The 55634-nt window shown below is 67.9% G+C and carries 55 protein-coding genes (2 of these 55 cut by a window edge); 27 read left to right on the top strand and 28 right to left on the bottom strand.

Going from position 1 to position 55634, the window contains the following annotated elements; genetic code table 11:
• Window positions 1-216, top strand: the end of a protein-coding gene (locus DIZ26_RS29410; RefSeq protein ID WP_112247417.1) for a DUF4185 domain-containing protein. Its footprint begins 867 nt before the window's first position; only the last 216 of its 1083 coding nucleotides appear in the window; its start codon lies off the left edge, out of view; its stop codon occupies window positions 214-216.
• Window positions 217-268: 52 nt separating this feature from the next.
• Here the strand turns inward: DIZ26_RS29410 and DIZ26_RS29405 are convergent, their stop codons facing one another.
• From DIZ26_RS29405 to DIZ26_RS29395, 3 genes are all read right to left on the bottom strand, one after another.
• Complete coding sequence (locus tag DIZ26_RS29405) at window positions 269-652, bottom strand: VOC family protein (protein WP_112247415.1); 384 nt, start codon at window positions 650-652, stop codon at window positions 269-271.
• Window positions 653-717: 65 nt separating this feature from the next.
• On the bottom strand, window positions 718-1548 hold the full coding sequence (locus DIZ26_RS29400; protein ID WP_112247413.1) for a phytanoyl-CoA dioxygenase family protein: 831 nt from the start codon (window positions 1546-1548) through the stop codon (window positions 718-720).
• Between the two features lie 36 nt (window positions 1549-1584).
• The gene (locus DIZ26_RS29395) at window positions 1585-2508 is read right to left on the bottom strand and encodes a LysR family transcriptional regulator (protein WP_112247411.1); all 924 of its coding nucleotides are present in this window, start codon (window positions 2506-2508) and stop codon (window positions 1585-1587) included.
• A gap of 72 nt (window positions 2509-2580) precedes the next feature.
• Here DIZ26_RS29395 and DIZ26_RS29390 point away from each other — a divergent pair, with 72 nt between their 5' ends.
• The 8 genes from DIZ26_RS29390 (at window position 2581) to DIZ26_RS29355 (ending at window position 10884) form a co-directional block, all read left to right on the top strand.
• Window positions 2581-3441 carry a dihydrodipicolinate synthase family protein gene (locus DIZ26_RS29390; RefSeq protein ID WP_112247409.1) on the top strand — a complete coding sequence of 287 codons (861 nt, stop codon included), beginning with the start codon at window positions 2581-2583 and terminating at the stop codon, window positions 3439-3441.
• 131 nt (window positions 3442-3572) lie between these two features.
• The gene (locus tag DIZ26_RS29385; protein WP_112247407.1) at window positions 3573-4952 is read left to right on the top strand and encodes an ABC transporter substrate-binding protein; all 1380 of its coding nucleotides are present in this window, start codon (window positions 3573-3575) and stop codon (window positions 4950-4952) included.
• Window positions 4953-4957: 5 nt separating this feature from the next.
• Window positions 4958-5896 carry a carbohydrate ABC transporter permease gene (locus tag DIZ26_RS29380; RefSeq protein WP_112247405.1) on the top strand — a complete coding sequence of 313 codons (939 nt, stop codon included), beginning with the start codon at window positions 4958-4960 and terminating at the stop codon, window positions 5894-5896.
• A complete protein-coding gene (locus DIZ26_RS29375) occupies window positions 5893-6783 on the top strand; it encodes a carbohydrate ABC transporter permease (RefSeq protein WP_112247403.1) in 891 nt (296 codons plus the stop codon). Before DIZ26_RS29380 ends, DIZ26_RS29375 begins: the two co-directional genes overlap by 4 nt.
• Window positions 6780-7658, top strand: a complete 879-nt coding sequence (locus DIZ26_RS29370) for an NAD-dependent epimerase/dehydratase family protein (protein WP_112247401.1) — start codon at window positions 6780-6782, stop codon at window positions 7656-7658. The genes DIZ26_RS29375 and DIZ26_RS29370 overlap by 4 nt, the downstream gene beginning before the upstream one ends.
• Window positions 7658-8923: an enolase C-terminal domain-like protein gene (locus DIZ26_RS29365; protein ID WP_112247399.1), complete on the top strand. Its 1266-nt coding sequence runs from the start codon at window positions 7658-7660 to the stop codon at window positions 8921-8923. Before DIZ26_RS29370 ends, DIZ26_RS29365 begins: the two co-directional genes overlap by 1 nt.
• A 126-nt stretch (window positions 8924-9049) precedes the next feature.
• The gene (locus DIZ26_RS29360) at window positions 9050-10324 is read left to right on the top strand and encodes an ROK family transcriptional regulator (protein WP_112247397.1); all 1275 of its coding nucleotides are present in this window, start codon (window positions 9050-9052) and stop codon (window positions 10322-10324) included.
• Window positions 10321-10884, top strand: a complete 564-nt coding sequence (locus DIZ26_RS29355) for a GNAT family N-acetyltransferase (protein ID WP_112247395.1) — start codon at window positions 10321-10323, stop codon at window positions 10882-10884. The genes DIZ26_RS29360 and DIZ26_RS29355 overlap by 4 nt, the downstream gene beginning before the upstream one ends.
• Here the strand turns inward: DIZ26_RS29355 and DIZ26_RS29350 are convergent.
• Window positions 10870-11964, bottom strand: coding sequence for a Gfo/Idh/MocA family protein (locus DIZ26_RS29350; RefSeq protein WP_112247393.1), 1095 nt, complete (start codon window positions 11962-11964; stop codon window positions 10870-10872). The two genes, DIZ26_RS29355 and DIZ26_RS29350, sit on opposite strands and share 15 nt — an antisense overlap.
• A gap of 22 nt (window positions 11965-11986) precedes the next feature.
• A complete protein-coding gene (locus DIZ26_RS29345; RefSeq protein ID WP_232828677.1) occupies window positions 11987-15430 on the bottom strand; it encodes a discoidin domain-containing protein in 3444 nt (1147 codons plus the stop codon).
• 21 nt (window positions 15431-15451) lie between these two features.
• Between DIZ26_RS29345 and DIZ26_RS38430 the strand changes: the two genes are divergently transcribed.
• Entirely contained in the window at window positions 15452-15904 is a 453-nt protein-coding gene (locus DIZ26_RS38430; RefSeq protein WP_232828676.1) for a hypothetical protein, read from the top strand.
• A gap of 23 nt (window positions 15905-15927) precedes the next feature.
• Here DIZ26_RS38430 and DIZ26_RS29340 read toward each other — a convergent pair whose 3' ends face one another.
• Complete coding sequence (locus tag DIZ26_RS29340; RefSeq protein ID WP_112247391.1) at window positions 15928-16200, bottom strand: hypothetical protein; 273 nt, start codon at window positions 16198-16200, stop codon at window positions 15928-15930.
• Between the two features lie 47 nt (window positions 16201-16247).
• Between DIZ26_RS29340 and DIZ26_RS29335 the strand changes: the two genes are divergently transcribed.
• Window positions 16248-16448: a TetR-like C-terminal domain-containing protein gene (locus DIZ26_RS29335; protein ID WP_112247389.1), complete on the top strand. Its 201-nt coding sequence runs from the start codon at window positions 16248-16250 to the stop codon at window positions 16446-16448.
• Window positions 16449-16511: 63 nt separating this feature from the next.
• Here the strand turns inward: DIZ26_RS29335 and DIZ26_RS29330 are convergent, their stop codons facing one another.
• The 3 genes from DIZ26_RS29330 to pepN form a co-directional block, all read right to left on the bottom strand.
• Window positions 16512-16928, bottom strand: a complete 417-nt coding sequence (locus DIZ26_RS29330; protein ID WP_112247387.1) for a hypothetical protein — start codon at window positions 16926-16928, stop codon at window positions 16512-16514.
• 265 nt (window positions 16929-17193) lie between these two features.
• Window positions 17194-18867: a septation protein SepH gene (gene sepH / locus DIZ26_RS29325; RefSeq protein WP_112247385.1), complete on the bottom strand. Its 1674-nt coding sequence runs from the start codon at window positions 18865-18867 to the stop codon at window positions 17194-17196.
• 267 nt (window positions 18868-19134) lie between these two features.
• Window positions 19135-21594, bottom strand: a complete 2460-nt coding sequence (gene pepN, locus DIZ26_RS29320; protein ID WP_112247383.1) for an aminopeptidase N — start codon at window positions 21592-21594, stop codon at window positions 19135-19137.
• Window positions 21595-21651: 57 nt separating this feature from the next.
• Between pepN and DIZ26_RS29315 the strand changes: the two genes are divergently transcribed.
• Together DIZ26_RS29315 and DIZ26_RS29310 are read left to right on the top strand one after the other, a co-directional pair.
• Window positions 21652-22596, top strand: coding sequence for an aldo/keto reductase (locus DIZ26_RS29315; RefSeq protein WP_198676343.1), 945 nt, complete (start codon window positions 21652-21654; stop codon window positions 22594-22596).
• The gene (locus tag DIZ26_RS29310; protein ID WP_112247381.1) at window positions 22593-23360 is read left to right on the top strand and encodes a YaaA family protein; all 768 of its coding nucleotides are present in this window, start codon (window positions 22593-22595) and stop codon (window positions 23358-23360) included. Before DIZ26_RS29315 ends, DIZ26_RS29310 begins: the two co-directional genes overlap by 4 nt.
• A gap of 16 nt (window positions 23361-23376) precedes the next feature.
• On the opposite strand, the gene DIZ26_RS29305 is transcribed toward DIZ26_RS29310, so the two are convergent.
• Window positions 23377-24324: a helix-turn-helix domain-containing protein gene (locus tag DIZ26_RS29305; RefSeq protein WP_112247379.1), complete on the bottom strand. Its 948-nt coding sequence runs from the start codon at window positions 24322-24324 to the stop codon at window positions 23377-23379.
• Between the two features lie 104 nt (window positions 24325-24428).
• Between DIZ26_RS29305 and DIZ26_RS29300 the strand changes: the two genes are divergently transcribed.
• Window positions 24429-25841, top strand: coding sequence for an APC family permease (locus tag DIZ26_RS29300; protein WP_112247377.1), 1413 nt, complete (start codon window positions 24429-24431; stop codon window positions 25839-25841).
• A gap of 36 nt (window positions 25842-25877) precedes the next feature.
• On the opposite strand, the gene DIZ26_RS29295 is transcribed toward DIZ26_RS29300, so the two are convergent.
• On the bottom strand, window positions 25878-27095 hold the full coding sequence (locus tag DIZ26_RS29295) for a Cmx/CmrA family chloramphenicol efflux MFS transporter (RefSeq protein ID WP_112247375.1): 1218 nt from the start codon (window positions 27093-27095) through the stop codon (window positions 25878-25880).
• A gap of 281 nt (window positions 27096-27376) precedes the next feature.
• Between DIZ26_RS29295 and DIZ26_RS29290 the strand changes: the two genes are divergently transcribed.
• Window positions 27377-27994, top strand: a complete 618-nt coding sequence (locus DIZ26_RS29290) for a rhomboid family intramembrane serine protease (RefSeq protein WP_112247373.1) — start codon at window positions 27377-27379, stop codon at window positions 27992-27994.
• 58 nt (window positions 27995-28052) lie between these two features.
• On the opposite strand, the gene DIZ26_RS29285 is transcribed toward DIZ26_RS29290, so the two are convergent.
• Complete coding sequence (locus DIZ26_RS29285; RefSeq protein ID WP_112247371.1) at window positions 28053-28973, bottom strand: threonine/serine dehydratase; 921 nt, start codon at window positions 28971-28973, stop codon at window positions 28053-28055.
• 116 nt (window positions 28974-29089) lie between these two features.
• On the opposite strand from DIZ26_RS29285, the gene DIZ26_RS29280 reads away from it, so the two are divergent.
• From DIZ26_RS29280 to DIZ26_RS29270, 3 genes are all read left to right on the top strand, one after another.
• Complete coding sequence (locus DIZ26_RS29280) at window positions 29090-30970, top strand: propionyl-CoA synthetase (RefSeq protein WP_112247369.1); 1881 nt, start codon at window positions 29090-29092, stop codon at window positions 30968-30970.
• Window positions 30971-31031: 61 nt separating this feature from the next.
• A complete protein-coding gene (locus tag DIZ26_RS29275) occupies window positions 31032-31682 on the top strand; it encodes an SDR family oxidoreductase (protein ID WP_112247367.1) in 651 nt (216 codons plus the stop codon).
• A gap of 31 nt (window positions 31683-31713) precedes the next feature.
• The gene (locus tag DIZ26_RS29270) at window positions 31714-32160 is read left to right on the top strand and encodes an OsmC family protein (protein WP_112247365.1); all 447 of its coding nucleotides are present in this window, start codon (window positions 31714-31716) and stop codon (window positions 32158-32160) included.
• Window positions 32161-32199: 39 nt separating this feature from the next.
• On the opposite strand, the gene DIZ26_RS29265 is transcribed toward DIZ26_RS29270, so the two are convergent.
• The gene (locus DIZ26_RS29265; RefSeq protein WP_112247363.1) at window positions 32200-33051 is read right to left on the bottom strand and encodes a hypothetical protein; all 852 of its coding nucleotides are present in this window, start codon (window positions 33049-33051) and stop codon (window positions 32200-32202) included.
• Entirely contained in the window at window positions 33051-33509 is a 459-nt protein-coding gene (locus DIZ26_RS29260; protein ID WP_112247361.1) for an Lrp/AsnC family transcriptional regulator, read from the bottom strand. The genes DIZ26_RS29265 and DIZ26_RS29260 overlap by 1 nt, the downstream gene beginning before the upstream one ends.
• Window positions 33510-33602: 93 nt before the next feature.
• On the opposite strand from DIZ26_RS29260, the gene DIZ26_RS29255 reads away from it, so the two are divergent.
• The 3 genes from DIZ26_RS29255 (at window position 33603) to DIZ26_RS38025 (ending at window position 36365) form a co-directional block, all read left to right on the top strand.
• Window positions 33603-34439 (top strand): LLM class flavin-dependent oxidoreductase, encoded by an 837-nt coding sequence (locus tag DIZ26_RS29255; RefSeq protein ID WP_112247359.1) that lies wholly within the window; start codon window positions 33603-33605, stop codon window positions 34437-34439.
• Entirely contained in the window at window positions 34439-34882 is a 444-nt protein-coding gene (locus DIZ26_RS29250) for a nucleoside deaminase (RefSeq protein ID WP_232828675.1), read from the top strand. The genes DIZ26_RS29255 and DIZ26_RS29250 overlap by 1 nt, the downstream gene beginning before the upstream one ends.
• A 79-nt stretch (window positions 34883-34961) precedes the next feature.
• On the top strand, window positions 34962-36365 hold the full coding sequence (locus DIZ26_RS38025) for a serine/threonine-protein kinase (RefSeq protein ID WP_112247357.1): 1404 nt from the start codon (window positions 34962-34964) through the stop codon (window positions 36363-36365).
• On the opposite strand, the gene DIZ26_RS29240 is transcribed toward DIZ26_RS38025, so the two are convergent.
• Window positions 36352-38184, bottom strand: a complete 1833-nt coding sequence (locus DIZ26_RS29240; protein ID WP_232828684.1) for a vWA domain-containing protein — start codon at window positions 38182-38184, stop codon at window positions 36352-36354. The genes DIZ26_RS38025 and DIZ26_RS29240 overlap by 14 nt on opposite strands.
• Window positions 38185-38374: 190 nt before the next feature.
• Between DIZ26_RS29240 and DIZ26_RS29235 the strand changes: the two genes are divergently transcribed.
• Window positions 38375-38902: a helix-turn-helix domain-containing protein gene (locus tag DIZ26_RS29235; protein ID WP_112247353.1), complete on the top strand. Its 528-nt coding sequence runs from the start codon at window positions 38375-38377 to the stop codon at window positions 38900-38902.
• 42 nt (window positions 38903-38944) lie between these two features.
• On the opposite strand, the gene DIZ26_RS29230 is transcribed toward DIZ26_RS29235, so the two are convergent.
• Window positions 38945-39937, bottom strand: a complete 993-nt coding sequence (locus tag DIZ26_RS29230; protein WP_112247351.1) for an LppU/SCO3897 family protein — start codon at window positions 39935-39937, stop codon at window positions 38945-38947.
• A gap of 165 nt (window positions 39938-40102) precedes the next feature.
• Window positions 40103-41047 carry a helix-turn-helix transcriptional regulator gene (locus DIZ26_RS29225; protein ID WP_112247350.1) on the bottom strand — a complete coding sequence of 315 codons (945 nt, stop codon included), beginning with the start codon at window positions 41045-41047 and terminating at the stop codon, window positions 40103-40105.
• Between the two features lie 130 nt (window positions 41048-41177).
• Between DIZ26_RS29225 and DIZ26_RS29220 the strand changes: the two genes are divergently transcribed.
• Window positions 41178-42233 (top strand): aldo/keto reductase, encoded by a 1056-nt coding sequence (locus tag DIZ26_RS29220; protein WP_112247348.1) that lies wholly within the window; start codon window positions 41178-41180, stop codon window positions 42231-42233.
• Window positions 42234-42335: 102 nt separating this feature from the next.
• On the opposite strand, the gene DIZ26_RS29215 is transcribed toward DIZ26_RS29220, so the two are convergent.
• The 8 genes from DIZ26_RS29215 to DIZ26_RS29180 all read right to left on the bottom strand — a co-directional run bounded on the left by DIZ26_RS29215 (window position 42336) and on the right by DIZ26_RS29180 (window position 50215).
• Complete coding sequence (locus DIZ26_RS29215; protein WP_232828674.1) at window positions 42336-43571, bottom strand: FAD-dependent monooxygenase; 1236 nt, start codon at window positions 43569-43571, stop codon at window positions 42336-42338.
• Window positions 43572-43578: 7 nt separating this feature from the next.
• A complete protein-coding gene (locus DIZ26_RS29210) occupies window positions 43579-44286 on the bottom strand; it encodes a VOC family protein (RefSeq protein ID WP_112247346.1) in 708 nt (235 codons plus the stop codon).
• 40 nt (window positions 44287-44326) lie between these two features.
• The gene (locus DIZ26_RS29205) at window positions 44327-45550 is read right to left on the bottom strand and encodes an RNA polymerase sigma factor (RefSeq protein WP_332872749.1); all 1224 of its coding nucleotides are present in this window, start codon (window positions 45548-45550) and stop codon (window positions 44327-44329) included.
• 6 nt (window positions 45551-45556) lie between these two features.
• The gene (locus DIZ26_RS29200) at window positions 45557-45967 is read right to left on the bottom strand and encodes a YciI family protein (protein WP_112247512.1); all 411 of its coding nucleotides are present in this window, start codon (window positions 45965-45967) and stop codon (window positions 45557-45559) included.
• Between the two features lie 103 nt (window positions 45968-46070).
• A complete protein-coding gene (locus DIZ26_RS29195) occupies window positions 46071-47303 on the bottom strand; it encodes an RNA polymerase sigma factor (protein ID WP_112247344.1) in 1233 nt (410 codons plus the stop codon).
• The gene (locus tag DIZ26_RS29190; RefSeq protein WP_112247342.1) at window positions 47300-47623 is read right to left on the bottom strand and encodes a YciI family protein; all 324 of its coding nucleotides are present in this window, start codon (window positions 47621-47623) and stop codon (window positions 47300-47302) included. Before DIZ26_RS29190 ends, DIZ26_RS29195 begins: the two co-directional genes overlap by 4 nt.
• A 157-nt stretch (window positions 47624-47780) precedes the next feature.
• Complete coding sequence (locus DIZ26_RS29185) at window positions 47781-49214, bottom strand: serine hydrolase domain-containing protein (RefSeq protein ID WP_198676342.1); 1434 nt, start codon at window positions 49212-49214, stop codon at window positions 47781-47783.
• Window positions 49215-49297: 83 nt separating this feature from the next.
• Window positions 49298-50215: an AraC family transcriptional regulator gene (locus tag DIZ26_RS29180; protein WP_112247340.1), complete on the bottom strand. Its 918-nt coding sequence runs from the start codon at window positions 50213-50215 to the stop codon at window positions 49298-49300.
• 81 nt (window positions 50216-50296) lie between these two features.
• Here DIZ26_RS29180 and DIZ26_RS29175 point away from each other — a divergent pair, with 81 nt between their 5' ends.
• Window positions 50297-51118: an NmrA family NAD(P)-binding protein gene (locus tag DIZ26_RS29175; protein ID WP_112247338.1), complete on the top strand. Its 822-nt coding sequence runs from the start codon at window positions 50297-50299 to the stop codon at window positions 51116-51118.
• A 50-nt stretch (window positions 51119-51168) separates the two neighbouring features.
• On the opposite strand, the gene DIZ26_RS29170 is transcribed toward DIZ26_RS29175, so the two are convergent.
• On the bottom strand, window positions 51169-51771 hold the full coding sequence (locus DIZ26_RS29170; protein ID WP_112247336.1) for a dihydrofolate reductase family protein: 603 nt from the start codon (window positions 51769-51771) through the stop codon (window positions 51169-51171).
• Between the two features lie 137 nt (window positions 51772-51908).
• Window positions 51909-52424 (bottom strand): putative immunity protein, encoded by a 516-nt coding sequence (locus tag DIZ26_RS29165; RefSeq protein WP_112247334.1) that lies wholly within the window; start codon window positions 52422-52424, stop codon window positions 51909-51911.
• Between the two features lie 93 nt (window positions 52425-52517).
• Between DIZ26_RS29165 and DIZ26_RS29160 the strand changes: the two genes are divergently transcribed.
• Both DIZ26_RS29160 and DIZ26_RS29155 read left to right on the top strand, forming a co-directional pair.
• A complete protein-coding gene (locus DIZ26_RS29160) occupies window positions 52518-53030 on the top strand; it encodes a putative immunity protein (protein WP_232828673.1) in 513 nt (170 codons plus the stop codon).
• A gap of 127 nt (window positions 53031-53157) precedes the next feature.
• The gene (locus DIZ26_RS29155; protein ID WP_112247330.1) at window positions 53158-54114 is read left to right on the top strand and encodes a tyrosine-type recombinase/integrase; all 957 of its coding nucleotides are present in this window, start codon (window positions 53158-53160) and stop codon (window positions 54112-54114) included.
• A gap of 35 nt (window positions 54115-54149) precedes the next feature.
• Here DIZ26_RS29155 and DIZ26_RS29150 read toward each other — a convergent pair whose 3' ends face one another.
• Window positions 54150-55103 (bottom strand): cyclase family protein, encoded by a 954-nt coding sequence (locus tag DIZ26_RS29150; protein ID WP_198676341.1) that lies wholly within the window; start codon window positions 55101-55103, stop codon window positions 54150-54152.
• An 80-nt stretch (window positions 55104-55183) separates the two neighbouring features.
• On the opposite strand from DIZ26_RS29150, the gene DIZ26_RS29145 reads away from it, so the two are divergent.
• Window positions 55184-55634 carry the 5' portion of a maleylpyruvate isomerase N-terminal domain-containing protein gene (locus tag DIZ26_RS29145; protein ID WP_112247326.1) on the top strand. 188 nt of this gene lie beyond the right edge of the window, so 451 of the gene's 639 nt are visible here — the first part of the coding sequence; its start codon is at window positions 55184-55186; the stop codon falls past the right edge of the window.

The following is a 55634-nucleotide window of genomic DNA, read 5'->3' as shown; positions in this document are numbered from 1 at the left end:
ACGCCGACGTCGAACCTCTACACGGCGTACCGGCAGACACTGATCTACGGCGGCGCCTGGGGACAGGAGAACGGCAATCACGTGGCCCAGCTGTACGGCGGTTACGTCATCCCCGGCTCGACGCTCAGCGACCTGCATCTGTCCGTCAGCCAGTGGAACACCGACGCAGGCTGGCCGTACCGCGTGATGCAGTTCCGCGTTCGCGGCTTCGGATAGCCGGCGGATGGAGAGGCATCCCTCCTGCCTCTCCACCCCCGCAGCCATCCACTCAAGCCGGACCGGCGACGCCGATCAGGTTGCCTTCGGGGTCGGTGAACTGGCCGACGACGAGGAAGCCAGGCTTGCCTTCGGGGCCGAAGACGCGGGTCCCGCCAAGTTCCTCGGCCTGGCGCAGCGCGGCTTCCACCTCGTCGACACCGACGTAGAAGAGCGCTTTCGGCGCGAACCCGGCACCGCCGCCGACTCCGCCGTTGAGCCCGGCGCCGTCGCCCGTCGTACTGCCGTCGACGAAACCGTAGTTGCCGGGCTCGGAGACCGATCCGGAGACGGTGTCGCCGACCGCGAACTGCCAGCCGAACAGCGACCCGTAGTACTCCCGCAGCCGGTTCGGGTCCGCGCCGACGATCTCGAAGTGCACTATCGCGTTCGCCATGGTTCCTCCTGTACTCGATGACACTGTCACCTCGTAGGTCGTGCCTGCACGGCGAACCTCGACAATCAGTAAGGCAACGCCACGTAGTCGACGTGCTGGCCGACGTTCGGGTCGTCGGCGATCTCGGCCGGGACGTTGCGGACGATCAGGCCGGCCTGTTCTGCCGCGGACAGGGCAGCCTGGTCGTAGTGGGTCTTGCTCCAGATGTCGCACATGTACTTGCGGGTCTTGAGGTAGTCGACGTACCGGCTCATGTGGGCGTCGTCCAGGCCGAGCGCCGCGAAGAGCGCGATCCGGTCGCCGTCCTTGCTCGCGATCCGCCACTTCGGGTACTTGCTGTGCTCGTGCGGCAGCGGCGCCTTGGACTTCGGGAACCTGAGCAAGGTGCCGTTCCCGCTGTGCGTCGTCCGCAGACTCCACACGGCGACGTCGCCGACACGAGTGCGGACGTACTTGTTCTCGCCCACGTTCAGATCCGGCGTGTTGTGCGACTGATGCCGCAGGTTGAGTCCACCGGTGTGCCGGTAGTGATCCTGCAGATAGACCCCGAACCGCAGGATCGTGTAGCGGCCGTTCCAGTCGGGCGCGTTCGGGTCGACCCGGTCGGCGTTGTCCTTGTGGAACCCGCGCTGGACGCCGTTCACCGTGAAGGCGCTGTCGCCGGAGTACACGATCTTGTCCTCCCCGAGGAGCTGCTGCGCGATCCGGACGAAGTTCCCGTCGGTCAGCACCTCGCGCAATCGCGGATTCGCCAGCAGGTCGCCGCCGAAGTGCTTGCGCGACCAGTGCGCCGCCTCCCGCAGCCTGTTCACATCGTCTTTCGAGTACACCCCACGGACGATCGTCCACCCGTTCTCCCAGAACCCGGCGACATCGACGCCATCCACCGCAGCCATTCGCTTTACCTCCACTCAGCCGGGCCGGCGACCCGGTCATACCCCCTCGATGCAGCGGTGTGCCGATTTGTTGCGAACCTCAGCGAGGTAGCAGGCGGTGGAGTCCTGGACGGCTGCGGTGAAGGCGGCGATCGCGGGGTGGACCGCGCCGCCGGATCGACAGGTGACACGCGTCCGGCGATGGGCAGGCAAGGGCAGGAGCTGTACGCCGGCAGGCGGGTCGGCGGCCGCCAACTCAGGCACCAGCGAAACGCCAAGTCCCGCAGCAACCAGAGCCAGTACTGCGGCGAAGTCGTCCGCGTGATGCCGGATCTGCGGCGTGAAGCCGGCCGAGCGGCACAACTGCAACGCGACCGAGTGGCACACGGTCCCGGGACTCCCCGCGATCCACGCGGCGTCCTTCGTACTGCGTAAGTCCGCGGCCGTCCCCGCCGGTACTGCGAGGAACACCGTCTCTTCCAGCAACGGACAGTCGTCGAACCCAGCATCGGGGGAGTCCGGCAGCACGTCGTAGTCGTGCACCAAGGCGACGTCCAACCGCCTTTCCCGCAAGGCGTCCGGCGCATCGACCGGATCGAGCTCGGTCACCAGCAGCTCGAGGCCGGGATGCTCCCGCCCGAGCGTCACCAGGGCGCCCGGCAACAACGTCCGTACTGCGGTGGGAAATGCGCCGATCCGCAACGGCCCGGACAACTCGTCTCGCGCCGCCGCCACCGCCGCACCAGCTTCCTCGAGCGCGGCCAGTACTGCGTCGGCATGTTTCACCAGCACAGCGCCCGCCGGAGTCAGCACCACTCGCCGCCCGGACCGTTCGAGCAGCGGTACGCCGGCCTCACGCTCCAGCGCGGCGAGTTGTTGGGAAACGGCCGACGGTGTGAAGGTGCGCGCCTTCGCCACGGCGGCGATCGTGCCGAGGTGGGCCAGATCGCTGAGCAAACGGAGACGCCGGACGTCGAGCATAAGGTCAGCTTACGGTTCTGATCAGAAAGCGGAACTGGACCTTGTCAGTGCCTGCGGCCGAGGGTTGACCACATGACACTGACCGGCTTGTTCGTCCCGCTCATCACTCCGTTCGATGCGGATGGAGCCGTCGCACTCGACTCGCTGGAAGCCCTCGCCAGGCGAATGCTCGAATCCGGCGCCGCCGGGTTGGTGGCTCTCGGCACGACCGGCGAGCCCAGTTCGCTCACAGAAGCCGAACGCCAAGCAGTCATCGACATCGCGATCCGCGTCTGCCCGGAGTACGACGCGAAGCTCCTCGTCGGCGCGGGCACTCCACAAGCACTGGAAGGCCTGCGAGGCAGGGGAGAGGTGGACGCGGCACTAACGGTCGTACCGCCATTCGTTCGCCCAGGTGAAGACGGAGCGGTCGCCTACCTGACACAACTCGCGGCCGAGAGTCCTGTGCCACTGGTGATCTACCACGTTCCCTACCGCACCGGACAGACCTTGTCGGCTTCCGCGCTGGCACAGCTCGGTTCACTGCCGGGCGTGATCGGCGTGAAGTACGCAGCCGGCCTGACCGAGGACGCCATCGAGTTGATGGCCGACCTACCGACGCACTTCGCAGTACTGGGTGGTGACGACCTCTTCATCTCTCCGCTGCTCGCACTGGGCGCGCACGGCGGAATCCTCGCCTCAGCTCACCTCGCCACCGCCCAGTTCGCCACCCTCATCGACGCCTGGCGTACCGGCGACATCGCGACAGCGCGCCCTCTGGGTCACCGCCTAGCCGCGCTGTCCAAAGCCCTCTTCGCCGAGCCCAACCCCACAGTCATCAAGGCAGCCCTCCACACCCAAGGCCTGATCCCAACCCCAGCCGTCCGCTTACCCCTCCTTCCAGCCGGCGATCGCAGCCTGACCACCGCCGTCGCCCGAGCTGAAGCGCTTTGAAACGAGCGCTGGCCCGGCATTGATAAAGTAACACGCTTGGTTTAACTTACTCGGAATTGAGCTGATGTGGCCCGGACCACACCCCGAACCACCCGGTGGCGGGGTGATCGGCGGAGATTCGAGGAGTTCCGATGAAGAGAACGGCTAGGTGTGCCGTAGCCCTGACGTCGGTGGCGCTGCTGCTGACGGTGGCGGCCTGTGCGGACGGCAGTACTCCGGCGGCGAACAGTGCTGGAGAGATCGACGAGAACGCGCCGGTGACGATCACGGTCGGGAACCGGCCGAAGCCGGACAAGCCGGCTGATGTGGCCGCGTTCGACCGGAACGTGCAGAAGTTCATGGCCGAGCACCCGAACATCACGGTGAAGTCGACCGAGACGTCGTGGGACGCGCAGACCTTCCAGGCTCAGGTGGCAGGTGGCTCGCTCCCGACGGTGATGAGCATCAGCTTCACCGAGCCGCTGAACATGATCCCGAACAAGCAGCTCCCCGACATCACCGACGAGCTGAAGCTGGTCGACCTGACCAAGGACCTGAACCCGGAGACGCTGAAGCTGGTCCAGGACGACAAGGGCCGGATCTACGGCGTACCGTTCGAGGCCTTCTCGGTCGGGCTCGCGTACAACCGGGCGCTGTTCAAGCAGGCCGGGCTCGACCCGGACAAGCCGCCGACGAGCTGGGACGAGGTCCGGCAGTACGCCAAGCAGATCACCGAGAAGACCGGTAAGGCCGGCTACGCGCAGCTGACCAAGGACAACACCGGCGGCTGGATGCTCACCACCATGACGTACAGCATGGGCGGCACGGTCCAGAGCGACGACGGGAAGAAGAGCACCTTCAACGACGCGCCGGCCAAGAAGGCGCTGCAGTTGCTGAAGGACATGCGCTGGACCGACAACACGATGGGCACCAACTTCCTCTACAACCAGGAGGAGGCCCGGCAGGACTTCGCCGCCGGCAAGATCGGCATGATCATGCAGGCGCCCGATGCCTACGACATGTGCGTGAAGAACTTCGGGATGAAGCCGGCCGACTTCGGTGAGGGCGCGCTGCCGCAGGACGGTGGCCCGTACGGCACGCTGACCGGCGGCTCGATCAAGATGATCAACCCGAAGTCGAGCAAGAACGAGATCGTCGCCGCGCTGAAGTGGATCAAGTCGCAGGAGTTCGACAAGTACACCAGCCAGGCGCTCGCCGTACAGGATGCCAAGAACGCGATCGCCGACAAGGGGTTCGTCGGCCGGCCTGGGGTCACCCCGCTGAGCCAGGAGACCTACGACCAGTACAACAAGTGGCGTGAGCCTTACAACAACGTGCCGGTGGAGCAGTTCAAGGGCTACATCGGGTCGACCAAGACGCTCAAGCTGCTGCCGGAGCCGTCGAACAAGGGGCAGGAGGTCTACGCCCTGCTCGACCCGGTGGTGCAGCAGGTGCTGACGAAGAAGGACGCGGACATCGACAAGTTACTCACCGACGCCGCTGCGAAGATCGACGCCCGCCTGGGCCGGTAGCCGTCATGGCTCTGCTGACAAGATCCGCCACCATCACCACCGGCGAGACCGAGAAGTCCCGCCGGAGCCCGGCCAACTGGCTGCGCTCCGGCGGTCTCAGCGCGATCGTCTTCGCGCTGCCGCTGGTGCTGACCTTCCTGTACTTCTCCTGGGGCCCGATCGTGCGCGGCCTGGTGCTCTCGTTCCAGAAGAACAACCTGGTCACCACGCCGGAGTGGGTCGGGATGGCCAACTTCAGCTACGTGCTGACCGACCCACAGTTGCCGCAAGCAACGATCAACACCCTGTACTTCGCGTTGCTCGCGCTCGTGTTCGGTTTCCCGGTGCCGCTGTTCCTGGCGGTGTTCATCAGCGAGTTGCGCAAGACCGGCTGGCTCTACAACGTGATCTCCTACCTACCGGCCGTCGTACCGCCGGTGGTCGCGATCTTGTTGTGGAAGTACTTCTACGATCCCGGTTCCGGGGTCTTCAACGCGATCCTCGGCTGGTTCGGACTCGGACCGTACGCGTGGCTGAACTCGCCGCACCTGGCGATGCCGGCGATCGTGCTGGAGGCAACCTGGGCCGGCGCGGGCGCCACCTCGATCATCTACCTGGCCGCGCTCACCGGCGTACGGAACGAGTTGTACGAGGCGGCCGAGCTGGACGGGGCCGGGATCTGGCGGCGGGTCTGGCACGTCACGATCCCGCAGATCCGCGGAATCATCCTGATCATGATGCTGCTGCAGCTGATCGGCACGTTCCAGGTGTTCACCGAGCCGTTCCTGTTCACCGGTGGCGGCCCGGACAACGCGACCACGACGATCCTGCTGCTGATCTACCGGTACGCCTTCATCAACGGCGACTTCGGTGCGGCCACCGCTCTCAGCGTGCTGCTGGCGCTGGTGCTGTGCCTGCTGTCGGTCGTCTATCACTTCCTGACCAGACGTTGGAGTACGACATGACCGCGGAAGCGCAGGAGCGCGGCATCATCTCGGCCATGGACCGGCGCCGGCCGCTGGTCCAGTACGGGCTGCCCGTCATCCAGGTGTTGCTGTTCATCGGAGTCGTGATCGCGGGGGTCGGGCCGCTGCTCTGGCTGGTGAAGTCGGGGTTGTCGACCAGTCAGGACATCATCCGTGGTCCGATGGAGCTGTGGCCGAGCGGCATCCAGTGGCACAACGTGCCGGACGCGTGGACCCAGGTGCAGATCGGCTCGTACCTCGGCAACACCGCGATCATCGCGATCGGCTCGCTCCTGTCGACACTGTTCGTCTGTACGACGGGCGCCTTCGTGCTCAGCGTGCTGCGACCGAGGTGGGGCCCGTTGATCACCGGCGCCGTGCTGGCCACGCTGTTCCTGCCCGGCGTGATCTCACTGGTGCCGCTCTACCTGACCATCCTCAAGATGCCCGTGTTCGGCTGGAACCTGCAGAACACCTTCTGGGCGGTCTGGCTCCCACAGGCGGCCGGGGCGTTCAACATCCTGGTGATGAAACGGTACTTCGACGCGATCCCGCGCGAGCTGATCGAGGCGGCGCGCATCGACGGCGCGAGCAACCTCCGCCTCTTCACCGCCCTGATCGTGCCGATGTCCAAGCCGATCATCGGCGTCGTCGCCCTGCTCACGGTCATCGGCTCCTGGAAGGACTACCTCTGGCCGCTGCTGGTCCTGCCCGACCCGAAGCTCCAGCCGATCTCGGTCGCCCTCCCCAGAGTGGCCAAAACCACCGACCTCTCCCTGCAGATGAGCGCATTATTCCTGGCGGTCCTGATCCCGGTGGTGCTCTTCTTGATATTCCAGAAGCAGTTCCTGCGCGGGGTAGGAATGTCAGGAGGGATCAAAGAGTGAGTTCATCTCTAGCGGGGCGGCGGGTGCTGGTCACCGGAGCGGCGGGGCGGATCGGTTCGGTGACCACCGGCCACCTGGCCGATCTCGGTGCGCTGGTGACCGCGTTGACGATTGTCGAGGACTCGTCGTTGAAGGCTGATCGGGTGGTCATCGGTGACACCCGGTCGGAGGACGACGTGGCGGAGGCGCTGGCGGACGTGGAGTTCGTGGTGCACCTGGCCGCGTTGGCGCACCGCGACGCCGGTACGCCGTACGACGTGTACACCGGCAACGTGATCTCCACCTTCAACGTCCTCGCGCAGGCCGGCGCGCTCGGGATCAAGCGGGCGGTGATCGCCAGCAGCATCAACGCGTACGGCGTACCGATGAACCCGCACGGGCCGCTGCCGGCGTACTACCCGCTGGACGAGAACATCCCGATGGACGTCGGTGACTGGTACTCGCTGTCCAAGCAGAACGACGAGAACACCGCCCGGATGGCCTGGCGGCACTGGGGGATCGACGTGGTGGCGTTCCGCTTCCCGCACGTGAACTCGGCCGACGTGCTCACGCAGCAGGCTGAGCACGTCCGGGAGGACCCGGCGTTCGCCGTACGGGAGGGCTGGTCGTATCTGGACACCCGCGACGCGGCGTACGCGATCGAACTCGGGCTGACGGCGCCGTTGTCCGGGGCGCACAAGTTCTTCGTGGCCGCACCGACCACCAACGCGCCGTACGAGACCGAGGCGTTGCTGGACGCCTTCGCGCCGGATGTACCGCGGCTGCGGCGGTTCATCGGGCGTGAGGTGCCGATCGACCTGACCGCCGTGCGGACCGTGCTCGGGTTCCAGGCGCGGTACGAGCTCGACCTTCCCACCGATCGACTGGAGATCTGATGCTGCAGGAGACGCCCGCAACCTTCGCCCAGCCCTGGCCGGTCCGCGACGAGATCCGAATCCGCTCCGTGCGGGCGATCGTGACCGCACCGCAGGGGATTCCGCTGGTGGTGGTGAAGATCGACACCACCGAGCCAGGGCTCTACGGTCTGGGCTGCGCGACGTTCACCCAACGCTGGAAGGCGGTGCAGGCGTTCGTCGACGAGCACCTGGCCCGCTTGCTGATCGGCCGGTACCCGGGCGACATCGGTGATCTGATCCGGCTGGCCGGCTTCTCCGGCTACTGGCGTGGTGGCCCGGTGACGAACAACGCGATCTCCGGGATCGACCAGGCGCTGTGGGACATCGCCGGTAAGCGCGCCGGGATGCCGGTGTACGAACTGCTCGGCGGCAAGGTCCGGGCTGCTGCCGACACCTACATCCACGCCGGTGGGATCACCATCGAGGAGACGCTCGAGCAGGCGAAGGAGTTCGTCGCACAGGGCTGGCGCCACATCCGCCTGCAGGTGTCGACGCCGGGCGGCGGCGGGTACGGCGCGCCTCAGCTCGCCACGCTGTACCCGGGAGCGCCGTACCGCAACGGCTGGTCGGCACGCGACTACCTCCGTACGACGCCCGACCTGTTCGCCGCGGCTCGTGAGTCGCTCCCGGACAACATCGAGTTGCTGCACGACGTGCACTCGCGGCTGACACCGAAGGAGGCCGTGCTGCTGGCCCGGTCGCTCGAGCCGTACCGGCTGTTCTTCCTCGAGGACGTGCTGCCGCCCGAACACTGGGACCGGCTGCCCGAAGTCCGCGCCGCTTCCCCGGTGCCATTGGCCGTCGGCGAGCTGACCACCTCGATGGGTGACGCCGTGCGGCTGGTCCGCGACGGCGGCGTCGACTTCATCCGCTCACACGTCTCCGACCTCGGCGGACTCACTCCGGCTCGCAAGATCGCCGACCTCGCCGAACTGTGCGGAGTCCGTACGGCGTGGCACGGGCCGGGGGACACCTCGCCGATCGGTGCCGCCGCCAACGTTGCCCTCGACGTCAGTTCCGTTGCCTTCGGCATCCAAGAGGGCCACCTCTACAACGAGGCGACGCACGAGGTCTTCCCCGGCACGCTCCGGATCGTCGATGGCTGGTTGACGCCGAACGACGTGCCGGGCTGGGGGATCGACATCGATCTGGAGGCGGCGGCCCGTTATCCCGCGCAACTGTCCGGCCACGACGAGTGGGCGGCTGGAGTCCGGCGCATCGACGGAGCGCTGGAAGCGCCGTGAAGTAGCTGGAAAGAGCGGCCGCGAACGTCGTAGACCTCGGGACCGGCCAACGCTGCGGGGTACGATCGCGGCTAGCTCGGACCGGGGTGAAATATGAGCGGGCAAGGCAAGGACAGGAGGTAGGCGATGGTCACGTCCGACAGTGACGCGGTGGCGCTCGAAGAGCAGACCCGATCCGGCGCGAACCAGTACGACCTGGGCTCCTTCAACGAGGCTGTGATCATCGAGACGATCCGGCTGGCCGGCATCATCAGCCGTACCGAGATCTCCCGCCGGACCGGCCTGACCCAGCAGTCGGTGTCGCGGATCCTGCGCATCCTCCTGCAGCAGGGCCTGCTGGTCGAAGAGGCCCAGGAACGCGCCGAGCGACTCGGCAAACCCCGTACTCCGGTGCGGTTGCGCTCGAACGCGGCCCATGCGGTCGGCATCCACATCGACCCGGAGTTGCTGACGGTCGCCGTCGTCGACCTCGACGGCACGATCGTCCGGCGCGAGACCGTCGATCTGGCCGCCGACCTGGACGCGGGCAGGCTGGTCGATCTGGCCGCGGCCACGGTCACCGCCGCGCTGAGCATCAGCCAGGTCGACCCCGCTTCGATGCTCGGCGTCGGGGTCGCGGTGCCCGGCCCGATCAATGCCGACGGCACCTTGCTGGACCTGCCGCTGCAGCCGGCCTGGCGCGGCCTGAAGATCCGTCAGCTGCTCCAGCAGAAGCTGAACCACCCGGTCCTGGTGGAGAAGGACGGTACGGCGGCGGCGATCGGCGAACGCTGGATCGGCCGGTCGGCCCGGGCGCGCGACTTCGCCTACCTCTATCTCGGCACCGGGGTCGGCAGTGGGCTGATCCTGAACGGCTCGATCTACCGCGGCCTGACCGCGAACGCCGGTGAGTTCGGTCAGTTGTGCGCGCTGAAAATGGGCGAATGGGATCCGCTGGACGGCCCGCGGATGCTGGCCGAATGCAACCCGACCGCCTCGTTGCCGGTGATCGCGCAGGGATTCGGCTACGTCGAAACGGATCCGCACGCCACCGACGAGGCGAAACGGTACAAGGCGGTTTGCAAAGCGGCCGCGGCCGGCGACGAGGCGGCCGAAAAGGCGGTCACCCGGGTCGCCTCCGTGATTGCGCAGGGTGCGGTCGGCCTGGTCGATCTGCTCGATATCGATCTGATCGTTCTGGGCGGGCCGGCGTTCGAGAAGGACATCGCGGGCGTCTTCGTTTCCGAGATCGACCGGGCGGTGAATTCGCACCCGATCGCGAAAGGCACCCGGACGGTCGCGGTGGAGGAGTCGATGCTGCAGGCCGACGCGGCCGCGGTGGGGGCCGCCTCGACCATCTTCCACGACGCGTTCACACCCCGCGTCGGCGGTTCGAGCCAGGCTCGTAGGCTGCCCAAATGAACCTGACCCGCCAACTCACCGCCGACGTCGAACTCCGGCTGGTGCGACCGTCCGATGCCGAGTCCTTCTGCGCCGCGCAGTACAGGTGCCGTGAGCAACTACGCCCGTGGGAGCCGGCCCGGAAGCCGGAGTGGTACGAGCCGGCCTTCCAGGCCGCCCGGATTCAGGAGTTGCTCGACAACGATCTGGTGGTGCCGTGGGTGCTGGCCACCGAGGACCGGGTGATCGGCACGATGACGCTGTCGAACATCGTGCGTGGTGCGTGGCGCAATGCCGATCTCGGCTACTGGGTGGACGCCGCGGAGGTCGGTCGTGGTCTGGCGTCAGCCGGGGTCGCTGCCGTCTGCGAGCTCGCCGACACCGAGTTGCTGCTGCACCGGATCGCGGCCAGCACGCTCGTCGACAACGAGGCCTCGCAGCGCGTCCTGCAGAAGAACGGGTTCACGCAGTTCGGGCTCGCCCCGGAGTACCTGCACATCAACGGCGCCTGGCGCGACCACAACCTCTACCAGCGCATTCTCAACAAGCGCGAGCCCGGCGAGGCGTCACCGGGGCGGTAGGCCGATGCCTCGGCTGACCTCCACATCGTCGTAGCGGCCTTCGAGGACGTCCGCGAACTTGACCGGCCGCTGCAGCGTGGAGGCGACGTAGACCGCGCGTACCGCGGCCAGTGCGTCGATGGCGTCGTGAACTGTGATGCCCGGCTGCTTACCGTTGCCGATGGCATCGAAAATGTCCTCGTACTGCGCGACGTGGCCACCCGGCGGTTCCGCGTCGACCGCCACGTCGTCGGGCCTGCCGTCGACGTTGAAGCGACGCAGTACGTCGTCCTCGATCTCGGCGCCGCCCTCGGTTCCGTGCACCGAGACGCGAGTCCGGCCGCCGGGGAACGCGGCCGTGGTCGCGTGCAGGGTGGCGACGGCCCCGGACTCGAAGGTGAGCGTGGCGACCACGGTGTCCTCGACTTCGATCGCGTGATGGGCCGCGCGAATCGCCTGAGCCTGGATGTTCACCGGCCGGCCCATGAACCACAGCAGCAGGTCGACGGTGTGGACACCTTGGTTCATCAGCGCGCCACCGCCGTCCTGCGCCCAGGTGCCACGCCAGCCGGCGGACGCGTAGTACTCGTCGCTTCGCCACCAGGCGACGGAGGCGACCGCGGACGTCATCGTCCCGAACCGGCCGGCCCGGATGGCCTCGGCGACGAGAGCGCTCCCTGGGTCGAAGCGGTGCTGGCTGATGACCGAGGAGATGACGCCGTGGTTCGCTGCGCGGGTGGCCGCCGCGCCGAGGCGGCGGGCCCGGATCAGGTCGACGTCGAGCGGCTTCTCGATCACGACGTGCAGTTTCGCGTTGAGCGCCTGCTCCGCGATCGCGGCGTGGGTGCCGCTCGGCGTACAGATTGCGACGAGCGAGATGTCCGATCCGGCCAGCGCCGCCGCGAGGTCGTCGTACACCTTCGGCTCCGGCTGGCCGGCCTCTTTGAGCCGGGTGGCCAGTGCCTGCCGGGCGGCCGGGTCGCCGTCGATCAGCGCGGTCACTTCGGCGTCCGGCCGGGCGGCGACGGTGTCGGCGTGGGTGCGGCCGATGATGCCGCAGCCCACGATCGCGACCTGGTGGGTGTTCGTCGAGTCAGACATCTCGCCCTTTCGTCCCGGGCTCTCAGCCCGGGCTGAAGTTCGCGGTCAGAGTCTGGTCCGTGCCGACGGTGAACGTGTACTGCGCGGTGGTGGCCACGATCTCGCCGCTCACGGTCCAGTTCTGGAAAACGCTATCCGATGTTGGCGTCGCCGTCACGGTCACCTGCGCGCCGACCTCGTACCTGCCCGGCTCGGACTCGTTGCCCGCGATGGTGACCGTGCCCGCGGTGGTGGGGGAGGCGGCCACCGAGATGGCCTTCTGGACCACGTTGATCACCATGACGTTGTGCAGGATGACCGGGCCGGTGCTGGTGGCGCCGTTGTAGCGGGCGAGGTTGGTCACCTCGACGTCGCCCTTGGTCACCTTGACGGTGTAACCGCCGTCGCCGAGGTTGTCGGTACCGAGGTTGAACGCGTCCACCTGGCCGTCGTTCACGACCAGGCCGTCGTGGAAGCCGTAGGCGAACACGTTGAACACGGTCAGTCCGGTGGCGCCGTCGACGGTGACGATCTTGGCGGTCTTGCGCATGTACTTGTCGATGACGAGATCGAAGATGTTGCCCTCGTTCATCCAGTACGGCTGCTGGTAGCCCACTCGCGTGACTGCGTTCCCGTTGGACAGCACGCCCTCGATCCGTCCGCCGGTACTGCGGCCGACCGCGATCGCGTGATCGAAGAAGGCGCCGGCGAGCTTGCGGACCACGAAGCCGTCGTTGCGATAGGTGGTGAAGTCGACGCCGTTCCACGCGTTCGGGAAGCCCGCGTTGATGACGTAGGTCTGGGCGCCCTTACCGCGGACTGCGTACGGGTAGGGCACCACGCCGTCGGCAGAACCGGGGTTGTTCTCCGGGTAGAACACCCGCAGCCCGCGGAGGCCGGCCTTGTCGCCGTTGAGGGTCACCAAAGCTGTCGCCGTATCCGGTGCGGCGGTGCCGCGTCCTTCGAAGGCTTGCAGGACGGTACCGGCGCTGGCGCCACCCTGGTCGCGGTTCGGTACTGCGGAGGAGCCGCGCAACTCGACCTTCGCAGGAACAATGAGGTGCGTGCGAATCCGGTACCAGCCGGCGGGCAAGTAGACGATGCCACCGCCATCCCGACCGGCCTTGTCGAGCGTCTTCTGTACGGCGCTGGTCGCGTCGGCTGCGGGAAGGTAGCCGACCCCGTGCGGCGCGACCACGACGTACAGGCTTCTGCGTGCGGGACCGGGTAGTGGCTTCTGGTGGTAGACGGGGGCGGCGCCGGACATCTGGTGAACGATGCCGGAGAGCGCTCCCTGCAACGCTGTGCCGGTGAGCTTGACGTAGCCGAGGGAGTTGTTCTGGATCGCCTGGATGCTGCCCTCGATCCGGCCGCCCGCGAGCGTGAGTCCCCACCGCTCGTCCATGACGTCGACCTTGAGCCCGATGTCGGTACGGCGGATGTCGGGCTGCAGGAAGCTCCCGGTGAACTGTGCTCGCTGGCCCGCGATCACGTGGATACCGATCCGGAAATCAGAGAGCGCGATCTTGAAGAACTGGTCCCACTCGAGATCGCCCAGCGCCAGGCCGGTGGCGTTCGCCCTCGTCCAGGCGTCGAGCGTCGCCCGAGCCGGCGGTTTGTAGGCGGCTGGAGCCGACGCCCAGTACGAGTTGCTGAGGGTGAGGTTCTCCCAGGTGCCGACGTCGGAGCCGTTGTAGGCGCGGGCGCCTTCGAAGAGAACGGTTCCGCGGACGTTCCGGACGGTCGCCGACTCGTGCACGGTGGCAGAGGTGTTGCCGTGGTCGTTCGGGAACGTGCTGATGCCGATGCCGCGGTAGGAGTTCAGCATCGTGACATCGGAGATGGTCGACATCATGTAGTTCTCGTTGCCGATCCAGGCGTGCCCGGGAATCTCGAACGTGGAGTTGTAGGGAATCGGCTGTATCGCGTTCTGGTGCGGGTAGTAGGTGGTGATGCCGACGACTCCGGCCGAGCCGCCGACCCGGAACAGCACCGGTCCATTGTTGCCAGAGGCAACATCAGCGATCACCACGGTGCCGTAGTCGTCCCGCGCCTTGACGTGGGTGTCGGGATCGCGACGGTCGCCGCGGAGTGTGCAGAAGGCGTGGATCTCCACAGTGTCGCTGACCAGGTACTTGCCGGCCGGAAGCCAGACCGTGCCGCCGCCCGCGTCCTCGCAGGCGTAGAGCGCGTTCTGGATGGCCTTGGTCGAGTCAGTACGGCCGCTGCGATCCGCGCCGTACCGGGTGGCGTCGAAGTCGGCGACCACGGCGTCCTCGGTGGGGTTCACGGTGTGGACCAGGGTCGGGGTCGGCGTGACGACCGGGGCGACGCGGAGCTGGACTTCCTTGACGACGAAAGTGTCGGCGCCCGTCATCGCCACGCGGACGTAGCGAGCCTTGGTGGTGGCGAAGCGAGTGCGGCTGAACTGGTTGGCACCCGGCGAGCCGGTGCGGCCGACGACGGTGAAGGTGATGCCGTCGTTGGAGACCTGGACGGTGTAGTCGGGGGAGGAGCTCTGCCCCCATTCGACACGGACATCATTCACCGAGCGGGGCTTCTTCAGATCGAGCTGCAGCCAGGAGTCGCCGGTGCCGCTGGTCCAGGCGGTCTCGTGATTGCCGTCGTTCGCGTTGGCCGCTGCGGTCCCGCCGCTGGCGGACGCCGTACCGGTCGTTGCGAAGTTCGTGTCGACAGCGGAGGCGGTGAACGCGTCGAGTTTCGCCTGCAGCGTTTGCAGTGCGGCCTTGACCTGCACGTCGGTGACGCCGGGCGTGGCCGCGACGGCACGGGCCTCGTCGATCGCCTGGAGGAAGGCGGCCCGGCTGCCGACGGGGTACTGGCCGTCGCGGGTGCCTTCGCGGGCTGCCTTCTGGACGAGCGCCGCCTGGCTGATCAGGGTGACGAGGCCTTCGGTCACGTCGAGCACGGTTGCGACCTTGGCGACGCGCACGGCCGCGACCTTGAGTTCGACGGCGCCGTCGCCGGTGTGGATCCGGAAGTCGGAGCCGTTCGACCGGTTCGTCATGACTGCGTCGGGCAGCGCGAAGGTGTAGGTCTTCCAGGTCTTCGTGTCGCCGTAGGTGATGACCTCGGAATTCTTGAACTTCTCCGGGATCGTCTCGCCGGGGGAGTCGTAGTGCAGGCCGAACTGGCCGTTGCCCTCGTCGAAATAGTCGATGCTGACCAACACCAGGCTGTGGTTGTCGTACAGGTAGTTGTCGGCGACGTTCATGTACATGAAGTTCGTACTCGGCGCCGGGGTGGTCCGGTCGGTCTGCCAGTACGGACGCCCGTCCTGTACTCCGGTGACGATGCCGGGGCGATCACCGTCGCGCGGCGAGATGCCGTTCTGGATCGGCGTCGCGCCGAGTTCCACCGATGCGCCGAAGGTGCTGATCCGCAGGGCGGCGATCGTGATGTCGTTGCTGCCGTGCAAGCGGAGATCCGCGCCGCCGAGACGATCGGTGAACCCGATGTCCTTCAAGGCGAAGGTGCCGATCTTCCATTGGCCGGTGTTCTTGAGCTGGACGTCGTCGGCGTGGGCGGCGGGATCAGTGGTCGCGTCGTACTGGAGTTGCAGCGTGCCCGTGCCGGTGTCGAGGTAGGTGACGCTGACGACGACGTCGTCCGTGGTGAGCTCGTCGACGTAGGTGCGGTCGACGTCGAAGGAGAAGTAGCCGGTGTTGGCGGCCTGATTGGTCCGCCAGTAGGTGCGGCCTCGCTCGGTACCGGTTTGAAGCCCGGCCGGGTCCTCGCCGGCGGCCGGCTTGACGCCGAGGGTGGTCGGTGTGCTCCCAGGTCGGCACCGACACCGCTCGGATACATCGTCGCGGCGCGTGCGGGAGGAGCTCCGGCGAGCGCGCCGGCCAGTAGCAGTGCGGGAAGCAGACCAGCGAGCAAACGTCGTACGGTCATCGCGAAACCTCCAGGTGGCGGACCGGAGCGCAGTCGCGGTTAAGTTAAACCATGCGTGTTACTTATTCAAGAGCGAAGCTCGGCGGGTATGCCTGCCCGGTTCGACAGCGCCAAAGCCGGAACCAGCGCAGCGACGGTGAAGGCGATCGCCCACCAGAACGTGTGTGCATAAGCGCTCGCGGGGGAGCCGCCCGCCAGTTGACGCTGCAGAATCACCGCCAGTACTGCGGCGCCGAACGAACCGCCGAGCTGCTGCATGATCCTGGTGGTGCTGCTCGCGTGCGGGATCTGGACCGGCTCCAACTCCCGGAAGGCGCCAACCATCACCGCCAGATTCATCGCCTGATGGCCGAGCGCCCGATCTGGATCCGGCGAATTTCGCGATCATGGGTGAGGTGATGGCGAGCATGGTGGCTCGAGCGGTGGCTCGGGGCGAGATTCCCAGCGGCGACCTGCCGGCCCAGGTTCTCACGGCACCGACCAGCCTGCTGCGCCACGAGATGCTCCTCACCAACCACCCCGTCTCCGACGCCACCATCACCTCACTGGTCGACGACGCCTTCCTCCCCCTCGTCCGCGGCAAGTAGCTCACGCGACGCCGCCCATCGTTCTGCTGCTCAGGGGAGGCCGACCGGGGTGGTGGTCGAGTACTAGGCGACGCCGACGAGGGTGCGGGTGTTGGTGGTGGGGAGGGTGTCCAGCAAGGCGAAGAAGTGGGTGGTGGCGTCGGCGAGGCGGAGGCGGCCGGCTTCGTGATGGGTCCAGCCGAACAGGAGTTCGCCGTCGAGGACGCGCTCGGCCAGCGGTACGGCGTACGCGCTCAGGGTGACGCGATTCGGACCGGTCTGCGGGTGGTGGTCGCCGCAACCGCATTCGGCGGCGATCACGATCGAGGTGAGCGCCTCGGCGGCGTACTGGCGGAGCCGGAGCGTCGTGCCGCGGGCGGTGAACCGGACGATCGTTGCGTCAGGCAACTGCACGAGGACGTCGACCGGTACCGCGGTCGAGCCCGGCAGCAGGCGGAGTCCGTGGGACGCGAGCAGGTCGGCGAAAGCCTGGAGATTCATGGAAGGCAGATCCTGTGTTTGCTGGTGTCGGCGGGCGGGCCTGGGAAAAGGGCAGGGCCTCGCGCGCCTCAGATGGCGCGCGTCAGCGACAACAACAGCAACAACACAGCGAGTAACGCATGCGCAAGATCATGGCAGAGACACCCCCACCTGCCAAACCCTGCCCGCCATCTGAGACAGCCGTCCAGGGGGCCCGGGCACCGGGGCAGCAAGACGGGAGGGCTGCTCGATAGCGAGCAGCCCTCCCGTCGACGAACTCAGTGAATCAGTCGGCCTTCTTGCCGAACATGATCTCGTCCCAGCTCGGCACGCTGGCGCGCTTCGAAGCGCGCTTGGCCGGCTTCTTCTTCGGCTCCTCGGCAGGCTGGGCTGCGGTCGCCGCCTGCTCTTCCTCGGAACCGGCGTTGGCCGTTCGAGCGTCGGGACCGGGCGCAGCGGGTTGAGCAACGCCGGGCCGGGTCCCGCCAGGTCGTCCGGCGTCGGATCCACCCGGCTGCGTGGCGAGGTCGCCGGCGCGTGCCGTCGTCTCCCGAGGATCTGCCGGACGCGGCCCGTCTGGACGGCTCGGGTCTGCGGACGCGTGACTGCCCGCCCGCGCTGCCATTTCCCGCGGATCGCCAGGTCGAGGCTGCCGTGGATCCGCCGGACGCGGCCCCCCGCGCCCTTCCTCGGCCGCACGCTGAGCCTCGGTCAACCGTTGCTGCGGTCCGCCCCCGGCGGCACGCTGAGCTTCCGTCAGGCGTCCGCCGGTCTCGGTGGCCCGTTGTGCTTCCGTCAGGCGTTGCTGGGGGGCTGCGGCTGCGCGCTGGGCCTCGGTGAGGCGGTGGGGAGCGGGGCGGTCCGGGGTGATGCGGCGTTCGGTGAAGCGGTTCTCGGGGGCGGCTGCGCGCTCTTCCAGGGGAGCAGGCGGCGACGCCTCGACGGGAGGTTGGGCCGGCCGCTCGACAGCCCGTACGGCGGGGCGCACGGAGGGCGGCGGCTCGATCGGCACGTCGATCAGTGTCGGCTCGTCGTCCGGGCTCGGCACCGAGTGCACCCGACGCGCCCCACGCTCGGCGTCACCGGAACGCGGCACGTCCCGGCTGGCGTCCCGGCCGGGCCCGCGACCGAATTCCCGCCCCGGCTCATGCCCGTACTCCGGCGCCAGGTCTCGCCCGAAGCCGCGGCCGGTGTCGCGGTTCGCGTCCCGGTCCGACTGGTGTGCCCGCCCGCGCGGCAGGCTGATCGTGTCTTCGAAGCCCGCTTCATAGCTGTCGGCTCCGTGATCCGGCGCCAGGCTGAGATCGAAGTCGGCGACCGCGGTGAGCCGGCGCTCCGACGTCGGTTGCGGCGCGATCACCTGCGCCTGCTCACCGACCAGCCAGCGTGCCTCGTCGTCGTCCGGTACGGCGTACCGCCCGGGTGCGTCATAGGCGAACATCGCGATCTTCTCGTCACCGGAGTCACCCTCACCGGCGTCGACGAAGTACGAGACGCGCACGGCCCAGCGGCCGTCGTCACGGCGCCACGCGTCCCACTCGGCCGTGGCCGGGTCGACGCCGCGGATCCGCAGCCGCTCGGTCACCCAGGCGCCCAGGTTGCGGGTCGGGGCATCGCCACCGCCCCGGCGCCGCACGGAGGCGCGCTGGGCGAGGCTCGCGACGTGGTCGCGCTCGGCCAGGACGGGGCCGGCGAACGCCATCACCCGTTCCATCGGCATCTGGGCGACGGCAGCGACCGCCTCGGGACTTTCACCGGCTCGGATCCGAGCCTGGATGTCTCGTGGGCGGAGCGCGCTCTCCATTTGAATCTCCAGCTGGCCGAGTCGGGCACGGTCACCGCGCAGGGCCGCACGCAACCGGTCGTCGACCGGTACGGCGAACTCCTCACCCGTCTCGGCCGCAGCCAGGATGAGCTTGGTGCCATCCTGGCTCAGCCCAACGAGCTTCGCCTCGCGCATTGCCTGTGTTCTCCTGTGCGGTTCTTGACAGTCTCTCCCGACACCCACGCCTCCACCAAGACCGGCGCGCCGTGCCCGCCGGTCATTGTGGAGGTTATGTCACAACGGCCTATCTTGCCTGCTCAGGAGGGTCCTTGTCGTCACACCAGTCACACTAGTCACAACTGGCGGTGACCTCGACAGCAGGTCCGTCCCCGCAGGGCCGAACGGCCCCGCCCGGACGACCCCTGATCAGGCAACGATCAGCGATGTCCGGGCGGAAACCGATCAGTTCTGCGGGTACGCCGAACGCACCGCGAGCGCTCGCTTCAGGTCATCGGCCTCGTCGCTGACGGCCCGCCTGATCCCGGCCGCGACGGACTCGTCGCCCGCGAGGTCCTTCGCCAAGCGCACCACCGATTCCTCGATCGCGAAACGGGGGAAGGCGAGCCCTGCGCTCCGCGCCACTACCCAGCCGGATCGGAGCTTCTCGGTCCCGGCGATCTCGGCGAAGTACCGCTCGACGTACGGCGCGGTCACGTCCGCCTGACTCGGGTGCCAGAAGCCCGTCGCCGCGGCGTACAGGTCGTAGTTCGCCGCGTCGGCATCGGTCGCGATCAAGGCCCAGGCGCGAGCCTTGGCTTCCGGTGTCGGCAGCGCGGCCCGGCACTCGGTCGCATGCACCTCGCCCTCTGAGGAGTGGTCGCGCTCGAGTTCGGCGTCGATCTCCGCGTCGCCGATCGCACCGAGCCGGGCCAGCCGCAAGGTGATGTCCCAGCGCAGTTCGGCATCGACGGCGAGCCCGTCCGGTACGCCGTTGCCGACAAGCCAGCCCTTCAACTGCTCCACGTCGGCCGACACCATGACCAGCCCCCGGACGACGGCGAGCTGCAGACTGCTCCCCGCCGCGGTCGAACCGACCCGGTCCGCGAGAACCGCTGCGAGCTGCCCGCGCTGTGGTTCGTACGGGAGGTAGCCACCGAGCAGCCGGTTCACGCACCACGAGACCATCGTGTTGACCGCGATGTCGCTGTCCTCGTGGGGGAGCGCAGCGAGCACGACGTCGAAGCCGAGCTGCGGGTCGAGCTCGGCGTCCGCGATCGCGTCCCGGAGGCTGTTCAAGATGACCGCCCGGGTCACCCCGTCGCTGATCTTCGGCAGTACTGCGGTCAGCCGGCTCAGGCTGTCGGCATCCAGCCGGATCTTGGCCCAGGTGTCGTCGGCCGCGTCCGGGACGATCACGGCGACCGCCGGGTCGAGCTCGACGTCGACCTCGTCCGCGTCGAGCAGCACCGGCACCGAGACAGCCTTGCCGGACTCGTCGAAGCCTCCGACGGTGAGCTTGTGCGGACGGTTGGCCGGATAGGCGGCCGGTGCAACGCGGCGCAGCTTCACACCCGTCGCGGTCCGCTCGGCGCTGATGGTGTCGACACCCGGCGTACGGAGCCAGCTCTGGGCCCAGGCCTCCAGGCCGACGGCGCCGGCCTCGGTCCACTTCGCGACCAGGTCGGCGAACGTCGCGTTGCCGAACTCGTTGGAGGTGATGTGCGCACGGACACCGGCCAGGAAGATGTCGTCACCGAGGTAGGCGGCGAGCTGCTTCAGCGCGGCCGCACCCTTCGCGTACGAAATGCCGTCGAAGTCGTCCAGCGAGGCGAGCGCGTCCTTGACCGCGTCCGCGGCGATCGGGTGCGTCGACGACCGCTGGTCGGCCTGCAGTCCCCACCACTTGCGGATGTAGGCGAAGTCGATCCAGTTGTCGAGGTACTTCGTGGCGGCGGTCGAGACCCGGTGCGCCATGTACTCGGCGAACGACTCGTTCAGCCACAGGTCGTTCCACCACCGCATCGTCACGGTGTCGCCGAACCACTGGTGGGCCATCTCGTGGACGACGGTCCGGGCGCGGCCGCTGCGTTCCTGGTCGGTGACGGCCGAGCGGAAGACCATCGAGTCGCGGAACGTCACGCAGCCCGGGTTCTCCATCGCGCCGGCGTTGAACTCGGGCACGAACGCCTGGTGGTACTCACCGAACGGGTAGCGGTAACCGAACAGCCGATGGAACTCGTCGAAGGCCTGCTTGCTGACCGTGAAGATGTCCTCGGCCTCGCGGTCCAGCGCCTCGGCCAGCGACTGACGCGAAACGACTCCGAGCGGGATCCCATCGTGGGAGTCCAGAATCTGGTGGTAGGGCCCGGCGACCAGCGTGACGAAGTACGTCGACAGCGGCTTGGTCTCGGCCAGCTCCCACCGGCCGGGCGACACCTGGGTGGCGGCTCCGTTGCCGAGCACGATCCACTCCGGCGGCGCGGTCACCTTGACCTTGTACGGCGCCTTGAGGTCGGGCTGGTCGAAGCATGCGAAGATCCGGGGCGCGGCGTCCAGGAACGACATCGCGTACAGATAGGTGAGCCCGTCCGCGGCGTCGACGCTGCGGTGCAGACCCTCGCCGTCGTTGGAGTAGAGCATCGACGCGACCACCACGATCTCGTTCTCCGCGGTCAGGCCGGTCAGCGGAAGCCGTCCGTCGTCCAGTCCGGCGACGTCGACGGCCTCACCGTTCAGCGTCACCGAGAGCAGTTCGCCCGGTTTCACGTCCAGGTAGCTGGACTGGCTGCTCGCCGAGAACACGATCCTGGTGGTGGAGCCGAAGGTGCGGTCCCCGCGGGTCAGGTCGAGATCGACGTCGTACGAATGGACGGTGAGCGCGGCGGCCCTGGTGCGGGCGCCGTCGACGGTAAGGCTCGGCATGCTCGCACTCTATGCGGTGATCACCGGCGACGGCAGCGGCATCGATAAGGTTTGCCCATGACCGACATGGAGTACCGGCAGCTCGGCGACTCCGGTCTGACCGTCAGTGTGGTCGGGCTGGGTTGCAACAACCTCGGCCGCAGGCTGGGCGCGGACCGGGCGGACGCGGTGGTGAACGCGGCGGTGGACGCGGGCATCACCCTTTTCGACACCGCCGACATCTATGCCGGTGAGCACGGTTCGAGCGAGGAACTGCTCGGACAGGCGCTGGGCAGGCGGCGCGGTGACGTGGTGATCGCGACCAAGTTCGGCGGCGACATGCACGGTGCGAACGGGCCGGACTGGGGGGTGCGCGGCTCGCGCCGCTACATCCGCAAGGCGGTCGAGTCGAGCTTGCGCCGGCTCGGGACGGACTGGATCGACCTGTACCAGCTGCACTTCCCCGACCCGGTCACGCCGATCGAGGAAACCTTGGCGGCGCTCTCCGAACTCGTTGCCGAAGGCAAGGTTCGCTACATCGGCAGCTCACAGTTCGCCGGCTGGCAGGTGGTGGACGCCGACTGGGCCGCCCGCACGGCCGGCTCCGAGCACTTCGTCAGCGCACAGAACCAGTACTCCCTGCTCGAGCGCGACGTCGAGGACGAACTGATCCCGGCCTGCGAGCACCTCGGCATCGGCGTACTGCCGTTCTTCCCGCTCGCGTCCGGTCTGCTGACGGGCAAGTACAAGCGGGGCCAGGCCGCTCCTGAGGGCAGCCGGCTGGCGTCACGTCCGGAGTTGCTCAGCGAGGCCGACTTCGACCGGATCGAGGCGCTGGAGACGTTCGCCGCCGAGCGGGATGTCACCCTGATCGACGTCGCCATCGGCGGGCTGGCTGCTCAGCCTGCCGTTGCGTCGGTGATCGCGGGCGCCACGAGTCCGGAGCAGGTCGAGCAGAACGTCGCGGCCGGGCTGTGGAGTCCGACCGCGCAGGATCTGGCCGCGCTGGACGAACTGACGTGACCCTGATCCTGCTGCCGCCGTCCGAAGGTAAGACGGGTCGCTCCCGTGGCAAGGCGGTCGACTTGCCGACGCTGTCGTTCCCGGAGCTCAACGAGGCCCGCGAGACCGTGCTGGATTCACTGGCCAAGGTGAGCTCCACGAGCGACGCATACGGCGTACTCGGTGTCGGGCCGTCACTGCAACAGGAGGTCGAGCGGAACATCCGGTGGCGGACCGAGCCCGCCGTACCGGTGTCCGAGTTGTACTCCGGGGTGCTGTACGACGCACTCGGGTATGCCACGTTGTCGCCCGGGTCGAAGCGTCGCGCCGGGGCACGGTTGCTCGTGGTGTCCGCCGCTTGGGGTGCCTTGCGGATGGCGGACCGCGTACCGCCGTACCGGCTGTCGATGGGTACGACGCTGCCTGGGCTCGGGCCGCTCGCATCGGTATGGCGCGATCCGCTCTCGGCGTCGCTCGATGCCGCGGCCGCCGGCTCGGTGATCGTCGACTGCCGGTCGTCGACCTATGCGGCGGCGTGGCGCCCGAGCGGCGACCAGGCGGCCAAGTGGGTAGCCGTCTCCGTCGTCCGTGAACGCGGGGGAGTGCGATCCGTCGTCTCCCACAACGCGAAACACACCCGCGGTCTGGTCGCCCGGCACCTACTGGAGTCCGGCAAGGATCCGGGAACACCGAGAGCGCTCCACAAACTCATCTCGGACCGCTGGAACGCCGAACTCGACCGCACCAGCACAGGCTGGACCCTCACCGTGGTCGAACACGACTGACCTGCACCCGGCCTGCCTAGGCGTCGTCGAGGAGGTGGCGGCGTTGGGCGTGGATGCCGGCTTGGAAGCGGGTGCGGGCGCCGAGGGTGTCCATGAGTTCGGCGACGCGGCGGCCGACCGTGCGGCTGCTCAGTGCGAGGTGGCGCGCGATCGCGTCGTCCTTGAAGCCGGCCGCGAGCAGCGTCATCAGTCGCGCCTCGAGTGGGTCGAGACTGGCCGGCACCACTGGTACGGCCTGGTCCCACAGCAGCCAGAACATTTCGGTCAACGCGTCGAGCAACGCGCACGGATGAACCACGAGCGCACTGTCGACCAGCTCCTCCACTGCCAGCGGCAGCAACGCCGCCGTACGGTCGAAGACCGCGAGCTTCATCGGCACGCGCGGATGCACCCGAGAGCTCTCACCGGCGTCGGCCGCGCTGTACGCCTCGTCGATCCCGCCCGGGACGTCCAGCGAGTCGGGGGAGTAGATCCCGCGGATGACCACGCCTTCGCGCAGCAGGTCGCGGACGCTGGCGTCGGACTTCTCGATCTCGGCGGCGTACGGCGGCCGGTCCAGGACGAGGAGTTGCTCGCGGGTTTGGTCCAGTAGCCGGGCGAAGCGGGCCGCGATCGCTTCCTGGCCGACGATCACCTCGACCAGGTTCTCCGGCCGATGACGCTCCTCGGCACGCAGCTCGGAGACGAGGACACGCGCTTCGGCCCGGACCCGGTCGAGTTCGGCACGGCGTACGGCGACCAGTGCGTCGACGGCGACGTCCGGTCGGGTGGGCAGCAGACGCACGGGTTGCTCGGTGGTGGTCGTGAGCAGGCCGAGCTTCTCCAGCCTTCCTACGGTCGCCCACACATCGTGTTCGTCCCGTGCGAGTCGCTTGGCCAGGTCTGCGACGGTGCAGCCGGGCGCGGTGAGCAATGCCCGGTACGCCGCTTCATCGGGCGGTTCTACGCCGACCGATTCGAGCATCCATCCTCCTGCTGGGGTTGCGCCGCGCCCGGCACGGGGGTCGACCGGTCTGATGGGACGATGAGACGAAGATGCATCACCGCCCCATCGTCGCAGGAGGCAGGATGAGCGAGAGCTCGAGTGCAGCAACTACGACCGAGGACCGCCCCGAGCTGAAGCGGGTGATGGGCCCTGGGCTGTTGCTGCTGTTCGTCGTCGGCGACATCCTCGGGACCGGCGTGTACGCGCTGACCGGCAAGGTCGCGGGCGAGGTCGGCGGGGCCGTCTGGCTGCCGTTCCTGTGCGCGTTCGTGGTCGCGATGCTGACGGCAACGAGTTACCTGGAGCTCGTCACGAAGTACCCGAAGGCCGGTGGCGCGGCGGTGTACACGCACAAGGCGTTCGGGATCCACTTCCTCACCTTCCTGCTCACCTTCGCGGTGATGTGTTCGGGGCTGACCTCGGCGTCGAGCGCGTCGAAGGCTTTCTCCGAGAACTTCTTCAAGGCGGTGAAGATCGACTCCTCGCACGGATCGATCCTGATGCTCACGGCGCTGGCCTTCATGGCATTGATTGCCCTGGTCAACCTTCGGGGCGTCGGCGAGAGCGTCAAGGCCAACGTCGTGCTGACGCTGATCGAGCTGAGCGGCCTGCTGATCGTGATCGGCGTCGGTGCCTGGGCGCTGGCCAGCGGCGACGGCGACACCTCCCGGTTGACCCACTTCAGTACGCCGGATGGCGAGTCCCCGTTCAGCGCGGTCACAGCGGCGACGGCACTCGCGTTCTTCGCGATGGTCGGCTTCGAGGACTCGGTGAACATGGCCGAGGAGACCAAGGACCCGGTCAAGATCTTCCCCAAGATCATGTTGCTCGGACTGAGTATCACCGGCGTCATCTACATCCTGGTCGCGATCTCGGCCGTCGCCTTGGTGTCACCGGACGAGCTGAACAAGGGCGCCACCCCGCTGCTCAAAGTGATCCAGGCCGGCGCGCCCGGCTTCCCGCTCCAGCTCTTCGCCTGGATCACGATGTTCGCGGTCGCCAATTCCGCGCTGATCAACATGCTGATGGCGAGCCGGCTGCTCTACGGCATGTCCCACGAGAAGGTGCTGCCGGGCCCGCTCGGCCGGGTGCTGCACAAGCGCCGTACGCCGTGGGTGGCGATCCTCTTCACCACGCTGCTGGCGTTCTTCCTGATCGGGTACGCCGACCTGGCGGCGCTCGGCGGGACGACAGCGTTCCTGCTGTTGTGTGTGTTCGCGATCGTCAACGTGGCCGTGCTCGTACTGCGCCGCGACCAGGTCGAGCACAAGCACTTCCACGCGCCGACCGCGTTGCCGGTGCTCGGTGTCGTGCTCTGCGTCTACCTGGCCAGCCCGCTGTCGGGCCGAGCGTCGGCCGACTACCAGATCGCAGGCTGGCTGATGCTGGTCGGCGTCGGGCTCTGGGCCGTCACCTGGCTGCTCAACAAATACGTCTTCAAACGCACCACCGACTTTGACCCGAGCCACTTCGACTCCAGCGGTACGGTCAATTGAGCGAATAACTCCGCGGCGGAATTCGGTGTGCCGCTCTCAGGCCTCCTGATCGGCGCCGGCAGCTGTTGGTACTGCGGTCGTGCGGACCGGGTCGCTCTGGTGGAGCGGGCGGGTCGGAAGAAGTGCAGCCAGTACCACGGTGCCGAGGGCAACCAAACCCAGCGCGACTGCGATCCAGCCGAGCGCGGGGTAGCCGGCGCCGGCGTCGATCGCCAGGCCGCCGAGCCATGGGCCGATGGTGATGCCGACGTTGAACGAGGAGAAGTTGATCGCCGTCGCGAAGGTCGGCGCCTGACCGGACAGGCTGAACACCCGGGCGTTCAGCGCGGGGTTGACCGCGAAGCCGAAGCCGCCGAGCAGGAAGATCGTCACGATCGCCACGACCGGGGTCCCGGCCCACAGCGCGAGCGCGGCCGAGAGGACGACCAGCCCGGCGATCCCGACCGAGAGGGTGCGGAACGGTGTGGCGTCCGCTGTCCGGCCGCCGATAGTGATCCCGATCAGCGAGCCCACGCCGTACAGAGCCAGCACGGCGGGAACGGCGCCCGGTCGCAGTCCTGTGGCCTCGGTCAGCAGGGGAGCGAAGTAGCTGAAGATCACCAGGATCGCGGCGGTGACCAGCGCGGTCGTCGCGTAGGACAGCCACAGCCGCGGGTTGGCCATCGCCCGGATCTCCGAGCGCAGGTGTGGCGCGCTGTCCGGGTCAGGGCTGCCGCTGGGGATCGTCACCAGCACGCCCGCCATCGCCAGCAGCGACAAACCGGCAACGGCCCAGAACGCCGCGCGCCAGCCGAGGTGCTGACCGATCACGGTCCCGGCAGGCAGCCCGACGATGGTGGCGATCGTGAGACCGCCGGCCACCACGCTCATCGCCTTGGCCCGGCTGTTGGAGGGGACCAGGCCCACCGCGGTGACGGCGGCGACCGCCCAGAAGCCGGCGTACACGAACGCACCCACCACCCGGGTCGCCAGCAGCACCTCGTAGTTCGGTGTCAGCGCACCGGCGACGTGGGTGAGCGCGAAGATCGCGAGGAACACGAGCAACGCCGTACGCCGGGGCCAGCGCAACGTCACCACCGCCAGCACCGGCGCGCCGACCAGCATGCCGATCGCGAACGCGGAGATCAGCAGACCCGCGGCCGGGATGGACACTTGTAGATCGACGGCGATGTCGGGCAGCAGGCCGGCCAGCATGAGCTCGGACGTGCCCTGAGCGAAGATGGCCAGCCCCAGGACGTACACGGCGATCGGCATCGCGATTCCCCCCAAAAATCCGGTCGTACGGCAGTCTGCGCAGGCGCGGCCCGCCCTCCGGGTTCCCCTTTTGTCGATTCCTCCTTCGGACCGCGATCCCCGGCGCGGACCCGGGCCCCAGCCCCACGGTCACGCCGCGCCACCCGCGGAACACCCATTGTGACGCACAACGGCCCGGCCGCGCTGGCCCCGCCGCCAACCTGTGGACAAACTCACGCCGACGGGCCGCGGAAACGCTGACCGAGATGCCGGGGGTTGGCCCGATCGGGCATCGTTGAGCTATGAGCTTCCAGACTCCGGCCCGGAAGAAGGGCAGCGTCGTCGACGCCGCCCGGATCAGCAGCGGGATCAAGCTGCTGGTCGTACTCGTCGGACTCATGTGGCTCAGCGAGCTCGTCGACACCGCATTGCACGGCCGGCTCGATCGGTACGGGATCATTGCCCGCGAACCGGACGGACTGTTCGGCATCCTCACCGCGCCGTTCCTGCACCTCGGCTTCGGTCACCTGATCTCGAACACGCTGCCGCTCGTCACACTGGGCGCCATCATCGCGGTCAGCGGCGCTTTGCGGCTGTTCTCGGTGACCGCGATCGTCACGACGATCGGTGGGTTCGGCACCTGGCTGATCTCGCCGCCGCACACGATCACCATCGGCGCCAGCGGCCTGGTGTTCGGGTACGCGGCGTACCTGATCGCCCGCGGCATCTTCAACCGCCGCCTCGGTCAGGTCGCGATCGGTGTCGTCGTGGTGATCGTCTGGGGCAGCGCGTTGCTCGGCGGCCTGCTCCCGCAGGACGGCATCTCCTGGCAGGGTCACCTGTTCGGCGGGATCGCCGGCATCCTGGCCGCCTGGGTCCTCGCCGACGACCGCAAACCCGCCAACCGCCCAGTCGCCTGAGTTCCTGGGTGGGCGGTACCGCGTGACCCGAGCCAGGTCGTCCTTCCTGTCTGAGCCTTCAGCCGAGGGTTGCCGGGTCCGTGTTGGCTCCGCAGACGATGACGACGACCCGCTCGCCCGGCGCGGGCTGGTAGGCACCGGTCGTCAAGGCGGCGTATGCCGCGGCCGCGCCGTGCTCGACGGCGAGGCGGTAGTCCTGCCACAGTTCGTTGCGAGCAGCAACAATCCCGTCCTCGGCGACCAGCACCGACCCGAGGTCGTACCGTCGCGCCGCCTCGAACGCCAGCGCCCCGAGCCGCCGCGCCCCGAGCGAGTCCGCCGCAACGCCACCGACCTGTACGTCGACCGGCTCGCCGGCCTCGAGCGCGCGATGCAAGGTCGGGGCCAACTCGGGCTCGACGCCGATCACCCGAGCCCGCTCCTCGAGCGCGGTCGCGACCCCGGCGATCAGGCCACCGCCGCCGACCGCCACCAGTACCGTGTCGAACCCCTCGACCTGTTCGAGCAACTCCAGTCCCAGCGTGCCCTGCCCGGCGACGACCTCCGGCTGGTCGTACGCGTGCAGAAGCAGCGCACCCGACTCCTCGCTCGCCGCCACCGCGGCCTCATGCGCCTCGGCGTACTCGTTCCCGACCTGCACCACATCCGCGTCCAGCGTGTGGAGCCGGGCAACCTTGGCGGCGGGCGCGTTCTGCGGCACGAAGATGCGAGCGGGTACGCCGAGTTCGCGCGCGGCGTACGCGGCGGCGAGTCCGGCGTTGCCGCCTGAAGCCGTGACGATGCCCTGGCCGGTCAGGGCACCTTCTTCCTTGGCGCTGAGCAAGCGGTTGAAGGCACCGCGCGGTTTGAACGACCCCACGTGCTGGACGAGTTCGAGCTTGAAGGCCAGCGTCGGGGACACCTGGAGCACCGGCGTACGGCGTACTCGTCCATCGATCCGCCGGGCGGCGGCCAGCGCCTCGTCACGCGAAACGGTCATGCTTCAACTCTCGCACACTCCTTACCGACGCTGGCTGCGCGTTCGAGGAGGGGACTGTTGCCGTCGGTGGTGATAGGTAAGACTGCAGAGCAGCTTCGGTCGATGGAGGCACGCGCATGGGTGCATACGAAGACAGCTACCGCCGCAGCCTGGCGGCTCCGGACAGGTTCTGGCTGGAGGCCGCCTCAGCGATCAGCTGGAGGCGCTCTCCGACCCGCGGTCTCGACGACTCGGCTGCCCCGCTCTACCGGTGGTTCCCCGACGGCGAGCTCAACACGTCGTACAACGCCCTCGACCGGCACGTGGAGAGCGGCGCCGGAGAGCGCTCTGCGCTGATCTACGACTCTCCCGTCACCGGTACGACACGGACGTTCACGTACGCCGAACTGCGGGACCGGGTCGCTGTGTTCGCGGGCGCGCTCCGGTCGGTCGGTGTCGGCAAGGGTGACAGGGTCATCGTCTACATGCCGATGATCCCCGAAGCGGTGATCGCGATGCTGGCGTGCGCGCGGCTGGGAGCGATCCACTCGGTCGTGTTCGGCGGGTTCGCGCCGAAGGAACTCGCCGCGAGGATCGACGACGCCACGCCGAAGGTGATCGTCGCCGCGTCCTGCGGAATCGAGCCGACGCGGGTCGTCGAGTACAAGCCGATCGTCGACAGCGCACTCGAACTGGCCGCCCACCAGCCCGACCACACCATCTTGCTGCAACGCGAGAACGCGCCCGGAAAACTCGGAGAGCGCGATCTCGACTGGGAAACGCTGATCTCGGACGCACACCCGGTGGATCCCGTGCCGGTCGCTGCTACCGATCCGCTCTATGTGCTCTACACGTCCGGCACGACCGGCAAGCCGAAGGGCGTCGTACGAGACAACGGCGGCCACGCGGCCGCACTGGCCTGGTCGATGCGCGCCGTCTACGACATCGGACCCGGCGACGTGTGGTGGACCGCCTCCGATGTCGGCTGGGTCGTCGGCCACTCCTACATCGTCTACGCGCCGCTGCTCGTCGGCGCGACCACGGTTCTGTATGAGGGTAAGCCGGTCGGTACTCCGGATGCGGGTGCCTTCTGGCGCGTGATCTCCGAGCATCGGGTGAAAGCGCTCTTCACCGCTCCGACGGCGCTCCGGGCGATCAAGAAGGTCGATCCCGACGCCGTCGAGTTGGCGAAGTACGACCTGGGTGGATTCAGCACGCTGTTCCTCGCCGGTGAGCGACTCGACCCGGAGACCTATCACTGGGCGCACGACAAACTCGGCGTACCGGTGGTCGATCACTGGTGGCAGACCGAGACCGGCTGGCCGATCGCGGCGAATCCACTCGGGCTCGAAGCATTGGCGACCAAGCCCGGTTCGGCCACGGTTCCACTGCCGGGCTGGAACGTGCAGATCCTCGACGCGGACGGAACCGTACTGCCCGCGGGGGAGGAGGGCGCGATCGCGATCAAGCTGCCGCTTCCGCCCGGCGCGCTGCCGACGCTGTGGGGAGACGACGCGCGGTACGTCGCCGGCTATCTGAGTCAGTACGACGGGTACTACCTGACCGGCGACGGCGGCTACATCGATGCCGACGGCTACATCTTCGTGATGGGCCGCACCGACGACGTCATCAACGTCGCCGGACACCGGCTGTCGACCGGCAGCATGGAGGCGGTCCTCGCGGCGCATCCGGCGGTCGCCGAGTGCGCGGTGATCGGCGTCCACGATCCGCTGAAAGGCCAACTCCCACGCGGTTTCGTCGTGCTGAAGGCCGGCGCGGAGATCTCCCCGGAAACGCTGCAGTCCGAACTGGTCGCCGCCGTACGCCGCGACATCGGCCCGGTCGCCGCCTTCCGGGAGGTCTCGGTCGTCGAGGCGCTGCCGAAGACCCGCTCCGGCAAGATCCTCCGCAAAACCATGCGCGGCATCGCCGACGGCCGCGAAGTCCAGGTCCCCTCCACCATCGAAGACCCCACCGTCCTCGACAGCCTCCGCCCCATCCTCCGCCACGAGAACTGAACCGACCCGCTTACTCTCGGCGGTTTCTGGTGGGGGTGGGGTGGGCGGTTAGGCTCGGGGTATGCGAGTCGTCATTGCGGGTGGACATGGGCAGATCGCGCTGAGGTTGACCAAGGTGCTGGCGGGTGCCGGACACGAGGTGGTCGGGCTGGTGCGCAACCCGGACCACCAGGTGGACCTCACCGCGGTGGGTGGCTCGGCCGCAGTACTGGATCTCGAGAAGGCAGACGTCACCGCGGTTGCCGAAGTACTGGCCGGTGCGGACGTCGCGATCTTCTCCGCCGGCGCCGGTCCCGGGAGTGGCAACGAGCGCAAGGACACCGTCGATCGTGGTGCGGCGGCGTTGTTCGCCGAGGCGGCTGAGCGCGCCGGCGTACGGCGTCATCTTCAGGTCGGCTCGATGGGCGCGGACCGTGCCGACGAACTCGATCCGGACGACAGCTTCACGATCTATCTGCGGGCGAAGAAGGCGGCCGAGGACGACCTGCGCGCCCGCGACCTGGACTGGACCATTCTGCGCCCGGGAGCGCTCACCAACGATCCCGGCACCGGACTGGTCCTGCTCGCCGACAAGACCGGCCGCGGCAGTGTCAGCCGCGACGACGTGGCCGCCGTCCTTGCCGGGCTCTGCGAAACCCCGGCCTCGATCGGCCGGACCCTCGAACTCATCGCCGGCGACACACCGATCGCCACCGCGCTGAGCACCCTCTGACAGTTGCTACCAGCAACAGATTGTGACGGACATGGGCGACGACACCCTTCGTTCGGTGCACTTCGAGCGCACCGAGAACAGCAAGTACCTGGTCCACAACGTCCGCGGCGGGACTCTGTCGGTCGGCTCCGGTGGTGAGACCGACACCGACTTCACCCCGGTGGAGTTGCTGCTCGCCGCGATCGGCGCCTGTTCCGCGATCGACGTCGACGTCGTGGTCAGCAGGCGCGCCGAGCCGACCGAGTTCAGCGCGGTCGTCCGCGGCGACAAGATCCGCGACCCCGAACAGGGCAACCGGATGGAGAACCTCGCCGTCGAGTTCACCATCACCTTCCCCGAAGGCGAAGCCGGCGACAAGGCCCGCGAGGCCCTACCCCGAGCCGTCAAAATGTCCCACGACCGCCTCTGCACAGTAAGCCGCACAGTAGAACTGGGAACCCCAGTCCACACCACCGTCGTAGACCCGCCTCAGAGCTGACCTACCAACCCAACGCAGTACCTACACGCGCTTCAGCCTTCAGGTTTTGATGGTGTGGCGGGTTAGGTGGCGGCCGGGGGTTCGGGAGTGGGTTAGGAGTTGCGGGGTGGGGCGGACTTCGCGGGGGCCCATCCAGGACTGGTTGGGTTTGTGGAGGGTCCAGCCGGCGCCGAGGGTGACGGCTGCGTGCTGGACTGCGTGGTTGTTGTCGCGCCAGACCTGGACAGTGCCCGGTACGTCGTCGCGCCCGCCGCGGGTGGTGTGCTGATCGAGCCACTCCTCGAACGGTTCCCGCTGCATCCATTCCTCAGCGGCACCCTCGACGCCGGCCGCCGCCATCACCGTGCCGAAGCAGTTCGGTCCACTCCCGTTCGGGAAAGTCCCGGCCAGTTCACGCGCAACGGGTAGCACCTGAGCAGCATCCGACCAGACAGCCTTCGGTACTTCGCGGTGCCGGCTCGGCCCGAGGTCTTCGCCGACGACCCGGGGCAGCACCTCGCGCGCGAAGTCACGTAGTACCGACTTCCACCAGACGAACCGGTGCCCGTCGGCCTGCTGTGCAATCTCCGGCCCGAGCACCTCTCGCCAGGCTCGAACGGTCGGTACTTCGGAGCGCTCGTGCGTCACCTGCGCACGCACCAGCTCCGCACGGGTCTTCCGCGGCAACGCCATGAAGGTTGCCTCGTCGAGCCACACGGACTTCAACCGGCTGTCGAGGTTGTAGGTCTGGTACGTGTCCCGCAGCTGCTTGTCGGGCTTCGCCGGATCCAGCGGTAGCGACCACGCCGCGGCCTGCTTCGACGTCACGTAGAACGGTTGCCGGTCCGGAGCTAGCCAGTCGATCCAGGAGTTGAACAGTTCAGGGGACACCTCGATGCCGAGGACGCGCATCAAACCTCCGGGGGCGGCCGTTGCGGCCCCCGATAGGGCTGCGTCTGGCTGTACACCAGATTGGTAGTCGTCGTCCCGAATTCGGTCAACTCGTTTACCAGCTCCTCCAGGTGCGCCATCGACCCGGCGGCCACCTTCAGGGTGTAGCAGTCGTCGCCGGTCGTCCGCAGGCATTCGAGGATCTCGAACCGTTCGCCGAGCAACCTCCGCAGCGGCTCGTGCTTGTTGCCCGGGTACTTCAGCCGTACGACGGCCAGCACAGGGAACCCGACCTTCGCCAGGTCCACGTCTGCGCGATAGCCACTGATGATCCCGGCCGCCTCGAGTCGTCTCAGCCGCTCGGTGGCCGCCGAGGGGCTCAGGTTCACCCGGCGGCCGAGCTCGGTCAGTGGAATCCGGCCGTCGCGTTGGACCTCGACCAGGATCGCCCAGTCGGTCGGATCGAGAGTTTCGGTCATCTCGCCAAGATACCGGCGATTCCATGGCTATCCGGCACTGATACCGCGAGGATTCCCTTCTGGGCGACCCTTTCGGCTGGATAGCCTGACGGCGTGGAAATCGGCGTGAACGTCCCCAACTTCGGCCCCGGCACGGATCCGGGACGGCTTCGCGACTGGGCCCGGACAGTGGAGGGGCTGGGCTTCGACCTGCTGATGTTGTCCGACCACGTCGCGATCACGCCCGACGTCGCGGAGCAGTACCCGGCGCCCTTCTACGAACCGTTCACCGCGCTGAGCTGGCTGGCCGGCATCACCGACACGATCCGGCTGGGCACCACGGTGCTGATCGCGCCGTACCGGCATCCGCTGCTGGTCGCCCGGATGGCGGCGAACCTCAACCAGTTGAGTGGCGGCCGATTCGTCCTCGGTGTCGGAGCCGGCTGGGCGCGACAGGAGTTCGAGGCACTCGGCGTCGACTTCGCCCAGCGCGGAGAGCTGACCGACGAGTTGCTGCGGACCGTGCGCGACGCGTGGACCAACGACGCCGACTACCGCAGCGGCGACATCCCGATCTGGGTCGGTGGACTCAGTACTGCGGGGATGCGGCGCGCCGTTCGCTTCGGGGACGCGTGGCATCCGTTGCGCCAGTCGATGGACTGGATGCGGAACGCGCTCGGCGTACTGGCGAAGATCGCCGAGAACGAGCAGAGAGCGCTCCCTGCGTTCTCACCGCGGATCCTGCTCCGGCTCACTCCCGAGCCGTTGGACGAACGGGTCGCTGGTGAGGGATCGATCGATCAGGTGATCGGTGACTTGAATCAGCTGGAGGCGCTCGGCGCCGAGGCCGTAGTACTGGATCCGTTCATCGGTGATCCAGCAGAGACCGAGCGGCCGGAGACGGCCTGGAGCGCGCTGGCGACAGTCATGGCGCACAGAGGAGACAAGTAGTGAGTACAGAAGCAATCGTGTCGTCGGCCGAAGAGGGATATCTGCGGCGGGCGATCGAGTTGGCCGCTGCGGCGCGTGAGTCCGGCAACCCGCCGTTCGGGTCGATCTTGGTGGGGTCCGACGGCACGGTGGTCGCCGAGGCCGGGAACACGAGCATCACCGACAACGACATCAGCGCGCATCCGGAACTCAAGCTCGCCAAGTGGGCCGCTCGCGAATTGTCGCCGGATGTGGCTGCGACCACCACGATGTACACCAGTTGCCAGCCGTGTGGCATGTGCACCGGCGCGATCGAGCGATCGGGCCTCGGCCGGGTCGTCTTCGCGTTGTCGGGAGACCAGTTGAACGGCCTCAAGCCAGGTGGCGGCTTCGCGCCCGTCGTACAGGACGGCCCGGCCCTGTATGACGAGGCAAGCGCTGTCGTCGACGGGTACTACACCTGATCAGTAGCGGACCCCGGCTCGCGAGGGCTGAGGCAGCCTGGCAAGGTATGCCGAGTCCCGCGCGAGAGGAGAACCACCGGTGCCTGATGTGTTCGCCGGCCGGTTCGAACTCATCGATCCTGTCGGCTCAGGCGGGGCTGGGACCGTCTGGCGCGCGTGGGACCGCCGCCTCGATCGGCTCTGCGCGGCCAAGGTCCTGCGTCAGCGACATGCGGGCGCGCTGCTGCGGTTCGTCCGCGAGCAGGGTCTGCGCCTGGAGCACCCGAACGTACTGAGCCCTTACAGCTGGGCAGCCGAGGACGATCAGGCTCTCCTGGCCATGGACCTGGTCGGTGGTGGGTCGCTGAGTCATCTGGTCGCCGACTTCGGGGCATTGCCGGAGCGCTACGCCGCCGAGCTGCTGGCCCAGGTCCTGACGGCACTCGAACACGTCCACGGCGCAGGAGTCGTCCACCGCGACGTCAAGCCCGCAAACCTGTTGCTGGAGGCAACTGGTACAGCCCTTCCGGTACTGCGGTTGAGCGATTTCGGGATCGCGTTCTTGCTGGGGGAGCCGCGTCTCACACAGCAAGGCGCGATCGTCGGAACACCGGGCTTCGTCGCACCTGAGGTACTCGCCGGCGAACCACCCGGTGTCGCACAAGACCTCTACGCAGCAGGCGTCACCGGCTGGCAACTACTGACCGGCGAAGAGCCACCGCCGACCGGCCCCTTACCCCCGCGGTCCGAGGGCTCCGCCGGGAGCACTGTCTGGGATGTAGTCGAAGGCTTGGTCCACGTCGACCCCGATCAACGAACCAGGTCAGCAACCGCAGCGTTGAAGCAACTCGCGCCTGCTCTTACCGACGCCCTGCACCTCCCGGCGCACACTCCTGACGGCGAGCCGATAGAGGTCTTCAACCACCTACCACCACTACCCCCGCCCTACGAAGCTCTACCCGCACCCGCACCCGCACCCGCACCCGCACCCGCACCCGCACCCACACCCACAGCCGCACCCGGACATCCCCCGCTCAACCCACCCGAGCAAACCAAACTCCCCGAGCCTCAAACCGCCCCTCCGGAGCAACAAGCTTCCGCTGGACCGCACGCCGACTCAGGCGAGCAACCGCATGCGGTCGCGTCTTCCCCAGGCGGAGGAAGTGGCTCGGGGCACCGTCGGCTGGTTTGGACAGGTATAAGTGTGGCTGGACTGGTGGTGGCTGGTGTTGTTGCCGTGGTGCTCCACAACGGAGCCGGCGGTGGCTCACCGTCACCGGGCAGCTCACCGACAAGTACTTCGGTATCCACGCCGGCGCGCAAGCCGTCCGTGCCACCGGAGACGGTTCCCACCGGTCCGGTGACTCCCGTGCCCAACCCGCAGGTGACGCTCGGCGGATTGTGTGGCTGGCAGGAGGCCGGTGAGATCGAGACGACCGCTGATGGCACTCGCGTCGAGTGCCATCAGCAAGGATCGTCCTACCGGTGGATCAAGGCTGGTTAGGCCAGCTAGGTCCCGCATTCGGATAGCTGGGCGGCGTCGGCGGCTTGCGTCGACGAGCCACCAGCACGGCTCCGACAACCGCCACAGCCAGCACCAGCAGCACGCCGCCAACGATCCAGGGGAGTGCCGACGACGAGTCGTCTGGCGCAGGATCGGCTTGGCTCTTCCCAGCAGCGTCGGTATTCGAACCGGAAGGCGTCGAGCCGGAGGCGGTCGGAGTCGGGGTCGGTGTGGACGCAACGTCTCCCGCCGCGCCGTACTGCGGACCGCCAACCTTGTCGCCCACGACGGCGACGTCGATCGTCACCGGCACGCCACTGGGTGAGTCACTGTCGGTACCCAAAGCCGAGCCGAGCTTGGCGACGATGTAATACCACCCGTCCACACTCGACTTTCGGATGGCCGCCTCGGTCGCGTTCCGGTTGAGGTACGCCGTTCGCGCGGTCGCGATGGGCTTGCCGTTGGAGGGCAGAATCTGGGTGCTACCGGTGTAGGCCGTGGTGTCGGACTTGATGTCAGCGCGGACCGGGCTGAACAGGGCGGTCCGGATATTGGCTGTCGAACCCTTCGGTACGCCGCCGAAGGTGACCCGGTAAGCAAGCCCCTGACCCCATTCGAGCTTGACCCGGTAGAACAGCTCCTCGCCGTAGTAGATCGTCTCGCCGTACCGGCCGGCCCCGTCGAGGGTCGTTGCCTCGTTGAACGAACCGCCGGCGCGGACCGGCTTCACGGCGCCGGTGGGCTGCTGAGCGAAGTCGACGAGATTCTGCTGCGCCTGCTCGCCCAGGCTTCCTGTCACGGGCGGCTCGATTCGCAGCTGGAGCTCGATCGGCACCCGGTCGGTACCACGCTGGTCCGCGTCGCGGGTGACTCTGAAGACGTACTTGCCGGGCACGCTGCAGGCTTTCGTCTTCTGCGATCCCGCGGCCAGACCGGTCCAGGTCAGCACCGAGGTCTGCGAACCGCCGTCCTGAGCGCGGGTGTTGAGGTTGCGCTCGGAGCTGTAGCAGTCCGCGCCACCCGGTCCGGTGATCCTGACGTCGACGACCTCGATGTCGCGCGGGTTGCCGCGAGGGAAGATCGCGGTCGCCGCGAAGTACGCCGTCTCGCCGGCTTTCAGCTCGGCCGCGTAGAAGCGTTCCTCGACCGGGTCGATGGTGTCCAGGTATTGACCCGGCACCAGGGTCGGTGCAGTGAACGGATCGGCCGTGCCGATGACCGGCTTGCCGACCGGCTCGTAGTGCCGTAGCGCCTTTTCGGTCACCCGGCCGAGGATGCCGAGCAGCGAATCGGCATCGGTGGCGTCGTGATACGTGCCGCCCGTGTTCTGTGCGATGCAGGCGAGCTGAGCGCGGGCCTTCGGGTCGACCCGGAAGCCGATCGCGTGCACGTGCAGATCGACACCTTGCCGGTGGAGTTCCTTGGCGACCTCACAAGGCTGGGGTGGCGCGCAGGTGTCCTCGCCGTCGGAGACGAGCACGACGGAGCGTTGACCTTCCTTCGGCAGTTGCGCGGCCGCAGTACGCAGCGCCTGGCCGATCGGTGTGTAACCGCTGGCCTTGGCCGCGTTGACCGCGCGCTTGAGTGCGGCCTTGTCGACGGTCCGGACCGGCTGGACGACCCGGACGTCACGACATCCGGCTGCCTTCTCGGCGCCACTCGATCCTGTCCCCGCGCCGTAGATCTCCAGGCCGACCTGCGCCTGGGCGGGCAAACCGTCGACCATCGAACCGACGGCCCGTTTGGCCGCGTCCATCCGGGTCCCGCTGCCGCCGACGTCTCGCGCGGTCATCGAACCGGACGAGTCGAGCACGACCATCACCGGTGACAGCTCACCCTCGGCGGCCGCTGCGGAAGCATTCGCGAATGAGAATGCTAAAGCAAGGGCCGATACAGTGGCGAGAGCGGCGAAGCGTCGTATCATGGCGTCTCCAGGAGCTTTGCGGCTTGACTGAGCACGAACCTAGCGTTTGCATCTGCAAATTGCAAACACGAATCCCGGAGGCCCGGTGACCGACGTACACACGCGCAACCTCGACCTGCAGGTCGAGTGGTACGGCGAGTTCCTCAGGGACAGGTTCCGCCGGCTGCTCGATCGGCTCGACCTCTCCCAGGCCCAGCTGGCCGCGATCCTCGGGCTGTCCGCACCCATGCTGTCCCAACTGATGTCCGGGCAGCGGGCAAAGATCAGCAATCCGGCCGTGTTGTCGAGACTGCTCCAGCTCGAGCAGGCGGTGGGGGAGCGTGGCTGGGACGAGCTGCCCCAGGAAGAGCAGCATCGACGGCTGATCGAGATCCGCGCCGCTCAGCCATCCACGCTGAGCGTTGCCCAAGGCAACCCTGCCGAAGTCCCGGCCGATCCGGTCGCGGCCATCCAGTCGCTGCTTCGCGACGTCGCTTCGGCCACCGACCTGCAGGGCGCCGCCGAGCTGTTGGAGCCGAGCTACCCCGACATCGCTGAAGCGCTCCGAATGCTGGGCACCGGCCGCACCCAGGACGCCCGCGCTTACTACGCCCGAATCACGTCCGGCCGATGACCCTCCGGACCGACGACTGAGCGTCGATCCGGAGGGCGGCTGTCAGTTCGGCGCGAGGCAGAGCGTGTACTTCGAGGAGCCGTTCTGCTCGGTGTACGCGACGGTGTAGCCGTCGAACTTCTCGCAATCGTCGGAGTTCGTCGAGTTGCTGAGCTTGCCGAGGACCTTGTACTCCGCGTCGCTGGAGCTGCAGTCGACGACCTTCACGTCCGGCTTGCTGACCGTGCCCTTGTTCTGCACGCAGTCACCCGCGCTCGCCGACGACGGCGAGCCCTGGTTGCCGTAGATCAACAACGCGATGAAGGCGATCGGCAACAGGAAGCCCAGGACCGCGGGACGCTGGAACAGCGGCTTGCCCAGGTCCATCGGGTGACCCGGAGCGCCCGGGATCGGCTCCGGCAGCTGCTTGAACTTGAGCCGGGTCGGGATGTTGATCAGCATCGTGATCGGGTTGATGATCGCCGAACCGACGCCCCACCAGCCCTGCCACAGGCTCTTCGCCGTCATGTTGCGGTAGGTCGCGATACCGCAGGTGCGGCAGAACGGGCCCTCCAGCTTGAGGAACCGCATCACGATCAGGAATCCCTGGTGACCGCGGACGGTCGCCTGGACAGCCGGCATCCCACCACAGAACCGGCACTGGATCGCGCCCTGCGGATAGGCGGGCATCCCCTGGAACTGCTCGTGCGCACCCTGCTGCGGGAACCCCTGCGGTCCGACACCAGGCTGCCCGTACTGCGGCCCAGGCTGACCCGGCTGGCCGAACGGGACCTGGCCCGGCTGCACCGGAGCGTCGTGCTGACCGGGTGCGTACTGCGGCGCGAAGCCCTGCTGCCCCGCACCGTCGTACTGCGCCTGGCCAGGCTGACCGAACTGACCAGCTGTGTCGTACTGACGGGGCTGGTCGTACTGGCCGGGCCCGGGTGCCGGCTGGGTGTACTGCGGGAACTGGTCTTGCGGGGGACCGTATCCACCACCGGCGCCGGGCTGCGCCGCGTAGGGATCGTGAGGGGACTGAGGCGGGGTAGTGGTCACGGGAATCCTGTGCTCGTACGGGACAAATCGAACACCGCACCATACTCAGGCGAAGCGGTCACCGAGGCCCTCCGCTACGAAACGGTGACCACACCACCCCAAATGCCACCAACGGTCACCGGCCGACCTCTTTCCGTGCTCGAAAGCCCTTGTGCACCAGGGATCTCAGGGCCGGTACCGCTCGACCAGTTCCTGACCGAGCCGAGCCAGCTCGGCCTGCACCGACGGCGGATCGAGTACTTCGATCTGCCCGCCCCAGCCGGCCAGTTGCTGGGCGATCATCAGCGGAGTCGGCGCGGTCACCTCGATCTTGATCTGCCCGTCGCCCGCAGGCCCGACCACCTCGCAGTGCCGCCCGAGCCGGTCCTGCATGACCCACAGGAAGCGCTCCGGCATCACGACCGTCGCGGTCAGCAGAGAGCGGTTCCGCTCCATCTCCTCCACCACCTGCGCCCACGCCGTCGCCAGGTCGAAGTCGGCCGGTCGGTCCGCGGGCAGCTCGGTCGCAACGGCCTCGGTGATCCGCTCCACCCGGAAGGTGCGCTGACCTTTCTCGGTGCCCGCGATCAGGTACCAGATGTCGTCCTTGTCCACGAGGCCGAGCGGATCGATAAGCCTTTCCGACCCGGTCTGCCCGCGCCCGGCGTACGAAAGGCGCACCTTGACCCGGCGTACGACGGCCTCTTGGAGCCGCCGAACCATCTCGGGCCGCTCCTTGACGTGCTCACCCCAGCGGGCCGGATCGATGACAACCGCCTCGGCCGCCGCCTCCGCGTCGGCCCGGAAGGTGTCGGGCAAAGCTCGCACCAGCTTCCGCAACGCAGCCTTCGCCTCGGGCGCGACCGCGGCCGCAGGCCCGACCAGCAGGAACAACGCCTGTGCCTCGGCCGCGCTCAGCCCGCTCAGATCCGTCCGCGCCCCGCCGAGCAACGACCAGCCACCATTGCGCCCGGGCTGCGGATATACCGGAATGCCCGCCGTCGACAACGCCTCCAGATCACGCCGCGCGGTAGCCACCGAGATCTCCAGCTCCCGAGCCAGCTCACCAGCCGTCACCCGCCCCCGCGACTGCATCAACAACAAAGTCGCAACCAGCCGGTCCGCACGCATACGCCCATCCTCCCAAACAAACTACGCATGCGCTGAGCACTTAACCCCCGGGCTCTTGGCTGATGAGAGTTGACCTAGAGCGAGGTCTAGCTTCTAGGTTGGCGGGACTGCTACCAGTTGAGGAGTTTCGATGCGTTATCGCACGCTTGGTGGGACCGGGATCGAGGTCAGTACGCACTGTCTCGGCGCGATGATGTTCGGTGCGGTCGGTAATCCCGATCACGAGGACAGCATCCGGATCATTCACGCCGCCCTTGACCAGGGCATCAACTTCGTCGACACCGCCGACATGTACTCCAGCGGCGAGAGCGAGGAGATCGTCGGCAAGGCACTGCAGGGTCGCCGCGACGACGTCGTACTGGCCACCAAGGTGCATTTCCCGATGGGGGAGGGCCCGAACCGCAGCGGCAACTCGCGGCGGTGGATCGTGCACGAGGTCGAGCAGAGTTTGCGCCGGCTCGGCACCGGCTGGATCGACCTCTACCAGATTCACCGGCCCGACTACCGGACCGATATCGAGGAGACCTTGTCGGCGCTGACCGATCTGGTCAGCCAGGGAAAGATCCGCGCGTTCGGCTGCTCGACCTTCCCGGCCGAGGAGATCGTCGAGGCGTACCACGTGGCGGAGCGCCGCGGGTACGGCAAGTTCCGTACCGAGCAACCGCCGTACTCTCTCGTCACTCGCGGCATCGAGCGCTCACTGCTGCCGACCGCGGAGCGGCTGAACATGGGCGTGCTCACCTGGAGCCCGCTCGCCTCGGGCTTCCTGTCCGGCAAAATGCGTAAGGATCAGCCCGTCGACCTGGCGACCGGGCGTGCCGCGCTGACGCCGCACCGGTTCGACCCGTCGCTGCCGGCCAACGCGGCCAAGTTCGACGCCGTCGAGCAGTTGGTGGAAGTTGCCGACGGCATCGGTCGTACGTTGCCCGAACTGGCCCTCGCTTTCGTCACCTCGCACCCGGCGGTGACGTCGGTGATCATCGGTCCACGCACGATGGAGCAACTGGACGGCCTGCTCAAGGGCGCCGACCTCACCCTCGACGACGAGGTCCTGGACCGGATCGACGAGATCGTCCCGCCCGGCACCGACCTGCACCACTACCAGTCCGACGGCCTCTGGCAGACCCCCGCCCTCACCGACCCCACCAAGCGCCGCCGCCCACTCACAGACCGCGCCGCCGCCTGACCCGGTACGCCTGACCGCCGGTAGGCCGGGTACGCCGGAGCCGTGTGCTCCGGCGCACCCGGCGTCGACGAGCGCCCACGTCGACGAGCACACCCGTTTTGATCAGCCGACTTGTTTCACGTCGATATCGCGCAGCCGCCGCCCGAGCAGCTCGGGCCCTTCGCCGAAGTCGTACCGGATCCCGATCGCGGCGATCTTCTCGATCAGATAGCGGTTCACCTCGTTGAGGTCCATCAGCTCGGTGAGCAGCCTCCGCACCGCCTGCGCGCCCGGCTCGCTGGACTGCAATTCCATCTGCGCGCGAGTATTGTCCAGCACCTCCGCTGCGACCGGGTGACGCTCGGCCTGATACGTGTCGAGCAGCGATTCCGGCGCCCAGCCCCGGACCTCTGCGGCCAGCTTCCAGCCGAGGTTGAACGCGTCCTGAACACCCAGGTTGAGACCTTGCCCGCCGGTCGGTGGATGGATGTGCGCCGCGTCGCCGGCCAGCAGTACCCGCCCGACCCGATACCGTTCGGCCAACCGCGTGGCATCCCCGAAACGGGACAACCAGCGCGGTGAATGCACACCGAAATCGGTCCCGGCAATCGCGCGCAACTGTTGCTGGAAATCCGCCAACGTAGGCGGTTCTGCCCGATCGCTGACTCCCGCGGCAGGGACCACGACGCTATAGGTCCCTTCGCGAGCGGGCCGGAGCCAGAACCGCTGCTGGGTTCGCTGCACCTCCGCGACCCTGGCCGCGATCTCCTCGTGCGGTACGCCGACCGCGAGCTCACCCATCAGCGTCTCGGTCCGTGCGGGCTCGCCAGGAAAGCCGACGCCAAGCACCTTCCGAACCGCACTGCGCGCGCCGTCGCACCCCACGAGGTACCGCGAGCGCAGCTGCTCGCCATCGCCCAGTACGACAGTCACACCCTGGTCGTCCTGCGCGAAGTCGGCCACCGCGCAACCACGCCGTACCTGCGCACCGAGTTCGATCGCGTGGTCTTCGAGCAGCTGAACAATGACCGGCTGCGGAATGCCGACCAGATAGGCGTGCGCGGAATCCAGACCCTCCGGCACGGGTTTCGGAATCCCTGCGAAGAATCCGCCGGCCGGCCGCTTCCTTCCCTGCTCGAGAATGCTCGCGAGCAAGCCGCGCATCGCCATCAGTTCGAGACTGCGCAGATGCAGCCCGACCAGGCGGACGAACGACACCGGCTCGGTTTCCTGCTCCAGCACGAGAACCCGTACGTCGTGTAGCCGCAGCTCAGCGGCCAGCGTCGCACCGGTCGGCCCGCAGCCGGCGATGATCACGTCGTACAAGAAGTCCTCGGCGGGGGCCGGCGAAGATTCCACAGATGTACTACCGCGCCGCCAGCACGCGGAATTCGTTGCCGTCGGGATCGAGCATCTCGATCGCGCCGCTTTCACCTGGTCCAACCCGGGTCGCGCCGAGCGAGACGAGCCGCGAGACCTCTGTCCCCACCTCGCCGCCGGCCGGGGGAGCGACCTCGAAGACCAAGCGGTTCTTCGCGGTCTTCTCCCGCACCGGCGGACCGCCCCAGCTGATCTTCGATCCACCCTCGGGGGACTGGATCGCGGTCTCCTCGTCCTGGTCCCAGACCAGCGGCCAGTCCAGCGCCTTGCTCCAGAAGTACCCGACTGCCTGCGACCCGTCGGACGAGAACGCCCCGATCGTCCCGGTGCCGGCGAGGAAGTTGTTGCCCGCCTCGATCACACAGAACTCATTGCCTTCGGGATCAGCCAGCACGACATGCCCATCCTCCGGCCGCTGACCGATATCGAGATGCTGCCCGCCGAGGTCGAGCGCCTTCGCCACTGTCGCCTGCTGCGCCTCAGGGGTAGCGCTGGTCAGATCGAAATGCATCTGATTCGGCTCACTCTTCTCCGCCTCGGTCGCAGTGAACCGAATCGCGAACTCGAGCTCGTCGTTCGGCAGCAGCGTGACACCGTCATCGCCCACCTTGCGCCCGAGAATTCCGGCCCAGAACTCCGCGAGCCGAGGCGGTTCCTGCGCATCGAAGCAAAGCGTCACCAACCGAGTAGTCATTCAACGACGCTAGGCGCTGCCAGATCACCAGACAACGCATTTAAGGCCGGTCGCCCGGGCGCGTGCGTGCTGCTGCCCGGAGGCGAACGGCCTGGCGAAGCAGGTGGTCGTGCTCGGTGAGGTTGGTGGCCCGGCGAGAGGCTTCGGCGTACGCCGCCGCGGCGGTGTCCAAATCGCCGGCGAGCTCGTGGAGATGCCCGCGTACGGCGTACCAGCGGTGCCGCTCGCCGATGACCTCGCTCAGCCGGTCCGTCTCGCGGAGTCCGGCGGCCGGGCCGAGCACATGGCCGACCGCGACCGCGCGCCCGAGGACGGCGGCGGGGGACTGGCGCACCGGATCATCGGTCAGCGCGACCAGGTCGTCGTACCAGCTGAGGATCTGCGGCCAATCGGTCTCCTCCGCGCTTGCCGCGTCGTCGTGAAGAGCAGCGATCGCGGCCTCGATCTGGTAGCGACCAGGTGGGCGCTCATCGGTCTGCAAGGCCAGCGCCGACTGCAGAACACGCACTCCTTCGGCGATCTCACGACTGTTCCACCGGCTGCGATCCTGCCGATCGAGCGTGACGATCCGGCCCTCGGAGTCGAGGCGCGCGGGCAGCCGGGCGTGGTTGAGCAGCATCAGCGCGAGCAACCCGCGCGCTTCCGGTTCCCCGGTCGCGAGATTGAGCTGCCGCGTGAGCCGGATCGCCTCGGCCGCCAGATCCACCCGGCCCGCGTGGCCAGTGGTGTAGACGAGATAGAGCACTCGCAGTACGACGGCCAGGTCGCCCGGCTGATCCAGCCGGCGCCCGCGGACAGTGCGCTTGGCGCGGCTGATCCGCTGCGCCATCGTTGCCTCGGGCACGTAGAACGCGTCGGCGATCTCGCGCGTGGTGAGACCTCCGACAGCACGCAGGGTCAGCGCCACCTGCGACGCGGGCGCGAGGTCCGGATGGCAGCAACAGAACAGCAGGAAAAGGGTGTCATCGCCCTGTTCGACGGCGGCAGGCGGCGGATCGGCGTACGCCGTCGTCTCCTCACGCCGGTACCGGGCGATCTCACTGCGGCGTGCGTCGACGAGCCGCCTCGTCGCGACAGTGGCCAGCCACCCGTGCGGATTGTGCGGGGGATTGTCGGGCCAGACCCGGAGCGCCTCCAGTAACGCTTCCTGCAGCGCATCCTCGGCGGCATCGAAATCCTCACCGCGCCGGACCAGCCCCGCGAGCACGCGGGGGACGAGGGCGCGCAGGGCACCCTCGTCCACCAGCATCGGTTCCTCGATCACACCGGCTCAGTCATCCGACGGCGCCTCGGTCATGATCTCGCGAACGTCGATCCACTCGTACATCGGTTCGCCACCGGGACCAGGTCCCGACGAGACGTACGCCGCGAGTTCGAGCGCCCGCTCGTAGGAATCGACGTCGATCATGTACCAGCCGGCGACCAGGTCGCTCGTCTCCGGATGCGGGCCGTCCGTCGTGACGGGAGCCGCGTCAGGCCCACCGTAACGAACCCAGGTGCGCTCCGGCGTGAGCGCCTGCGCACCGACGTACTCGCCGTTCTCCTCGAGCATCTCGCTGACGTGCCTGAGGAAGGCCATGTGCGCCTCGACATCCTCAGGCGCCCACTGGTCCATCGGGGGCACGGAGGTGTAGTTCTCCGGGCCGCCCCGGTAGTGCTTCAGCAGGAGGTACTTCGGCATCGTCATCTCCAGGTGTCTCGAGCCGCGTCTTCCGCGGCTTCTCACCTGGTGAGCGGAGCCGACCGAAGCTTCTCGACATCGAGCTTAGAACTCGGTCGGCAGCTCAGCGGAGTTGGTCGCGGCGGCGGGTGAGGTAGGCGGTCTCGGCGGTGTTGCCCGCCAGCTCGATCGCCTTGTCGTACGCCGCTCGCGCCTCCTCGCTGCGTCCTTGCCGGCGCAGCAGGTCGGCCCGCGCCGCGTGGTACGCGTGATACCCGGCCAGCTTGTCCTCGAGACGATCGACGTCGGCCAACGCCACCTCGGGCCCATCGAGCTCGGCGACCGCGATCGCCCGGTTCAGCACCACGATCGCCGACGAGTCGAGGCGGGAGAGTTGGTCGTACAAGGCAACGATCTGCGACCAGTCGGTATCGCGCACATCCCGCGCCGACGTGTGCACGGCATTGATCGCCGCAAGAATCTGATACCGGCCCGGCGCAACCCTGGCGGCCAACCGCTCCCGCACGAGGCGATGCCCCTCCGCGATCAGCGCCGCATCCCAGGCGCCCCGGTCCTGCTCGCCAAGCGTGATCAGTTCGCCGCTCGCCGAGATCCGCGCCGTACGCCGTGCTTCGGTCAGCAGCATCAACGCGAGCAGCCCGGCCACCTCGCCGTCTTCGGGCAGCAGAGCCCGGATCAGCCGGGTGAGCCGGATCGCCTCGGCGGTCAGCTCATGACGCACGGGATCGGTATCGGCCCCGGTCGCCAGATAGCCCTCGTTGAACACGAGGAAGAGGACGGCCAGTACGCCGGAGACGCGGGCCGGCAGGTCCTCCGCGGCCGGCACCCGATACGGGATCCGGGCCGCCTTGATCTTCGCCTTCGCGCGGGTGATCCGCTGCCCCATGGCCGTTTCCTGGACCAGAAAGGCCCGGGCGATCTCGGGCACGGTCAGTCCGCCGACCATTCGCAGCGTCAACGCCATCCGGGTCTCCATCGCCAGTGCCGGGTGGCAGCAGGTGAAGATCAGCCGGAGCCGTTCGTCCTCGATCGCGCCCAGAGGCTCGGGCGGGTCGTCGTCGGTCAACACCAGAGCCTCCTTGTGCTTGTCGTCGCGCTTGTTCTCGCGCCTGAGCCGGTCGATGGCCTTGCGATTGGCGGTCGTGGTCAGCCAGCCGCCGGGGTTGGGCGGTACGCCGTCGGCAGGCCACTTCTCCACAGCGGTCGCGAACGCTTCCGCGGCCGCCTCCTCGGCGATGTCGAGATCACCGAAGCGTTTGGTCAGGCTGGCGATCACCCGCGCCCACTCGTCGCGATGGGCCGCGGTGATCGCTTCCTGGATGTCGATCCCACTCACCCGAACGGCCGCACCTCGATCTTGCGATCGCAGACCTTCGACGCCTCGGCGGCGAGCTTGAGCGCCACGTCCAGATCGGGGGTCTCCCACACCCACACGCCGGCCAGGTATTCCTTGGACTCCACGAACGGTCCGTCGCTGAACACCGCCTGGCCGCCCCGGTTGTCGATCACGGTGGCCGATTCGGTGTCCGCGAGCCCGCCCGCGAAGACCCAGTAGCCGTCGGCGATCAGGCGGTCGTTGAACTCGCTGATGGCAGGCTGCCGATCGGTGCTACCGGGATTGACTTTGTCATCGATCACAGAAACCAGGTACTGCATCGTCCGATCATCTCCTGTGGTTCAGTGGCGCCGCGGCCGGCTGCCGTTCACTCCTGCAACGAACGTCGCCACCCCGATCCGACACCGCAGTCACATTCTCGTCGAGAAAACTTCCCGGTACTCCGGAAGGCGAGCCTAGAACCCCAACGGGTCCCGGCTACGCCACATCGGGGCGCGTCATCAGCGGCGATCGCAGGTGCAACTCCAGACTCGAAGTCGTCAGCGGCACCGTGCTCCAGGTCGCCTGCGCCGTCCCCGCGTCGGCGTCGACCACCAGCCGAGCGCGGTGCGGGCTGGTGATGACATAAAGCTCGGCGACAAACTTGCCGTCCTGCCATGCGCCCGTCGCGACGACCGGGCGGCCGAGCGGCGTACTTTCCCGCCAATCTCCATGCCCGACTGCCACCGCGAGCGACGAACCGAGCTGCACCTGCCAGCCGCCGTCCACCGGATCCACCGTCACTGTTGTTCCGTCGGGAAGGGCCGAATCCGCGGGGGAGCCGTCCACTCGCGCCTTGGAAGATCGGTTCGGAGCCGCCGCACCGATCACCGGCGCTAGCGTCAGCCGCCGCAGCCGATCAGCGAGCGCCTCGTCGTCCTCTGCGCTTCCGACCTGGTCGAGACCGGGCAGCAGGCAATCCCAGAACGCACCGGGCACCACGTCGGTCCGCTCGAGGGCGGACGTCATGACGACCACGAGATCGTGAGCCGGGGCGACCACGCACAGCTGACCGTAGGCACCGTTGCCGAAGTAGCCGTGCCGCGACCGCCAGAACTGGTAGCCGTACCCGGACAGGAAGTCGGGATTCGGCAACCAGTTGGGCAGCGGCTCGGTCGTGTCGATGTGCTTCCTGGTCGCCAGCTCTACCCATTCGCGAGGGACGAGTTGCCGGTCGCCCCAGACGCCCCCGCGCAGCAGCAGTTCGCCAAAGGCAGCGACGGCTTCGGTCGTCAGATGCAGGCCATGGAATCCGAAGGCCGCACCGCTGGCCACGCGGTCCCACTCGGCGTGATCGATGCCCATCGGGTGGAACAAGCGCTCGTCGAGAAATCCGGGCAGGTCACGACCAGTGACCCGTTCGACCATCCGGGCCAGGAGATAGGTAGTCGCATCTTCGTAGAGATGCCGGCTTCCCTCAGGGTCGGTGAACGGGACGCGCAGGAAGCCCTTCGTCAGGTCACCGGATTCCAGTTGCCACGCCTCGGCGAGGCTGTCCGTACGGCGTCCTGTCGTCATCGACAGCAGGTGGTGCACGGTGATGCGACGGCCTTGCTCAGCCACGTCTTCCGGGACGTGCTCAGGCAGTACGTCGACCACGCGGTCGTCCAGCGACAGCAGCCCGTCGGTGATCGCGAGACCCACGGCGGTCGAGGTGAACGACTTGGTCAACGAGTAGAGCAGGTGGGGCCGATCAGCGGAGTACGGCGCCCACCAGCCTTCGGCGACGACGTGCCCACGGCGTACGACCATCAGCGAGTGACACTCGATCGACTCCGCTTCGAGCCGGTCCAGCAGCGCGCTGATCGCGCGGGACGAAATCCCTGCGCCGGCCGGTGTCGACCGGGGGAGAAGCGGACGGTGAGAAGACATGCGGGCACGGTAACAATCCCACGCAATCCATTTCTGGCTGCGACCCGCAGACCAGAGCGATGCTCCCCGGCCGATCCGCGGCCCTAGCGCCGCCAGGCCGAAGGAGTGAGGCCATGGACACGCTTGAAGGCGACGGCGAACGCGAACGGATCCTCGTACCCGACGGCGCGAGCGACGGAGGCGACTGTCGCCGCGGGGTCTTGGAGCAGGTCAGCAGCCAACGCCATCCGCCAACTGGTCAGATAGGTCAGCGGCGGCGCCCCGACCAGCTCGGTGAAGCGGGCCGCGAACGTGGCGCGAGACATCGCAACCTTCGCGGCGAGCTCCGCGACCGTCCAGCGGTGAGCGGGGGAGTCGTGAAGCAGGCGTAGCGCATCACCGATACCCGGTGCCGTGAGCGCTTGGTACCAGGACGGGGGAGTAGCGTCTGGCCCGGCCCACCAGGCGCGCAACGCGACCACCAGCACGAAGTCGAGCAACCTGCGCAGTACGGCGTCCTGCCCGGGTTCCTCCCGGGCAGTCTCGGAGGCGAGCAAGCTGAGCGCCGGCCGGGTCCGGTCAGTGGCGGGCACGATCGCCACGGGCGGCAAGAGATCGAGCAGCCGTCGACCGACCGCACCACGGAGGTCGTAGACTCCGCGGACGATCGTCGTCCCGCCGAGGCCGTCGCCGTACGTCCGCGGAGCGTGGAACTCGCCCGGGCCGACCGCCCGCCCGTCGAGGTACTTCGTGTTTCCCCGGATCACATATCGCGACGGCGTGGCTGGATCGTCGGCGATCGTGTAGCTGCGGACGCCCGTGATCAACGCGATGTCGTTCGCGGCCAAGGTCGCGGGGGCGCCGTCGTCGATGCGGAGTGTGGCGCAGCCGCCGAGCGCCGCGACGACGCTGAGCGAAGGCAGTTCGTCGTACGTCACGGACCAGGGCGGTTGCGCGATGAACTGCCGGACCAGGGCGTTCGTGGCCTGCGCCCGTTGCAGCAGATCGCTCAGAACGTCCATCAGGGAAGGCTAGACGATCACAAAGGAACGGCCGACGATCTCCCATGGATGGTCCGAGGGCCGCTCGGCTTGGCTGGACACATGCAGACGATCCTCATCCTCGGCGGTACGGGAACGACCGGCCGCCGCCTCGCCCGGCAACTCCGATCCACCGAGCACACAGTCCGTACGGCGGCCCGCCGCGACGCCGACGTACGCCTCGATCTCGGCGAACCGGCCACCTGGGAACCCGCGCTCGCCGGTGTCACCGCCGCCTACCTGATGGAACCGACGCTCCAGGCCGGCCCGCGACTGGCCGATTTCACCAAGGCCGCCGCCGCAGCCGGCGTACGCCGATTCGTGATGCTGTCCGCGGCACGGGCCGAGGAGGACAGCCATCCACTGCACGCCGCCGAGCAAGCGGTCCGCACCTCTGATGCCGAATGGACGATCCTGCATCCCAACTGGTTCGCGCAGAACTTCAGCGAGGGACCGTGGGCGCGCGCGATCACCGACGGCACGCTCGCCCTGCCGACCGGAGACGGTCGTACGCCGTTCGTCGACGCCGAAGACATCGCCGCGGTGGCTGCGGCCGCTCTGACGACTGAGGGCCATCACGGCAGGGTCTATTCGCTCACGGGCCCTGCGGCGATCAGTTTCGGCGAGGCGACCGAGCTGATCGGACGGGCCACCGGCCGCCGGATCGAGTACGTCGACCTCAGCCCTGAGGACTACACGCGACGCCAGCTGGAGAACGGCGTTCCCAAACCGGCCGCGCAGCTTCTGACCAGCATCCTCGTCTCGATCCGCGACGGCTCGGCCGAGACCTGCTCCGACGACATCCACCAAGCCCTCGGCCGCCCAGCCATCTCCTTCGAAACCTACGTCACCAGAGCCGCAGGGGAGGGCTACTTCAGTTCTTAAGAAGACTGCTTGCGAATCGGCCTGCGGGGACGGGGGAGTACGAGGCCTTTCTAGCGCTCCACGGGGAACACGAGATGGGTAACGCGGTCGCCCTGGACGCAGACTGTGGGATTCCCCAGCGCCACCTCGTCGGCCGAGAGCTTGCCGAAGAAGGGCCGGTTGCCTTCGCCCATCACGATCGGGACGAGGTCGACGGCCACCTCGTCGAGCAGCCCGAGGTCCAGGCACTGCCGGGCGATCGTTCCGCCGGTGACCGCGACGACGCGGTCGCCGGCGAGCGTCTGTGCATGAGCGACCGCGGCCTCGACACCATCGGTCACGAAAGTGAACGGTGCGTCGGGGTGGGCGGCGACCCACTCGGTGGGGACCTGGTGCGTCACGACGACGACGGGGACGTCGAGAGTATGGCGACCCTGCCACCCGTCGGCCACCTCGAACAGCGTCCGCCCGCAAACCAGAGCGCCCAGTGAGGACATCCAGTGGCGCAAGTGTTCAGCACTCTGCGGGGTCAGATGGATGGCGAAGTCTCCAGCAGGCGTCGGCATCTCGACCTCGCCGTTCTGCAGCCAGTCGAACAACCCGCCGATGGTGTTGTCCTGCTTGGCCACGTACCCGTCGAGCGACATGTTCGCCTGCGCAACGACCTTGCCCATGGTGCCTCCTGTTCGCGACAGCTGTCTTCGTGGACACTCTGACCCTCGAGCGGGGTCACCTGAGGCTGGGCGGAAGAGGACTAGTTGACATAATGTCCATTATCGGACATCTGTGGTGATGGCTGGAGAGGGGTTAGTCAACAGTCGAAGACGCGCCAGCAGATGTCGTTTCGCAGGCGTTGATCGTCCAGGACGAGCTCGCGGATCTGTTCCGGCAGTTGTTCGCGTTGCCAACTGCATTCGCGACGGCCGGCGGTGTCGGCGTCGGCCTTGGGAACGGCGGCTTGCGCGGCTTTGATCGCGTACGCCGCCGCGCCGAGCTCGTGTGCGGCAACATGCGCGACGACGCCGGCCTGGCCGGCAGCAAATGCGGCATGTCGGGCGGCTCCGCTCAATTCTCTCGCCGCTGCCATGGCATGACCGCCGGCTGCGCGCGAATCGGACATCCTGATCTCGCCACGGGTCCAGGCCCGGATCTGCTCGATCGCCTGGCGAGGCCTGAGATCCGAAGGCTGCTCGGCCTCGAACAAATGCAGCACGTGCTCGGCACACGCGGCCGCCCACAGACCCAGCAGGTGATGGTCGGCATCCGTGAGGGTTCCGCCTCGACGAATGGTGATGAACCGCGGATCACGTTCTTTCGGCAGGATCACGTCCTAGTCGTACCAGACAAACCAGCTGAACCTGCACCGGCCGCGAGGCAGAATGCCGCCATGGCGGCCGACTCTCCGACAATAGAACTCAGCATGACCGAACTCCGCGAAGTCACCGCGTACGCCGTGGCCTGCGCGCGGCCGGCGTTGGAGATCTTCGACCAGGCACGCCCCGAAGACCAGCGTCCACGAGCAGCGCTCGACGCCGCCCAGACCTTTGCTGCCGGCGCTGAACGCACCAAGCTGCTCCGGGACAGCGCTTGGGCCGCACACAAGGCGGCTCAGGAAACTCGCGATGCCGGTCAGGCCGCCGCAAGCGATGGTGCCCGAGCAGCCGGTCACGCTTGTGGTGCTGCATTCCTTCACCCGTTGGCCAACGCCACCCAGGTCAAACACATCCTCGGCTCAGCGGCGCATGCAGCCCGAGCCCTCGAGCTTTCCGGTGGCGATGCCGCCGCACACCTCGCCCGCTGCGAAACGCTCGCCGGCGCGGTAGTACGAGATGTCCTCAGTCGCTATCCGTCGGCCCCGGCCGGCGGCGGACGCGTAGGCGAATATCTCCGGCAACTCGACATTTCGCTGCGCAACTCCCCCGATCGGGGCTGAGAAGGGGCGCGCTGAGTCATGCATAATTGGCATTATGCATGAATTCGTCAGGTAGTTGCTGATAGCAACAGTCGGGTCCCGGGGGACTCGGACGGAATTGTCGGCGGCCTGCTGTAGACCTTGCGGCATGAAGGTTCTCGAAGCTCAGGCGGCGTTCTTCGCGGCTCGGCGGCCGCGGAAGGACTCCCCTCACACGACCGCTGCCTATCGTCGTGACCTGGCGGGTATCACCGCCTTGCTCGGTGCGGACGCCGAGAGCCTCGAGGTGACCGAGCTGACCGCTCAGGTGTTGCGCGACGCCTTCGGCGCGTTCGCCGACACCCACGCGAAGAGCTCCGTACTGCGTGCCTGGTCCACCTGGAACCAGTTCCTCACCTTCTGCGTGTCCGACGGACTGCTCACCGGCAACCCGATGGGAGCCGTCGCGAGACCCAAGACCCCTCCCCTCTCCCCCAAGCCGCTGCGCGGCGAAGACACTCCGGAGAAGTTGCTCAAGGCAGCGGCCGACGGTGCACGCCGTGCTCGTGATCCCTGGCCGGAGCGCGACGTACTCGTCATCGCGCTCGGCCTCGTCGCCGGACTCCGCTCGGCCGAGATGCGCACGCTGACGGCGGATTCGCTGGCCGGCCGACCCGGCGAGATGCGGTTGCACATCCACGGCAAAGGCAGCCGCGACCGGTCCATCCCGGTCGAGCCGATCATGGAGAAGATCATCGCGACGTACGTCGAATCGTGCGCGCGCCGCTTTCCCCGGAAGCGATTCGGCCGCTCCGGCAAGCTCCTGCTCGACCGCGACGGCCAGCCGATCGGCCGCGGCGGCCTCGAGTACCTGGTGAAGTCCTGCTACCGCTGGGCGGGCCTGCACGATCGCGTTCCCGTCGGCGCGAACCTGCACGCCCTGCGGCACACCTTCGCCACCCGGCTCGCCGAGGACGGCGCGACCGCGTCGGAGATCATGGCGCTCCTCGGCCACGCCAGCCTCGCCACCAGCCAGAACTACATCGAAGCCACCGGCCGCGAGCAACGCTCCGCCGCGGCGAGCAACCGCACCTACCGCACCCTGGACCAGATGGTCGATCCCTGACCCAGGATGGTGAAGGCGGCTTTCATCGGCAGCGATCAGAAAGTGGCGATCGGGTTGACCGGGCTGCCCGACGTACCGGCGAAGCGCACTGGTGCGACTGCGAGCTGGAAGTCCCACTGGCCGAGTTCGACTGCTGTGGCCGCGCACTCCTCCAGGTCGCAGTTGTCGAGCAGCCAGAGCCCCATCGCGACGAGACTCACGGCGTGGACCGGCATCAACACATCGTCGTACCCGGACGGCTGAACGTCCTGGGGCGTGTCGGCACCGATCAGCGCGACGCCGCGTTCATGCAGCCACGGCAGGCAGGACGCGTGCCAACCCGCCTGCGTGAAACCACCGCTCGCGCCGGCCTCATGCCGAGCGCGACCGTAGCCGGTGCGGAGCAGTACCGCGTCACCCGGCCGTACCTGCACACCTTGGCGGCGCTCGGCCTCTTCAAGATCCTCGGGGAAGACGCCATCGCCTGATTCCAGCCACGGCACATCGCGGACCTTCGCAACGTCCAACAGCACCCCCCGCGTGACGATCCCGTTCGCCGCCGCCGTGACAGCAGCCCACGCCGATCCGGTCGCGGCGTCGACCAGCGTGTGTGGCCGGCCGTTGTACATCTTCCCGTCCCAGAACAGATGGCACGGCGAATCGAGGTGCGTGATCGTGTTGCCGTGAAAGAAGATTCCGAGCCGCTCGTTCGAGAAGCCCCAGCGTCGATCGTTGTGGAACGCCGCGGGCATGTGCTCGGCACCCGGCATGTCGGCGGCACACGGACACGCCGTCGTCGACCGCTCCATCTCCTCCGGTACCGCGACCTCCCAGGCGCACGACACGCTCCTGCCATGCCGCACGGCACGGGCCGCCGCCAGCCGGACGTCGTCGGTGATGTGGTTCAGAGTGCCGAGTTGGTCGTCGTCGCCCCACCGCCCCCAGTTGGACAAGGCGTCGAAGTACCCGAGTACGTCGTCCTGTGTCGGCAAAGGTCGCCCACCCGTCATCCCTGCATCAACTCCTCAGTCACGCGGCCAGCTGAACTGGCATGACACCACATCCTCGGGCCAGCGGAGAGAATGCACAGATGAATGACACCCGAGCTGACTTCCTCGCTGTGGCGCGGCTTGCCGCCACCCTGTTGCGGGAGCCGTCGCTAGAGTCCGCCTGGACCAAGGCCAGCGCCCTGGCCGAATTCAGTGTCGGTGGGCTCGCGGGCCATCTGGCGTTCCAGGTGCTGGCGATCCCGCAGATCATCCGCGAGCCGATTCCCGCCGAACCGACGATCACCCTGCTCGACCACTATGCGCGCGTGCAGTGGATCGATGCGGCGCTCGACGACGACATCAGTGTCCGGATCCGCACTGGCGGCGAGCAGCTTGCTGGCGACGGCCCTGCTGTACTCGCTGACGAGCTGGATGCTGCAATCGCGCAACTGGAGAGCGATCTCTCGACGGCGCCCGACCGCGCCGTGCGGATCTCGCTCTGGGGTCCATGGTCGCTGATGCTCGACGACATGCTCGTCACCCGGATGATGG

Origin of the sequence: Kribbella monticola (genome assembly GCF_003261635.1) — a bacterium.
In the GTDB taxonomy this organism is placed as follows: domain Bacteria; phylum Actinomycetota; class Actinomycetes; order Propionibacteriales; family Kribbellaceae; genus Kribbella; species Kribbella monticola.
This window is presented reverse-complemented; position numbering and strand designations above follow the sequence as displayed.

Bases quoted from the DNA above. Each gene is read 5' to 3' on its own strand.
- DIZ26_RS29405 (WP_112247415.1), bottom strand. From the start codon at position 652: ATGGCGAACGCGATAGTGCACTTCGAGATCGTCGGCGCGGACCCGAAC.
- DIZ26_RS29400 (WP_112247413.1), bottom strand. From the start codon at position 1,548: ATGGCTGCGGTGGATGGCGTCGATGTCGCCGGGTTCTGGGAGAACGGG.
- DIZ26_RS29395 (WP_112247411.1), bottom strand. From the start codon at position 2,508: ATGCTCGACGTCCGGCGTCTCCGTTTGCTCAGCGATCTGGCCCACCTC.
- DIZ26_RS29390 (WP_112247409.1), top strand. From the start codon at position 2,581: ATGACACTGACCGGCTTGTTCGTCCCGCTCATCACTCCGTTCGATGCG.
- DIZ26_RS29385 (WP_112247407.1), top strand. From the start codon at position 3,573: ATGAAGAGAACGGCTAGGTGTGCCGTAGCCCTGACGTCGGTGGCGCTG.
- DIZ26_RS29380 (WP_112247405.1), top strand. From the start codon at position 4,958: ATGGCTCTGCTGACAAGATCCGCCACCATCACCACCGGCGAGACCGAG.
- DIZ26_RS29375 (WP_112247403.1), top strand. From the start codon at position 5,893: ATGACCGCGGAAGCGCAGGAGCGCGGCATCATCTCGGCCATGGACCGG.
- DIZ26_RS29365 (WP_112247399.1), top strand. From the start codon at position 7,658: ATGCTGCAGGAGACGCCCGCAACCTTCGCCCAGCCCTGGCCGGTCCGC.
- DIZ26_RS29360 (WP_112247397.1), top strand. From the start codon at position 9,050: ATGGTCACGTCCGACAGTGACGCGGTGGCGCTCGAAGAGCAGACCCGA.
- DIZ26_RS29355 (WP_112247395.1), top strand. From the start codon at position 10,321: ATGAACCTGACCCGCCAACTCACCGCCGACGTCGAACTCCGGCTGGTG.
- DIZ26_RS29350 (WP_112247393.1), bottom strand. From the start codon at position 11,964: ATGTCTGACTCGACGAACACCCACCAGGTCGCGATCGTGGGCTGCGGC.
- DIZ26_RS29340 (WP_112247391.1), bottom strand. From the start codon at position 16,200: ATGAATCTGGCGGTGATGGTTGGCGCCTTCCGGGAGTTGGAGCCGGTC.
- DIZ26_RS29335 (WP_112247389.1), top strand. From the start codon at position 16,248: ATGGGTGAGGTGATGGCGAGCATGGTGGCTCGAGCGGTGGCTCGGGGC.
- DIZ26_RS29330 (WP_112247387.1), bottom strand. From the start codon at position 16,928: ATGAATCTCCAGGCTTTCGCCGACCTGCTCGCGTCCCACGGACTCCGC.
- sepH (WP_112247385.1), bottom strand. From the start codon at position 18,867: ATGCGCGAGGCGAAGCTCGTTGGGCTGAGCCAGGATGGCACCAAGCTC.
- pepN (WP_112247383.1), bottom strand. From the start codon at position 21,594: ATGCCGAGCCTTACCGTCGACGGCGCCCGCACCAGGGCCGCCGCGCTC.
- DIZ26_RS29315 (WP_198676343.1), top strand. From the start codon at position 21,652: ATGACCGACATGGAGTACCGGCAGCTCGGCGACTCCGGTCTGACCGTC.
- DIZ26_RS29305 (WP_112247379.1), bottom strand. From the start codon at position 24,324: ATGCTCGAATCGGTCGGCGTAGAACCGCCCGATGAAGCGGCGTACCGG.
- DIZ26_RS29300 (WP_112247377.1), top strand. From the start codon at position 24,429: ATGAGCGAGAGCTCGAGTGCAGCAACTACGACCGAGGACCGCCCCGAG.
- DIZ26_RS29295 (WP_112247375.1), bottom strand. From the start codon at position 27,095: ATGCCGATCGCCGTGTACGTCCTGGGGCTGGCCATCTTCGCTCAGGGC.
- DIZ26_RS29290 (WP_112247373.1), top strand. From the start codon at position 27,377: ATGAGCTTCCAGACTCCGGCCCGGAAGAAGGGCAGCGTCGTCGACGCC.
- DIZ26_RS29285 (WP_112247371.1), bottom strand. From the start codon at position 28,973: ATGACCGTTTCGCGTGACGAGGCGCTGGCCGCCGCCCGGCGGATCGAT.
- DIZ26_RS29280 (WP_112247369.1), top strand. From the start codon at position 29,090: ATGGGTGCATACGAAGACAGCTACCGCCGCAGCCTGGCGGCTCCGGAC.
- DIZ26_RS29275 (WP_112247367.1), top strand. From the start codon at position 31,032: ATGCGAGTCGTCATTGCGGGTGGACATGGGCAGATCGCGCTGAGGTTG.
- DIZ26_RS29270 (WP_112247365.1), top strand. From the start codon at position 31,714: ATGGGCGACGACACCCTTCGTTCGGTGCACTTCGAGCGCACCGAGAAC.
- DIZ26_RS29265 (WP_112247363.1), bottom strand. From the start codon at position 33,051: ATGCGCGTCCTCGGCATCGAGGTGTCCCCTGAACTGTTCAACTCCTGG.
- DIZ26_RS29260 (WP_112247361.1), bottom strand. From the start codon at position 33,509: ATGACCGAAACTCTCGATCCGACCGACTGGGCGATCCTGGTCGAGGTC.
- DIZ26_RS29240 (WP_232828684.1), bottom strand. From the start codon at position 38,184: ATGGTCGTGCTCGACTCGTCCGGTTCGATGACCGCGCGAGACGTCGGC.
- DIZ26_RS29225 (WP_112247350.1), bottom strand. From the start codon at position 41,047: ATGCGTGCGGACCGGCTGGTTGCGACTTTGTTGTTGATGCAGTCGCGG.
- DIZ26_RS29220 (WP_112247348.1), top strand. From the start codon at position 41,178: ATGCGTTATCGCACGCTTGGTGGGACCGGGATCGAGGTCAGTACGCAC.
- DIZ26_RS29210 (WP_112247346.1), bottom strand. From the start codon at position 44,286: ATGACTACTCGGTTGGTGACGCTTTGCTTCGATGCGCAGGAACCGCCT.
- DIZ26_RS29200 (WP_112247512.1), bottom strand. From the start codon at position 45,967: ATGCCGAAGTACCTCCTGCTGAAGCACTACCGGGGCGGCCCGGAGAAC.
- DIZ26_RS29190 (WP_112247342.1), bottom strand. From the start codon at position 47,623: ATGCAGTACCTGGTTTCTGTGATCGATGACAAAGTCAATCCCGGTAGC.
- DIZ26_RS29185 (WP_198676342.1), bottom strand. From the start codon at position 49,214: ATGTCTTCTCACCGTCCGCTTCTCCCCCGGTCGACACCGGCCGGCGCA.
- DIZ26_RS29180 (WP_112247340.1), bottom strand. From the start codon at position 50,215: ATGGACGTTCTGAGCGATCTGCTGCAACGGGCGCAGGCCACGAACGCC.
- DIZ26_RS29175 (WP_112247338.1), top strand. From the start codon at position 50,297: ATGCAGACGATCCTCATCCTCGGCGGTACGGGAACGACCGGCCGCCGC.
- DIZ26_RS29170 (WP_112247336.1), bottom strand. From the start codon at position 51,771: ATGGGCAAGGTCGTTGCGCAGGCGAACATGTCGCTCGACGGGTACGTG.
- DIZ26_RS29160 (WP_232828673.1), top strand. From the start codon at position 52,518: ATGACCGAACTCCGCGAAGTCACCGCGTACGCCGTGGCCTGCGCGCGG.
- DIZ26_RS29155 (WP_112247330.1), top strand. From the start codon at position 53,158: ATGAAGGTTCTCGAAGCTCAGGCGGCGTTCTTCGCGGCTCGGCGGCCG.
- DIZ26_RS29150 (WP_198676341.1), bottom strand. From the start codon at position 55,103: ATGACGGGTGGGCGACCTTTGCCGACACAGGACGACGTACTCGGGTAC.